A 55,864-nucleotide genomic window follows, 5' to 3' on the forward strand; every position below is an offset into this window, starting at 1 on the left:
AACGCACTCAAGGGCCTGCGCTTGCTGCAGGTGACCGTTCCGGAGCCGGTGTTCTGTGGTGCCAGGCGAGGAGCGCAGAACGAATGGCAGGCCCTGCTGGTCACGGCGTCGCTCGATGGTTTCATCGAGATCGACAACTGGTACGCCGCCGGCGAGCGTGAGCGCCATGGTGAGGCTTTCCACGACCAGGTGCTGCAATCCCTGGCGACGACGCTGGCGCGGATGCACAAGGGACGTTGGCAGCACGGTTGCCTGTATTCCAAGCATGTGTTCGTGCGGGTGGACGGTGAAGGCGAGCAGGCTCGACCGAAGATCGCCTTGCTGGATTTCGAGAAATGCCGCCAGCGCCTGAGCAGCAAGCGGGCCGCGGCTCATGATCTAAAGCAATTGCGTCGCCATTCGTCGTGGAGCGACACCGACTGGGAGAAGCTCTACTACTTTTACAGAACGGCGTTTGGCAGCTCTATCAAAGGTTTATAGCTATGAAGCTAGAAATTGCGCGAGGTGTATTCCTGGCAGGAGCCTTGGCAGTTGCTTCCCTGGCGATGGTTGCCTGGGAGCAGCCACGCACCCAGGTGCTGAGCGCGGCCAAGGGCAATGCCCACTGTCCGTTGCCACGGGTGGCGAAGGTGTCCACGGCGGCCAAGCCCGATCATGACCTGTTGCTGTTCATGTTCGGCATGAGCCAGGGCCTCAAGCCCCAGAGCTGAAGAGTTTTCCTGCCAATCAAAAGGCCTCGCGATGCGAGGCCTTTTGATTTTTCCCGAATCCTGCCTTCACGCCAGGTGCAGGTGGTTATCCCACAGCCCGGCAGGCAGTTCCAGGGGCTTGGCCACGATCTGCGCCTGACGGCAATCGTAGAAGCGGCAACGACCTTGCCCCGAGGTCACCACGAAGCCATCGGCCACGGCGCCGACCCCCGCACAGTCCGGCAGCGGGGCATCCACTCGTAGCACACCGCTGTCCAGGTCCCAGATGAAGAAACGGTTGCCCCGGGGAGCGGTGAGGGCGACCAGCCGCAGTTCGCTGTGCACGGCGACGCTGGCGGTGTAGTGCCCCATGGCTTGCAATTGCTGTTCGGCCACCGGGAACGCACTGAAAGGTTGGCCCGGGCGCTTGATCGCCAGCAGCTCGGACGATTCATGAGCGGCGCCCATGAATTGTTGGCCGGTGACGATGGTGCCGTCGCTGGCGATGCCCATGTGGCGCACACTGTTCATCTGCTGGGCCAGGGTCTCCTTGCTCAGCAGGGTGCCGTCGCGCTGCATCAGCACCAGGCTTGGCTCCATGGCATCGAGGTTCATTTCCACCCGGCTTTCGGCTTCGGTGCGAATGCCGCCGTTGGCCACTACCAGGGTTTCCCCATCGGGCATCCATGACACCTGGTGCGGGCCGATGCCGTGGGTTGACAGTTCGCCGCTGTGCACCAGGTGTTCGCCCTCGAAGCGGTAGACACCCAACAGGCCGCGCCCCGGGTCCCGGGTATCGTTCTCGGTGGCGTACAGCCACTCGCCATCCTTGTGGATCACCGCGTGCCCATAGAAATGCCGGTCGGGTTGCGCGGTCAGGGTCTGCAGCAGCTTGCCGTTGCGCAGGTCGACCAGGTAGCTCTCGGTGCCCGGGCGCCGGGCCACGAACAGGGCGATGGGCAAGCGCGGGTGGTTGATGATGTCGTGGCAACGCTGGCCGACCTGGGTGGCAAACACCTGTTTACCGTCCAGTTGATAACCGACGGCGTAATGCTTGCCGTCGCCGTCATCCCTGGCCGAAAGCAGCAAGGGCTGCTTGCCCTTTTGCTTGAACAGCGTCCAGCCGCCCAAGGTCACCGCACTGAGCAGCAAGCTGCCCAGTGCCAAAGCCTGACGTCGCAGCATCATCAGTCACCGTCGTTGGCGTTGAAGCCCAGTTGGATGCCCAGCGCCTTGGCCAGTTCGCCTTCGTGCAGGCGATGGACCACGTTGAGGCTGTCATACAGGTCGTTGAGTTGCTGGCGCCCGGCGTCGTCGCCGAGCATTTCGGTCAGCGAGCGCTGGGTGCTGGCGAAGAGTTTCAAGGACGCGGCATAGGCTGCGTCGATCTTGTCGGCCAGTGGTTTCTGCTCGGCCGGCAGCAGGCCGCGCAGGCCTTTGTTGTCGACCCCGGCCCAGACGGTCTGGGCTGCGCTGAGGCTGGCCTCCAGGCCTTGCAGCGACGACTGGCTGCGCCAGGCATCGGCCTGGAACGGCTGTGGGATGCCCTTGGTCTGGCGGCCCATCGGGGTGCCGAGCTTCTTCTTCAGGGTGTCCAGGGCCGTGACTTGCACACGCAGCAGGTCGGCAATGGCTTCGTGGGAATCGGCATAGCGCTGGTTGGGGAACTTGCTCATCTGCGCCAGCATGCCGTCGTTGTTGTTCCAGCTCGACAGGATCTCCTCGGCCAGTTGCTTCTGGCGTTCGCCGATGGCGGTCAGCAGCGGGCAATAGCGGGCTTTCTGGGTGCTATCGGCCATGTCGATCTTGCTGTCGAAGAGGATGTACTCATAGGCCGACAGGCCTTGCACCACGACGCTGGACTTGCTCAGGGCGGCAGCATCGATCTGTGGGTTGGCGTTGACCAGCTGCTCGACCTGGCGACCGACCAGGTTCTTCTTGTCCGGCCAGAACTGGACCTGCCAGGAGCGGTTGCCCTCGGCCAGCGGGCCGATCAGCAGCGGTTGCAGTTCGGCCCAGGCTTTTTGGGCATGGAGGAAGTCGGCGCGGGCGGTCTCCAGGCTTTCCTTGCCTTCGCAGAAGGCCAGGGCGCTGACGGCCAGCTGGCGGTCGGCGTCGACCCAGCGGCTGTAGGTCGGCAGGATCACCTGCTTGGCGATGGCCGCGGAAGTCACGGCTTGTGGGTCCTGGGGCGAACAGGCGCCCAGGGCGAGCGCGGCAAGGCTGGTGAAGAGCAGTTTGGGGCGGAACATGTTCGGGCTCCCTTTATTGTGGAGAAAGCATATGAGTCAAGCGTTACAAGGAATTCAGGAATGCCAGCAACGCCGCGCGCTGCTGGGCATTGAAAGCAAGGACTTGCTGTTTCGCACCTTCGGCTTCGCCGCCATGCCAGAGCACCGCTTCCATCAGGTTGCGGGCACGGCCATCGTGCAGGAACTGGGTATGGCCACTGACGGTTTCGGTCAGGCCGATGCCCCATAGCGGAGCGGTGCGCCAGTCGCGACCGCTGGCCTTGAACTCGGTGCGCTGGTCGGCCAGGCCTTCGCCCATGTCGTGCAGCAGCAGGTCGCTGTAGGGGCGGATCAACTGGTTGGCCAATTCAGGTTCCGCGGCGTTGGCCGCCGTGGTGAAGCTTGGGGTATGGCAAGACTGGCAGCCGGCCTGGAAGAACAGGTTCTTGCCGGCCAGGACCTGGGGCGAGTCCACATCGCGGCGGGCGGGCACCGCCAGGTTGCGGGTGTAGAACAGCACCAGGCGCAGGATGTTGTCGCTGACCTCCGGTTCACCGTCTGGGCCATTGCCGTTGGGGGCTTGCTTGCAGGCGGTTTGCGCGTCGGTGCAGTCATCGAAGGGTCTCAGGCTGGTGGTCAGGCCCATATCACCAGAGAACGCGTGAACATTTTGTTGATTGAGGCTCGGTTGCCCGGCTTTCCAGCCAAAACGCCCGAGTACGGTCTTTTGCCGGGCATCGTCCCAGACCCAGTTGGGCCGGCCGGCGATGGGGTTTTCCCGGGTCGGCCTGGCATTGGCCAGGATGGCTTCCTCGGGAATGGCCTCGAGCAGCCCCAGGCCGATCATGGGGGGCGCCACCCGGGCCGAGAAACGGGTGTCCGGATGCATCGGACCGTAGCCCAGGTCGGTCACCCGCAGCCTGGGCTTGCGCAGCTCAACCTGGGTGCCGTCCTTGAAGTGCACCTGGAGCGGTTCGTAGCCCACCCGCACCCGGCCCTCGGGAACCACCCCGGGGATCGCCATATCCTGCAACTGGCTGCCATAGACCGGCTCCGGCACTACCCCCGTGCGCTCGATGAGCCGGGCCAGGGCCGGGTCGTCGGGGATCGACAGGCGCACCAGCATGGATACCGCGTTAAGCGCGTCCGGGGCTGGTGGATGGCCACGGCCATCCTTGATATGGCAGTTCTGGCAAGCGTTGGTGTTGAACAAGGGGCCCAGGCCATCGCGGGCGGTGGTGGTGGAAGGGGCTATGACCCAGGGGTTGCGGAAAAAACTGTTGCCGACGCTGAAATCCAGGCGGCGGGTAGGCGGCAGGTTGGCCGACGGCAGGGAAAAGGCATTGCGATCGCTCTTGTTGACTGTCGTCGCGCCCCCGGCGCGGGCTTCGCCAGGCTCGGCCTGGGTGAAGCGCGGCGCCTCATCGCAGGCGCCCAGGCTCAAGGCCAGGAACAGCGCGGACCAGCGAAGCAGCGACGAAGGCATCGGATATCCTGCAGGACGAGCAAAACAAGGGCGCAAAGTCTAACAGGGCAGCCTGGTTTGAATAAGAGGAATTATCGTTTGGTTTGATCCAGGACAAGGGCGCCGGAACTGATTTGCATCCGACGCGGGACCTGGTCGCAGGCATGAAAAAGGCGGCCCGAGGGCCGCCTTCTGCTGGACGCTGTGCTGATCAGAATTCGTGATCGGCGTTGTCCGGGTTCAGGTCCTTGATGCCCAGCTTGCCGGCGGCCTGCTCGATCGAGCCGGTCTGCTTGACCAGCGCGGCGATGGCGTCGCGCACGATCTGGTTGCCCGATTCGTTGCCAGCGGCGATCAGCTGGTCGTAGTGCTCGCCCTTGCTGGCGTGGTCCACCATGACCTGGATCTTGGCTTCGGTGGCCGCCAGGTCGGCCTTGAGCGCAGCGTCGGCGGCCGGGTCGGCCTTGGCCACCAGGGACGACAGGCTGGTGCCGGTCATCTTGGTGCCGTCGACACGGGTGTACTCGCCCAGGTAGACGTTGCGGATGCCCTTGGCGTCGTAGAAGTGCGAGTTATGGGTGTTGTCGCTGAAGCAGTCCTGTTCGTCCTCGGGGGAGTTGGCTTCCAGGGATACCTTCATCCGCTCGCCCGCCAGTTCGCCCAGGGACAGGCTACCCATGCCGAAGAGCATCTTGCGCAGGCCGGTCTCGGCTGGTTCCGCTTCCAGGGTGGCGCGGTAGTTGTCGGTCACGTCCGGCTTCCAGTTGCCGACCATTTCTTCCAAGTCGTTGACCAGCAGCTGGGTCACGGCCTTGAGGTAGGCGCGGCGGCGCTCGTTGTGGCCGCCGGTGGCGCCGGCCCCTTGCAGGTAGTCCGAGGCCGGGCGAGCGCCGGCGCCAGGGCCGGTACCGTTGAGGTCCTGGCCCCAGAGCAGGAATTCGATGGCGTGGTAGCCAGTGGCGACGTTGGCCTCGGCACCGCCGAGCTCATTGAGGCTGGCGAGTTTTTCCGGGGTGATGTCCTTCACGTCGATCTTGTCTTCGCCGATGCGGATCTCGGTGTTGGCGATGATGTTGGCGTTGGCCCCGGGGTTGCCCAGTGCGTGCTCGTAGCTCTTGTCGACGTAGTCGATCAGGCCTTCGTCCAGTGGCCAGGCGTTAACCTGGCCTTCCCAGTCGTCGATGATGGTATTGCCGAAGCGGAACACTTCGCTTTGCAGGTACGGGACGCGCGCCGCCACCCAGGCGGCCTTGGCGGCTGCCAGGGTCTGGTCGTCAGGCTTGGCCAGGAAGGCATCGATAGCGCTCTGCAGGGTTTTCGCAGTGGATTCGGAGTCGCTGTAGACGGCGAAGACCATGTCGGCGTAGTGCGCGACGACGGCCTTGGCGGCGGCTTCGTCGATCTTGGCGGCGTCGCCGGCCGCAGTCGCGGTGCTGGTAGCCGGGGTCGGTGCTTGAGCGGCAGCCTTGTCGTCTTTGCCTTCGCCGCAACCGGCGAGGGAAATAGCGATGGCCAACAGACTGGCGGTAGCCAGAGGCATACGAATCATGGCGAACATCCTGCTTCGAGAGGAGAGTGGACGGCGCGGGGCGCGCGAAAAACTGCGACATAATGCGAAAGATTTGCATTATGTGTAAAGGGTTGCCGCTGTAATTATTTCTTCTCCGAAGAGCCTTCGCGCAGGGCGCAAAGCCCCGCGCCGCGCTGGCTTCAGAGGATCGCTGCGTTGCTGCGCTGGGCCTGTTTCAGGTAGGCGCCCAGCTCCCGCGCGGACAGTGGCTTGCTGTAGTGATAGCCCTGACCTTCGTGACAGCCCTCGGCAATGATGTAGGCCTCCTGCTCGGCGGTTTCCACGCCTTCGGCGATCACCTGCATGCCCAGGCTCTTACCCAGCTGGATGATGGCGCGCACGATGGTGGCGTCGTCATCGTCCTCCAGCAGGTCCTGGACGAAGCTCTTGTCGATCTTGATCTTGTCCAGGGGCAGGCTCTTGAGATAGCTGAGTGACGAGTAGCCGGTGCCGAAGTCGTCGATGGCGATCAAGGCCCCGGAGCGCCGCAGGCTCAGCAGGTGCTGGGCGGCGGTGCTGATGTCTTCCATCAGGCCGGTCTCGGTGACTTCCAGCTCCAGGCTGCGCGGTGGCAGGCGATAGATCTGCAGCAGGTTGTTCACCACCCGTGGCAGTTCGGCGTGGTGCAGTTGCACGGTGGACAGGTTCACCGCCATGCGCAACTCGCTGAAGCCCATGTCATGCCATTCCCGCAACTGGCGGCAGGCCTGGTCCAGCACCCACTCGCCAATGGCGATGATGGTGCCGTTCTGCTCCGCGAGCGGGATGAACAGGTCCGGCGGCACCAGGCCGTGCTCCGGGTGCTGCCAGCGCAACAACGCCTCGACGCCTACCACCCGGTGGTCGCGATAGCTGATCTGCGGCTGGTAGACCAGGAAGAACTGCTCGCGGGCCAGGGCCTCGCGCAGGTCCTTTTCCAGTTCCCGGCGGCGCCGCATCTCGCTGTCCACGCTGGCGATGTAGAACTGATAGCGATTGCGCGAGCGGCTCTTGGCCAGGGTCATGGTCTGCTCGGCTTTTTGCAGGAGTTTCTCGGTGCTGTCGCCATCTTCCGGGAACAGGGTGATGCCGATGGTCGCGCGCAGGCGGATTTCCTGCTGGTCGAGGGCGAAGGTGGCTTCCAGGTCATCGAGGATGCTCTGGGCCAGTTCCGCGGCTTCGTAGGGTTGTTCGATATCGGCCTGGACCAGGGCGAACTGGTCGCCGCCCAGGCGCGCCAGGGCTCCTAGGCGGCCGCTGTGGCCGCGCAGGCGATCGGCCAGGGCCAGCAGCAGTTGGTCGCCGGTCTGGTAGCTGAACTGCTCGTTGACGCCCTTGAAGTCGTCCAGGCCCACACACAGCACGGCGACCCGGCGTTGCAGGCGCCCGGCGTCCACCAGGATCTTGTCCAGTTGCTGTTGCAGTTGCTGGCGGTTGGGCAGGCCGGTGAGGAAGTCGTACTGGGCCATGCGCAGGAGGCTGTTCTCCGCTTCATGGCGCAGGTGGGTATTGCGCTCGATGGACGCCAGCAGCTGATTGGCGGTGTTGATCCAGATCCCCAGCTCGTTGCGTTCGTGACCCTTGAGCAAGGGGAGCTGGTGTTCGCTGGGACGGTCGGGATTGATATTGGTCAGGTGCTCGATGATCCGCGACAGCGGCTTGGTCAGCAGCCAGTGGTAGACCAGGTACAGCACCAGGCCCATGGCCAGGGCGCGCAGCACTCCGGAGATGAAGATGATCACCGAGCTGACGATGAAGCCCTGGCCGTAGGTGGCGGTGTCCAGGGTGATGCTCAGGTCGCCGTAATACTCGCTGTATGGACCGCGGCCCACCAATGGGGTGGTGAAGGTGCGTTCCTGGCCGAGGATCAGGTCGGTCAGCCAGCGACTCGAGGATTTCTGCAGGTCGCGGGATTTTTCCGCGAGCATGGTTTCGTTGGGGTGGCCGATGGAGGCCATGCGCACCGCATCGTCCTGGAACAGGCCCTCGATGACTTGCATGCCCATCTCCCGGTCCAGGCTGTAGACCGCCTGGGTCGATGGGTCGCGAAACATGTCGAGGATGCGCTGGGCGTCATTGGCTACCGCCTGCCGAGTCTTGTAGGCATCGAAGACGATCTGGGCGCAGCTCAGGACCACACCCACTATGAGTGCCGACAGCAGCACAACCCGGAGCAACTTCACCGACAAGCTGTTTTTGAGTTCCAGCTTCAAAGGGGCTATTCCTTGTTCCGTGCGCGTAGCGTCAAGTTGCCATGAGTATTGGCAATCCCGTGATGGCCGTCAAAGTGACATCAAGGCCGAGGACAGGACGTCTGCGGGCGAAGCCCGGGTGATCAGAATCAGGATTGCTCTAGCTGTGGACAGTGTGTCGGTAGCGACGTCATGCAACTTGAGGGGAAAGCGTTGTTTTTTACCTGCATGGAATCTTAGCGCCTGGAGCCGGCGGGACAAGATCCTGATTTTGCAATGGGCAAAAAAAACCCGGCCAGGCCGGGTTTTTTCACTGCGAACAGGTTCAGGCTACGAAGTTCTTGCCTTCGAACTGCTCGGCCACGAACTTCCAGTTCACCAGGTTCCAGAACGCCTCGACGTACTTCGGACGTACGTTGCGGTAGTCGATGTAGTAGGCGTGTTCCCAGACGTCGCAAGTCAGCAGCGGGGTGTCGCCGCTGGTCAGCGGGTTGCCGGCGCCGATGGTGCTGGCCAGGGCCAGGGAACCGTCGGCCTTCTTCACCAGCCAGCCCCAGCCGGAACCGAAGGTGCCAACCGAAGTCTTGGTGAATTCTTCTTTGAACTTGTCGAACGAACCGAACGCTGCGTTGATGGCATCAGCCAGGGCGCCGGTTGGCTGGCCGCCGGCGTTTGGCGCCAGGCAGTTCCAGTAGAAAGTGTGGTTCCAGACCTGGGCTGCGTTGTTGAAGATACCGCCCGAGGAGGTCTTGACGATCTCTTCCAGGGTCTTGCCTTCGAACTCGGTGCCTGGCACCAGGTTGTTCAGGTTCACGACATAGGTGTTGTGGTGCTTGTCGTGGTGGTACTCCAGGGTTTCCTTGGAAATGTGCGGCTGCAGGGCGTCGTGTGCGTAGGGCAGCGGCGGCAATTCGAAAGCCATGGTGATTCTCCTAATCAGGTCAGTTGCGGTGAGCGCAAGGCCGATCACGGGCGGCCGGACAAGCGCCGGGGAGTTTGTACTCTTTGCGGCGCAAGCTTCGGATCATAGCATCGGGGGGGAGGCATAACCACGCAACAACTGTGTGGGATAGAGGTTCCAGAGCCTTTTGGAATAAGTCACGCGGCGCTGATCAACTGGAACGCGACACTGAACATCATCACCGCCACCAGCAGGTCGAGGATCCTCCAGGTACCCGGCCGGGCCAGCCAGGGCGCGAGCCACGCCGCCCCCAGGGCCAGGGTGAAGAACCACAGCAGCGAGGCGCTGGCCGCTCCCACCACGTAGGCACCGGGCTCGGCCTGCTGGGCGCCCAGCGAGCCGATGAGCAGCACCGTGTCCAGGTAAACGTGGGGGTTGAGCAGGGTCACCGCCAACGCGCTGAGCATCACCGCCCGTAGCGAGCGTACGGTCTGGCCACCGCCTTGCTCCAGGCTCTGCTTGGAGCACGCCCGGCGCAGGGCCTGGGCGCCGTACCAGATCAGGAAGGCCGCGCCGCCCCAGCGTGCCACCGCCAGCAGCGTCGGGTTTTGGGCGAGCACGGTGGCCAGGCCGAACACCCCAGCGGCCACCAGCAAGGCATCGCAGGTCACGCATAGCGCGGCCACCGGCAAATGGTGTTCGCGGCGCAGGCTCTGGGCCAGGACGAAAGCATTCTGGGTGCCGATCGCCATGATCAGGCCGGCGGCCACCAGCAGGCCGTTTACATAGCTTTGCCACATGATTACAGCTCCTCGCCGGCGGCCAGGCGTTGCAACACCTGGACGGCTTTTTCGGCATCGGCCAGGCCGACGAACAGGTGGTCGTGGTAGTAACCGGCGATCACGTTGCAGCTGATCCCGGCGCGGCCCAGGGCGCCGGCGAAGGCGGCTGTCAGGCCCACGGCCTGGAGCGCCGAATGCACTTGGAGGGTGATCCATGCGGCGACGTAGTCGAACCCCAGACCGAGACGTTCGGCCTGCTCGCGGCGCAGGATCACCGTCAGGCCTTCGTGCTCGCGAAAGCTGCCCAGCACTTCGCAGTCCCGCAGCAAGCTGGGGTCGGTGATGGAGCAGAACACATACTCGCCGTCGTTGAGCTGCGGGCTCATGCTGCGCAGCAGGGTCGCGAGGGAGGTTTCACCAGCCATGAAGAAGATCCTTGAACTAAGAGGCGATACAGAGGCTTTATGCTGGCTATTTTCCGGCTCCAGGCTGTATAAGAAAAACCAATAGTGCTGATCTCTCATTAGGAAAATTGATGTTCGACTACAAGTTGCTTTCGGCCCTCGCCGCAGTGGTCGAACAGGCCGGTTTCGAACGGGCGGCCCAGGTGCTGGGGTTGTCGCAGTCGGCCATTTCCCAGCGGATCAAGTTGCTGGAGGCGCGGATCGGCCAGCCGGTGCTGGTCCGGATCACGCCGCCGGCCCCCACCGAGGTCGGCCGGCGCCTGCTCAACCATGTGCAGCAGGTGCGGTTGCTGGAGCGCGACCTGCAGAGCCTGGTGCCGGCCCTGGACGAGGAGGGGCTGCCGGAGCGCCTGCGTATCGCCCTCAACGCCGATAGCCTGGCTACCTGGTGGGCCGAAGCGGTGGGGGAGTTCTGCGCCGAGCACCACTTGCTCCTGGACCTGGTGGTGGAAGACCAGACCGTGGGCCTCAAGCGCATGCGTGCAGGCGAGGTGGCCGCTTGCGTCTGCGCCAGCGAGCGACCGGTGGCCGGCGCCCGCAGCCTGTTGCTGGGGGCCATGCGCTACCGGGCCCTGGCCAGCCCGGCCTTCATCGCCCGGCACTTTCCCCAGGGAGTGTGCGCCGGACAACTGGCCCGGACTCCGGCGCTGGTGTTCGGTCCCGATGATTTCCTGCAGCATCGCTACCTGGCGTCCCTGGGCGTGGACGGCGGCTTCGAGCATCATTTATGCCCGTCTTCCGAAGGCTTCATCCGCCTGGCCGAAGCCGGGTTGGGCTGGGGGCTGGTGCCCGAATTGCAGGTTCGCGAGCAATTGCAGCGAGGGGTACTGCAAGAACTCCTGCCGGATAAACCCATCGATGTGCCGCTGTACTGGCATCATTGGCGCAATGGCGGGCAACTGCTGGGCTTGCTCACCGAGCACCTGGCTCGTTCATCCGCACAGTGGCTGGTGCCCTGGGAGCAGCCGTAAGCGTCAAGCGACAAGCTGCAAGCAGACAGCTTGCGCACTGATTTTCAACTTGCAGATTGCAGCTCGTAGCTCGTCACTGCTTTCTTAGGAATATTTCATGAAGATTCTGGTCACCGGCGCAAGCGGCTTCATCGGCGGGCGTTTCGCCCGTTTCGCCCTTGAGCAGGGCCTGGAGGTACGCGTCAACGGGCGCCGTGCCGAAGCCGCGGAGCATCTGGTGCGTCGTGGCGCCGAATTCATCCAGGGCGACCTGGGGGACGCCGACCTGGTGCGCGAGCTGTGCCGCGACGTCGATACCGTGGTGCATTGCGCTGGCGCCGTGGGCCTGTGGGGGCGCTACCAGGATTTCCACCAGGGCAACGTGCAGGTGACCGAGAACGTGGTGGAAGCCTGCCTCAAGCAGCGGGTCCGGCGCCTGGTGCACCTGTCCTCGCCGTCGATCTACTTCGATGGCCGCGATCACCTGGGCTTGACCGAAGAACAGGTGCCCAAGCGCTTCAAGCACCCTTATGCCGCCACCAAGTACCTGGCCGAGCAGAAGGTCTTCGGCGCCCAGGAGTTCGGCCTTGAAGTCTTGGCCCTGCGTCCGCGTTTCGTTACCGGTGCCGGCGACATGAGCATTTTCCCGCGGCTGCTGAGGATGCAGCGCAAGGGACGCCTGGCCATCGTCGGCAATGGCCTGAACAAGGTCGACTTCACCAGCGTGCACAACCTCAACGAAGCCCTGTTCAGTTGCTTGCACGCCAGCGGTTCGGCCCTGGGCAAGGCCTACAACATCAGCAACGGTGCCCCGGTACCGCTGTGGGACGTGGTCAACTACGTGATGCGCCAGATGCAGGTGCCGCAGGTGACCCGCTACCGTTCCTATGGCCTGGCCTACAGCGTGGCGGCGCTCAATGAGGGCTTCTGCCGGATCTGGCCGGGGCGTCCGGAACCGACCCTGTCGCGCCTGGGCATGCAAGTCATGAACAAGGATTTCACCCTGGATATCAGCCGCGCCCGGCATTACCTGGGCTACGAGCCCAAGGTCAGCCTGTGGGCCGCCCTGGACGAGTTCTGTACTTGGTGGCAGGCCCAGGACATGGGCTGAAACCGGCGACTGAACCGGCTGCGTCCGGTCCTGTCCATTGGCCTGGCCCATCGGCGGTTTATACTCGCCGCATCCAGCCCCCTCCGCGGTTCAGAAAGGTTGCCCAATGCGTAACGATGCACACGATGACTTCGACGACGTTCCAAGCCTGCGCGCCGATCCTCTCGACGACGATGTCTTCCCGACCACCAGCGGGGCCCGCGAGCGCACTGCGGTCCACTCGCGTAGCGCGCCGGCGGTCAAGGCCAAGGGTGCCGGCACCGGCCCGCTGTGGGCGCTGGTGGGGGCGTTGTTCTTTGCCTTCGCCGGCCTTGCCTGGTGGAGCTTCCAGCAGATCTCGCTGATGGAGCAGCAACTGGTGGCGACCCAGGAAAGCTTTGCCAGGATCAGCGAGGAGGCCGCTGGCCGGCTGCAGGACATCTCCGGCAAGGTGGTGGCCAGCCAGACCAGCGTCACCAGCGACAGCGAAGCCCTGAAGCTGCAGATCAAGCAGCTGGAAAGCCGCTTGCAGGATCAAGGCCGGCAGCAACAGGGCGTGGTCGGCCAGGCTACCGACCTGGACAAGCGCCTGGAGCAGATGGGCGCCCAGAGCGCCGAGTTGCAGGCGGCCAATACCCAGTTGCAGGCCCAGCTCAAGGCCCTGGGCGGCGAGCTGGCGAGCCTCAAGGGAGCCCAGGCCGATGGCGGCAAGGTCGATGCCCAACTCAAGAGCCTGGCCGCCGAGTTGGCTGCGTTGAAGAAACAGGGCAACCCGGGCGCCGCCATCGAGCGCCTGGAGCAGGACCTGATCGTGCTCAAGAGCCAGCAGGACAACCGTCCCGCTACTGCGCAAAACGGTGCCAGCACCGCTGAGTTCGACGCTTTCCGGGGCCAGGTCACTCGTAACATCAACACCCTGCAAAGCCAGATCCAGAACCTGCAGCAACAGCTCAACACCCGCCCCTGACCGATCCGGCCCGACGCGCCTCCCGCGGCCGGGCCCGACGCTCGTTCGCTGAATGTCCACCCATCTGTCGCAGCCGGCTACGCTCTTCGAACGTCAATGTGAACGAGGAGTGGGCGATGAAGCTGTTGCGCAAGCATGCCTGGCTGGGCTGGTGGTGGTTGCTATGTGTCGCTGCGCTGCATGCGGCTCCCGCCGATGATGGCGCCCCCGCGCGGGCGCTGCTGGAAAAGGCCCTGGCCTATTACCAGGAGCAGGGTGACAAGGCGTTCGCCGCCTTCAGCCGCCAGGGCGAATTCGTCGACCAGGATCGCTATGTGTTCGTGGTGGATACCCAGGGTGTGATGCTGGCCAGCGGTGGTCCGTCGTCGGCGCTGATCGGCCGCGATGTCTCAGCGGTGCTGGGGGCGGATTTGCGCAAGGCGTTCCAGGACGCCTTGCATACTCCCCAGGACAGCGGTATCCAGCAGGCCGAGTACCGCTGGCAGAACTGGGCCGATGGCAAGATCGAACGCAAGCATGTGTACTTCCAGCGCGTCGGCGAGCGGATCCTGGCGGTGGGCTACTACCAGCCCAGGGCATCGGCCGACCAGGCCCGGGCGTTGCTGGAGCGCAGCGCCGAGGCCCTGGCCAGCGATCGGGCGGCGACGCTCGCGGCCATCAACGACCTGCAGGGCGGGTTCATCGAGGATGACCTGTACGTGTTCGTGGTCGATCTGGACACCCGGCGCTACCTGGCCCATGGCACCAACCTGCGGTTGCTCGACACGGACTTCGCCAAGGTCAGGGACCCCGAGGGCAAGCCGGTGGGCGAGCCGATGCTGGCGCTCATGGCCCGCCAGGAGCAGGGCGAGTACCAGTACCGCTGGAAGAACCCGGTGACCGGCAAGGTCGAAGACAAGCACGCCTACCTGCGCAAGGTGGGCCGGCTGCTGGTCGCGGTGGGCTATTACAGTCCGTGAGGCCGGTGCATCCTGGCCCGCTTAGCGGGCCTTGTCCTCGCGTCCGCGCAACAGTCGGTTGGGCATGGCGATCGCCGCCGCCAGGCCCAGCAGCGAGACCCCGGCGCTGACCAGCAGCAGGTGGCGGAAGGTCAGCAGCAACTCGCTGCGCAGGGCATCCCGATCCGGACCGGGCGCGGCATTCAGGCCTTCGAGCAGGGCATTGCCGGTGTGGCCTTCGCTCAGTATTCCGCCGCCCAGGTGCGCCAGGCCAGAGTCTTGCAACAAGGCCAGCAGCAGTGCCGACATCAACGCCACCCCGACCGCGCCGCCCAAGGATCGGAACAGGTTGGTGGTACTGGTGGCGACCCCGATATCACGCTGTTCCACCGCGTTCTGGGTGCCCACCAGCGAAGTGGGGAACTGCATGCCACTGGCTATCCCGCACAGCAACATGAACAAGCCGCTGCCCAGTTCCGCCTGGGGCGGAACCAGGGCCATGCCGAGGATCGCGACCGGCATCAACAAGGCCCCGGTGAGGATCATCGGCTTGTAGCGTCCGGTCACCGAGGTCAGCCGTCCGGCACAGTAGGCGCCCATGGGCAGGCCCATGGCCAGGGGCAGCAGGTGCAGCGCGGCGCTATCGGCCCCGGCCCCGGTGATGCTCTGGAAACGCAGGGGCATCAACACGATCAGCGAAATGGCCTGGAAGCTGGTGAAGAAGATCGTGCACCAGCACAACAGGGCGCTGCGGTTGGCGAACAAGTGCATGGGCAACAGTGGCTCGCGGGCCCGCCGCTCATGCCAGGTGAACAGCGCCAGGACGATGATGGCGATGGCCAGCAGGTCGAGCACTTCGGCGCTGCGCCAGGAGTGTCCCTGGCCGATCTGGGTGATGCCCAGCAGCAGGGCGCTGAGGCCGATGATCAAGAGCAGGGTGCCGAGGTAGTCGATGATCGGCTTGCGCTGGGGAACTGGTAGTCCCACCAGGGTGCGATAGGCCACCCACCAGGCGCCCAGGCCCAAGGGCAGGTTGATCAGGAACACCCAGCGCCAGGACAAGAACTCGGTCATGTAGCCGCCCAGCACGGGGCCGGCGACGCTGGCCACCGCGTACATGCTGCTGAAGTAACCCTGGTAGCGCCCGCGTTCCCGGGGCGGGACTATGTCGCCGATGATGGCCTGGCTCACCGAGATCATGCCGCCGGCGCCAATGCCCTGGAAGATCCGCGCCAGCACCAGCTGTTCCATGTTCTGGGCCAGGCCGCAGAACAGCGAGGCCAGGGTGAACAAGCCCATGCCGAACAGCATCAGGCGGCGCCGACCATAGAGATCGCCGAGCTTGCCATAGATCGGCACGGCCACGGTCATGGCCACCATGTAGCCGGAAATCACCCAGGCCAGGAGGCCGACATCCTTGAACTGGGCGGAGATGGCCGGCATCGAGACGGCGACGATGGTCTGGTCCAGCGCACCGAGGAAGATCGCCAACATCAGGGCGACCAGCACGCTGCGGATGGCCACCTGTGGGGGGCCAGGTTGGTGGAGGTGGGACACGAAGGAACCTGCGGGCATTGATGGGCCGGGCGGGGGCGCCGGCGAATATGTGGGCCAGTGTACTTGATAGCTACCTACCGGATAGCTCTGCAAGCATGTTCCTGACAGTTATTTCATCAAGCGTTTGGGGCGGGGGGATTTACAGTTGCTTGCAGCGAAATGGGAAGCATTCTGTATAGTGGCAGTTCTGCACGCCCTGCCTGGCAGGCTACAGAATGAGTGTTTATGAATGTTGCCTATGCTTGCATTTTGACTGGGCGAATCCGTCAATTGAGCAAGACAACCCAACGGAATCTGCATGTACCCATCCCCTGGGCACCATGCCTGCCCGTTCCTCCGAGGCCCGGATTGCAGCGATGAACAAGCCAGCCCTTGCATCCATTCCCGTTTTCAAACTCTATGGCGAGAGCCTGGAGTGGCCCACCCCCGATCTGTTGCACTGCGAGCCCTTCAGCCAGCGCGGTCGCGAATTGCATTGGGAAATAAAACCCCACCGGCATGCCGACCTGTGCCAGCTGCTGTTCGTGCGGCGTGGCCAGGTGCAGATGCAGGTCGAGGACCAGCGGACTTCGCTGGATGAGGTGGCGATCCAGGTCGTGCCGCCGCTGTCGGTCCACGGTTTTCGTTTCTCCGAGGACATCGAAGGCCATGTGGTGACCCTGGCGGCGCCGCTGGTGGGGCACCTGCAAGCCCAGTTGGGGCAGGCACGGGACATCCTCGGCACTTGCGCCAGCTATCCTGCGGGCGACGATGCGCAGTACCTGGACGGTTTGTTCAGCGCGCTGCAGGACGAGTACCAGGGCCAGCAGCCAGCACGGGAGATGCTCATGCATTCCCTGGTGGGCCTGATCGTGGTCTGGGTCGGGCGCCAGGCGTTGCAGCGCAGCAAGGCCAGCCAGCGGCCGCAGCGAGCCCGGGACTATTTCAACGGTTTCATGCAGTTGGTGGAGGCGCACTATCGCGAGCATGTGAAGGTCGAGGAGCTGGCCCACAAGCTGGGGATCTCGGTATCGCACCTCAATGGCACTTGCCGGGAACTGGCAGGACAACCCGCGCTGCAGATCATGCACGAGCGCCAGTTGCTGGAGGCCAAGCGCCTCTTGACCTACACCGGGATGACCATCTACGAGATTTCCGCCGAGCTGGGGTTTTCCGACCCGACCAACTTCACCCGGCTGTTCCGGCGCCGGGTAGGCATCTCGCCCAAGGTCTTCCGTGACCGCCTGAAGGCCGAGCAGGCTGGCGATCCGGGCTCCCTGTCGCTTACCTGAGGGCGTTCAGGGTGGCGTTGTGGGGGATGCAGCGTTCCAGGTTGCAACTGGCATAGGCGCGAGTCTGCATGCGGGCCTGTTCGACGCGGTAGGCAGCGGTGCCGTACAGCGCCAGGGTCACGGTGCAGGTCATGAAAATGGCCAGGTATCTTCTTGTCTTGACGTTCATGGCGATGACCTCTGAACCGGTGCCTCGGTATTTTCCAAAGCACTGTTATCAGAATAGGCCAGCTGTCCGGACTTGCCAGGAACCCCACCTCGGCTGTTTGGCGGGGTATTCAGCAAATGGATCGTCCCGCTGCCTCGCCCCTTCCGCTAGAGCCCCTGGTCCCAGGTAGGCTCCTGGGGAAACCTGAGTACCAGGAAATCCAGCATGCTGCGCAAGGTGGCCGGCATGTGCTTGCGCGAGGCGTAGACCGCGTACATGTTCATCCGGCGAGGCTCGGCATGGGCCAGCAGGCGCACCAGTTCCCCGCGCTTGATGTATTCACCGGCCTGGTAGCTGGGCAGCATGGCGATGCCGGCACCGGCCACTGTGGTACGCAGCAGGGTAGTGGCCTCGTTGGCGCTGATGTTGCCCTGGACCGGCACCGACACCGGCTCGCCATCTTGTTCGAAGTGCCACAGGCTCTTGCCGAAGTAAGAGTGGGTCAGGCAGTTGTGCTGGCTCAGTTCTTCCACCCGCTGGGGCGCCGGGTGTTCGCGCAGGTAGGCCGGGGCCGCGCAGATCACCGAGCGGCAGACCGTCAGGCGCCGGGCGATCAGGTTCGGGTCCAGGTCGTTGCTGGTGCGGATCGCCAGGTCGATGCGTTCGTCCACCAGGTTCACCGTGCGATCGAGCATCTGCAGGTCGATGCTCACCCCGGGGTGGTCCTTGACGTAGTCGGCCATGGCCGCGGCCAGTTGCGATTGGCCGAACGAGGTGCTGACGCTGATGCGCAGCAGCCCACGCGGGACATCGTCGGGCTCGCTCACCGCCGCCTGCATGTCGCTGGACAGCTCCAGCATCTGCCGGCAACGGGGCAGGATCTCGCTACCGGCGGCGGTCAGGCTGAGCTTGCGCGTGGTGCGGTGCATCAGCCGCGCGCCGACCCAGTCTTCCAGCTCCGCCAGGTAACGCGAGACCACCGGTCGCGACAGGTCCAGGTGATCGGCCGCCGCCGACTGGCTGCCCAGGTCGACCACGGTGACGAAGACTCGCATTGCTTGGAGACGATCCATGATTTGCCCGCTTTCAGAAACAAACTATGTCCAAGCATCGCATTTTTTGTGACGAGTCTGGCAACTAAGCTTGCTCCATTCCCAATACGCCAACCGCTGCTGGAGCTGCCCCCATGATCGGATTCACTTCATTCAAACGCCTGCTGCTGGCTACCGCCGTCCTCGGTTTCGCCGCCCATGCCGCAGCTGCCGAGCCCGCCCTGCAACTGGATGTCTACAACCCTGGCAGCAACGCCATCTTCCCGGTCAGCTCGGTGCTGGTCAGTGGCAAGAAGGACGCGATCCTGGTGGACGCCCAGTTCGGCAAGTCCCAGGCCCAGCAGCTGGTGGACAAGATCCGCGCCAGCGGCAAGCACCTGACCACCATCTACATCAGCCATGGTGATCCGGATTACTACTTCGGTCTCGATACCCTGACCAGCGCCTTCCCGGACGCCAAGGTCGTGGCCTCGCAGCCGACGGTCGAACACATCAAGGCCACCGTCCAAGGCAAGCTGGCTTTCTGGGGGCCGCAAATGGGCGCTGACGTTCCGGCCAAGACCATCGTGCCAAGCGTGCTCGAGGGCCACAGCCTGACCCTGGAAGGGCAGAAGCTCGACGTCATCGGCCTGGATGGCAAGCAACCGGACCGCAGCTTCGTCTGGATCCCTTCGATCAAGGCAGTGGTCGGCGGCGTGGTGGTCTCGGAGAACATCCATGTGTGGATGGCCGATACCCAGACTGCCCAGTCCCACCAGCAATGGCTGAAGACCCTCAAGACCATCGATGGCCTCAAGCCCAAGACCGTGATTCCCGGTCACTACCTGGGCGACAGCGCGCGGTCCCTGAAGCCGGTGCATTTCACGGCGGACTACATCAAGGCCTTCGATGAGGAAACTGCCAAGGCCAAGGACTCCGCGGCGCTGATCGCCGCCATGAAGAAGCGCTACCCGGACCTGGGCGAGGACAGCTCGCTGGAACTGAGCGCCAAGGTCGCCAAGGGCGAAATGAAGTGGTGAAACCTTCCTGACCCCCGCTCCCGGACCGGGAGCGGGGGGCGCTGTACTCTCTTTGCCAACTGGAGAATCGTCATGAGCAAGATCGCAATCATCGGTGCCACCGGCCGGGCCGGTAGCCAACTCCTGGAAGAAGCCCTGCGTCGTGGCCACAGCGTCACCGCCATCGCCCGCGACACCACGAAGATCGGCCAGCGGGCCGGGATCGTCAGCCGTGCCGTGGACGTGGCCGACAGCGCCGCGCTGCAAGCGGCCGTGGCGGGCCATGACGTGGTGCTCAGCGCCGCGCATTTCGCCCCCATCGCCGCCAGCGCCATCATCGATCCGGTGAAGAAGGCCGGGGTCAAGCGCCTGCTGGTGGTGGGCGGTGCCGGTTCGCTGTTGTTGCCCGGTGGCGGCAAGGTCATCGACAGCCCCGGCTTCCCCGAGGAGTACAAGGTCGAAGCCAGTGCCGGCGGGGTGTACCTGGAGACCCTGCGCAAGGAGCAGGACCTGGACTGGACCTTCCTCTCGCCGTCGGCGGAGTTCGTCGAAGGCGAACGCACCGGGAAGTTCCGCCTGGGCCAGGACCACCTGCTGGTCAGCGCCGAAGGTCGTAGCTGGATCAGCTTCGCCGACTACGCCATCGCCATGCTCGACGAAGTGGAAAAACCCGCCCACGTGCGCCAGCGCTTCACCGTCGGTTACTGCTCCGACTAGCGGGCTCTGGCGGCTGCACTTCCCGGTGTAGCCGCCAGAGCCTGCCAGGCTGCGACGGGCCCGCAGGGCCCCAGGTCAGGCGCGGCGCACTAGCGCTGGTGCGCCTGTTCCACCAGCCAGTCCAGCAACTCCAGCAATTGCGCCGAAGGCCCCGGACGCTCCGGATAGACCAGGTAATAGGCCTGGCCCGTCGGTATCTTCAATTCGAACGGCATGACCAGCCGCCCGGCACTCAGGTCATCGCCGATCAGGGCCCAGTCGCCCATCGCCACCCCGGTCCCCTGGGACGCCACCGACATCGCCAGGTCCAGGGTCTCGAAATGCTGGCCCTTGCCCAGGGTGTTGAAAGGCGTGCCCGCAGCCTTCAGCCAGCGTTGCCAATCCCGTTGGTCATGGGACGGATGCAGCAACAGGTGGTGCTGCAGGTCCGCCGGGGTCCTGAGGGGCGTCGGGCCCTCCATCAGCGGTCGCGAGCACACCGGGGTCAGTTGTTCATTGAACAAGTGCCGCGAACCGAGGTTCGGGGAGGGCGGGACGCCATACATCACTGCGGCATCGAACGGCTCGCGGGTGAAGTCCACGCCGTGCTGGATGGTGGTGGTCAGTTGCACCGGCACTTCCGGTCGTTCCTTCTGCCATTGCAACAGCCGTGGCAGCAGCCAGCGCATGGCGCAGGTCGGGGCCTTGAGGCGCAGGTTGCGGCTGCGGCTGCCGATCTCGTCCACCGCGCCATTGATCAACTCGAATACCTGCTGCACCCGTGGCAGCCACTCCAGGCCTTCGGTGGTCAGGCTCAAACCACGAGCCTGGCGCTGGAACAATGGATAGCCCAGGTGGCTTTCCAGTCCGGCGATCTGTCGGCTCACCGCGCCCTGGGTGATATGCAGTTGCTCGGCGGCGCGGGTGAAGTTGCAGCACTGGGCGGTGACCAGGAAGGTGTGCAGCGCGGGCAAGGGAGGCAGGCGTTTCATGGAGGGCCAGGCATGACGTGAGGACATGGCTAGTATGACTTTTTATCCATTGTTCCGGCTACCGGCGCGCCGTTCCAATAGCCCCCTTCCGGCGTCCACGGGTGTTTCCCGGTCGCACGGTATCAACCAACAAGAAAGGGCGATGAGATGGCGACATGTGGCGAAGTACTGGTCAAGTTACTCGAGGGGTATGGGGTCGAGCAGGTGTTCGGCATCCCTGGAGTGCATACCGTCGAGTTGTATCGTGGCCTGGCCCGTTGCTCCATCCGCCACGTCACCCCGCGCCATGAGCAAGGCGCCGGCTTCATGGCCGACGGCTACGCTCGCACCAGCGGCAAGCCCGGGGTGTGCTTCATCATCACCGGCCCTGGCATGACCAACATCACCACCGCCATGGGCCAGGCCTACGCCGATTCGATCCCGATGCTGGTGATCTCCAGCGTGCAGACCCGCAGCCAACTGGGCGGCGGGCGCGGCAAGCTCCATGAGTTACCGAACCAGAGTGCCCTGGTCGGTGGCGTGGCCGCGTTCTCCCATACGCTGATGTGTGCTGATGAGTTGCCGGTGGTGCTGGCCCGGGCCTTCGCCCTGTTCCAGGCTGGCCGTCCGCGTCCGGTGCATATCGAAATCCCGCTTGACGTACTGGTCCAGGACGCCGACCACCTGCTGGCCAGCGAGCCGGTACAGATCGCCCGGGCCGGCGCCGCCCCGGCGGCCGTGGCGCAGATGGGCCAGTTGCTGGCGACGGCCAAGCGTCCGCTGATCCTGGCTGGCGGTGGCGCTATCGATGCCGCCGCGTCCCTGACCCAGCTCGCGCAGCTGCTGCAGGCCCCGGTGGCCTTGACCATCAACGCCAAGGGCATGCTGCCTTCGGCGCACCCGCTGCTGATCGGTTCGACCCAGTCGCTGGTGGCCACCCGGGCCCTGGTAGCCCAGGCCGATGTGGTGCTGGCCATCGGCACCGAACTGGCGGAAACCGACTACGACGTGACCTTCGCCGGTGGTTTCCAGATTCCCGGCACGCTGTTGCGGGTCGATATCGATGCCGACCAGACCGTGCGCAACTACCCGCCGAAAGTGGCGCTGGTAGCCGATGCCGATATCGCCGCCCAGGCCTTGCTGGCGGAGCTGTCGCGGCAAACCCTGGCCGAGCGCAGCAGTGACTGGGGGGCTGTGCGTGTCGATGCCTTGCGCCAGGAGCTGGAGCTCATCTGGGATGCCCCGACCCGGGCCCAGACCCGGCTTTTGCAAACCCTGGTCGAGGAGTTGCCGGAGATCGTCCTGGTGGGCGACTCCACCCAGCCGGTATACAGCGGCAACCTGACCTTCAATCCTGACCAGCCACGACGCTGGTTCAATGCTTCCACCGGCTACGGCACCCTGGGTTATGCCTTGCCGGCGGCCATCGGCGCCTGGCTCGGCGGTGGCTCGAGCCCGGCCCAGCGGCGGCCGGTGGCCTGCCTGATCGGTGACGGCGGCTTGCAGTTCACCCTGGCGGAACTGGCCTGCGCCGTGGAGGCGCAAACCCCGGTCATCGTCGTGTTGTGGAATAACCAGGGGTACGAAGAGATCAAGAAGTACATGGTCAATCGCGCCATCGAACCGGTGGGCGTGGACATCTACACCCCGGACTTCATCACCGTGGCCAAGGGCCTGGGCTGCGCTGCCGAGCGCGTCGACAACATCGCGCAGTTGCGCGCGGCCTTGCGCCTGGCGGTCGATCGCCTGGGCCCGAGCCTGATTGAAATCGACCAGAATCGCTGGACCCAGGGAGTACAGGCATGACTGCGCAACCCATGCTGGACGGCCTGTATATCGACGGCCAATGGTCGGCCGGCAATGAGCCGCTGCAAGTGATCAACCCGGCCACCGAGGCCCCCCTGGCCCGGGTGGCCGGCGGTGGGCCAGAGGCCGTGGACCGCGCGCTGCGTGCTGCCACTGGCGGGCTGGTTCGCTGGGCCCGAAGCACGGGTGCCGAGCGGGCGGTGGTGCTGCGCAGGATCGCCACTGGCGTGGCTGCGCGTCGCGAGCGCCTGGTGCAACTGCAATCGAGCAACAACGGCAAGCCCCAGGCCGAGGCGGCCATGGACGTCGACGACGTGATCGCCACGTTCGACTACTACGCCGAACTGGCCGAGGGCCTGGACGCTCGCCAGGATGCCGAGGTGGCGCTGCCCAGCGCGGATTTCAGCGCTCGCCTGCGCCGCGAGCCATGCGGCATCGTCGGGCTCATCGTGCCGTGGAACTTTCCCATGGTCACCACCGCCTGGAAGCTTGCGCCGGCCCTGGCGGCAGGTTGCAGCGTGGTGCTCAAGCCCTCGGAGGTCACGCCGTTGCCGGAGCTGGAACTGGCGGCGATCATCGCCCAGAGCGGCTTGCCCCAGGGGGTGTTCAACCTGGTCTGCGGCACCGGCCTGGCAGTGGGCGCGCCTTTGGCGGCGGACCCGCGAGTGGCGAAGATCTCCTTCACCGGCAGCAATGCGGTGGGCGTCCAGGTCATGCAGCGGGCGGCGGAAACCGTCAAGGGCGTGAGCCTGGAGCTGGGCGGCAAGTCATCGTTGCTGGTCCTGGCCGATGCCGACCTGGACCTGGCGGTGGATCTGGCCTGCGGCGGTGGATTCTTCAACGCCGGGCAGATGTGCTCGGCCACCAGCCGGGTGCTGGTGGCGGCTGAACTGGCCGATGAATTCCTCTACCGGCTCAAGGCCCGGGCCGAAGGCATCCGGGTGGCCGAGCCGTTCGAGGCCGGGGCGCAGATGGGCGCGCTGGTCAACCAGGCGCAATACCAGCGGGTGCTGGGGCATATCGATCGTGGCTTGCAGTCCGGGGCCCGGCTGGTATGTGGCGGTAGTCGCCCGGCGCACCTGGCCCAGGGCTACTTCATCCAGCCCACGGTATTCACCGAGGTGCCGCTTGACAGCGCGTTGTGGCGGGAGGAGATCTTCGGTCCGGTGCTGTGCGTGCGCAGCTTCGACAGCCAGCAAGAGGCCATCGAACTGGCCAACGACAGCGAGTTCGGCCTGGTCGCCAGTGTAGTGGGTGGCGATACCGCCAATACCGAGGCGGTGGCCAATGCCCTGCAGGCCGGACTGGTGTGGATCAACGCACCGCAGGTGATCTTTCCCCAGACGGCCTGGGGCGGCTACAAGCAGAGCAGCATCGGCCGTGAGCTGGGGCCCTGGGGGCTGCAGGCGTTCCAGGAGATCAAGCACGTGGTACGGGCCAACTAACCCGGTCCCAAGCTGCCTGCCCGCAGGCGCGCCATGTCCCGCAAGGGTGGCGCGCCGAACAGGCGACTGTACTCGCGGCTGAACTGCGAAGGGCTTTCATACCCCACCCGATAGCCCGCCACCGAGGCTTCCAGGCCTTCGGCCAGCATCAGCCGGCGGGCTTCCTGCAGGCGCAATTGCTTCTGGTATTGCAGCGGGCTCATGGCGGTCATCGCCTTGAAGCGATGGTGCAGGGTCGACACGCTCAGGTTGACCTCGCGCGCCAGGTCGTCGATGCGCAGCGACTGTTCGAAATTACCGTTGAGCCATTCGATCGCCTGGTTGACCCGGTGGCTCTGGCTATTGGTAGTGGCGATCTCGTACAGGCGATGGCCCTGGGGACTGCGCAGCAGGCGGTAGAGGATTTCCCGGCGGACCAAGGGCGCCAGCATGGCGATGTCCTTGGGTGTGTCCAGCAGGCGGGTCAGGCGCAACACCGCATCGAGCATCGGCGAATCCAGGCGTTCCACGTACAGGCCGCGTCCGGTGGGCCGGGCGGGCACGCCCAGGGGACCGGCGTCGGCGATCAGGGCGTTGATCTCGCCGGGGTCGATGTCCAGGCGCAGGGCCAGGATCGGCTGCTCGGGGGAAACCATCGCCACCTTGCCGCTCAGGGGCACGGCAACCGAGACCACCAGGTAGTTCAACGGGTCGTAGTTGTAGGTCTCGTCGGCCAGCTGCACCTCCTTGCGGCCCTGGGCCATGATGCACAGCGCCGGCTGCGCCAGCCCCGGGGCGAACTGGTGGGTATGGCTGTGGCGCGAGACGAACAGCGAATCGATGGCCGTGGCATGGCTGCCGTCGACGACGGTATGGCGATCGATGATCGCCGCCAGTTCCGCACGCTGGCGTTCTATTTCCGGGGCGAGGGGAGCCGGCAGGTTTTCCTGGGATGACATGGGGCAGCCTCCGGGGTTTTGCGATCGGCACAGCTTAAGTTTGTGCAAGCGGGGAGGCTAGGCCGATCCTGCGTAAAACTTGCCTGATCCTGCTACCTGCGCGCGCGATGTACGAGGTTGTCCCATCGACTGGAGTTTCACTTGCTTGAAACACCGCTGTAGTCATTTTGTCCCATGGCGCGGGGCGAGCAAGCTGGTGGTGGGCGATATCGCAGGATTGGGCAAATCAGCGGCAGGAATCGACTAACCCGGGTTCACCCGCGGCCCGTATCGTTGGATCCTGTCGCAGCCTGTCCCCCGGCTGCCTCGACGACACCTGGGAGGGTCGCACATGTCCACGCATATTCCCGTCAGCCATATGGCTTTGGTCCGCGCCCGTGCGGGGCGCTCCACAGAGCTGGGCGCTCGCCTGAGCAGCCTGATCGAACCGTCCCGCCAGGCGCCCGGCTGCCTGCAATTCGCCTTGCAACGCTCGCAGTGCGATGCCCAGTTGTGGCTGGTGTCCGGGTTCTGGAGCAGCCAGCAGGCGATGACCGCTTATTTCAGCTCGCCGGCCATGGAGGTCTTCAGCGAGCTGGTCCAGGACCTGGTGGTCGACAGCCTGGACTTGCACACCTTCGATACCGTTTCGGCACAGGAACTGCCGGGCGAGTACCCCCAGTTGCACTGCGTGCCGGTGCACAAGCTGGCCAGTTGAAGGTTTAGAATGGCCGACTTTCCATTGGCCAGGACCCGCAACATGGCACGCAAAGAGTTCGCACATTACGAAGCAGTTTCCGCTGTGGTTCCAGGGGAGGGGGGATATAGCGCCGCCATCGCCATCAAGGCCCTGGTTGTTTCAGGAGCCCCGCGCTTTCACAAAGTCCTGGACGAGCAGAAGTTCAAGACCGCCCATGACGCCGACCAGGCTGCCGCGCAACAACTCGAACAGCTGATCGACGTCGACGCCGACGGTCAATTGTGCTGGAAGACTATTTGACCGCACCCGGGCGGTACATCTTGAACAGGGCCTCGGGGCCCAGCTGGAAGTAATCCGCCGGACCGCCGCCGCGCAGAATGGGTTCTGCCGCGGCGGTGTCATAGATGCCGTCCTTGAGCAGCCACTTGGCGATATACACGGCGACCACTTCGCCGAGGATCAGCCAGCTCGGCACCAGTTCCTTGTCCGCCCGCTGCAACTGAATGATCTGCGTGACCTTGCACTCGAAGGACACCGGGCTTTCGGCTACCCGTGGCACGGCGATGACTTTCGAAGCCACTGGCGTCAGGCCCGACAAATTGAATTCGTCGACCTCGGGGGCCACGGCGGCGCAGCTCTGGTTCATCTGCTCGGCCAATGGCCGGGTGGCCAGGTTCCAGGCGAACTCGCCGGTCTTCTCGATGTTGTTCAGGCTGTCTTTGCGCCCGACGCTGGAGAACCCGATGATCGGCGGAATGTAGTTAAAGGCGTTGAAGAAGCTGTAGGGCGCAAGATTCAGGCGACCCTGCTCGTCCTGGGACGAAATCCAGCCAATGGGACGCGGGCCGACGATGGCGTTGAACGGGTCGTGGGGCAGGCCGTGGCCCAGGGCGGGTTCGTAGTAATGGATTTCGTCGGGCATGGCGCGCGGTTCCTGCTGGGAGCTTTAGGGGGCGCCATAGTGCAGTGCGCATCCGGCGAATTCCAGCTTCGCCGTGCAGGATGTGCGGCCTGGAAAGGTCGAGCCCGGCGCAAGTACCGGGCTGTGCTGTCCAGAAGAACGATCAGCCGATGTTGGCGGAACCGGTGCGATCGTAGCCATCGGCGGCGAAGGTGGCGGACCCGGTGCGGTCGTAGCCATCGGCGGCGAAGGTGGCGGACCCGGTGCGGTCGTAGCCATCGGCGGTGAAGGTGGCGGAACCAGTGCGATCGTAGCCATCGGCGGCGAAGGTGGCGGACCCGGTGCGGTCGTAGCCGTCGGCGGCGAAGGTGGCGGACCCGGTGCGGTCGTAGCCGTCGGCAGCGAAGGAATGGGCAGCCAGTACCGACAGGGTCAGGGCCAGGATCAGTTGGTTTTTCATGGTGGCGACTCCGGATGGGGTGGGGCGTTGTTGGTGGGCTTGGGATGAATCCTACTCCGATCAATTTGATTAAAAAGCGCAAATAAATGCTTTAAATAATCAGTTAAATAGATGTTTTTGCGGTCTGTACTCACCTGCCTATAAGGGGCACCAGGCTTCTGGATGGATGCGGGTTTATCCCGCTGACAGGCTGGATACCCTGGGTTAACTGATCATTAATTGAGCAGTCATGCGCCAAAAAATGCCGGCCAACGGTTTTTTCATACACGCCCTACCGATTTTTCACTCACCGCCGTTCAGCCTCCACGCAAGCCTGCATACCAAGACAGGCCACCTCGAATGCGACCCTTGGAGCTCCCTACCGAATGAACAAACTTCCCCAGATCACCCTGGCCTTCTGGGTCATGAAAATCTGTGCGACGACCCTGGGCGAAACCGCCGGTGACTTGCTGTCGATGACCCTCGATGTCGGCTACGCCATCAGCTCGATGATCCTCATCAGCGTGTTCCTGCTGACGCTGGTCACCCAGCTGTTTTCCAAGACCTACAACCCGGTGCTGTATTGGCTGGTGATCCTCTCCACCAGTACCGCGGGCACCACCATGTCCGATTTCATGGACCGCACCCTGGGCCTGGGCTACGCCAGCGGGTCGCTGATCCTGATCGCTATCTTGCTGGTGATCTTCGCCGCCTGGCGCATGAGCGGCGAGTCGTTGAACGTGAATCGGGTCCAGGGTTTTCGTGGCGAGCTGTTCTATTGGCTGGCGATCCTGTTTTCCAACACCCTGGGCACCGCGCTCGGTGATTTCCTGGCCGATGACTCGGGCCTGGGCTTTGCTGGCGGTGCGCTGCTGATCGGCTCGGCCATTGCCCTGGTGGTGGTGCTCAAGTACTGCACCAGGCTGTCGCCGGTCCTGCTGTTCTGGGTGGCTTTCGTGCTGACCCGGCCGTTCGGTGCGACCTTGGGCGATTTCCTGACCAAGTCCCATGAAAAGGGCGGCCTGGACTTCGGCACTGTCGGCTCGTCGGCGGTCTTGGCGGGGATCCTGCTGGTGCTGGTCGTCGGGGCTTGCTGGGCGCAGAAGCGCGACTCGCGCCAGGGCGCCGCGCAACTGTCTTGAACCCCGGATGGGTCGAACCAAGCGCCCGGGCCTTGCACCCGGGCGCGTGGTCTTGTCAGTCGGTTTCGATCCGCGAGTGCTTGCCGGTGTCCTTCATGGTCGCGTAGACCAGCAACGAGCAGGCGATGCAGGCGGTGACGTACCAGTAGTAGCCGGTTTCCATGCCGATGCTCTTGAACCACAGGGCGATGTATTCCGCGGTACCGCCGAATACCGAGACGGTCAGGGCGTAGGGCAGGCCCACGCCCAGGGCGCGGATCTCGGTCGGGAACAGCTCGGCCTTCACCACCGCGTTGATCGAGGTGTAGCCACTGACGATGATCAGGGCCGCCATGATCAGGAAGAACGCGCCCCACCAGGTCTGGATGCTATGCAAGGTGCTGAGGATCGGCACCGTGAACAGGGTGCCGAGCACCCCGAAGGTGATCAGGATCGGGCGGCGGCCGATCTTGTCCGACAGGCCGCCGATCACCGGTTGCAGGCACATGAACAGGAACAGGGTCGCTGCGGAAATGGTGGTGGAGTCGGAAATGCTCATGCCGACGGTGTTCACCAGGTATTTCTGCATGTAGGTGGTGTAGGTGTAGAAGGCCAGGGTGCCACCCATGGTCAGGCCAACCACGGTCAGCAGTTCCTTGGGATGACGCAGCAGGGTGCGCATCAGGCTTTCCTTGGGTTTTTCCTTCTTCTTGGCGAAGGACTCGGTTTCCTCCATGCCACGGCGCAGGTACAGCGCCACCACGGCGCAGAGGGCGCCGATGGCGAACGGAATCCGCCAGCCCCAGGACTGCAGTTCTTCGGTGGTCAGCAGGTTCTGCAGGACGATCAGTACCGCCAGGGCAATGAGCTGGCCGGAGATCAGGGTGACGTACTGGAAGCTGGAGAAGAAACCACGGCTTTGCTTGGTCGCCATCTCGCTGAGGTAGGTGGCCGAGGTGCCGTATTCACCGCCCACCGACAAGCCCTGCATCAGTCGCGCCAGCACCAGCAGGATCGGCGCGCCAACGCCGATGGTCTCGTAGCCCGGGGTCAGGGCGATGATCAGGGAGCCTGCGCACATCAGCAGTACCGAGGCCATCAAGGCGGCCTTGCGCCCCTTGCGGTCGGCGTAGAGCCCCATCAGCCAGCCGCCGATCGGGCGCATCAGGAAGCCCACGGCGAAGATCGCGGCGGTATTGAGCAGTTGGGCGGTGGTGTCGCCCTTGGGGAAGAAGACCTTGGCGAAGTACAGCGAGAATGCGGCGTAGACGTACCAGTCGTACCACTCGACCATGTTGCCGATCGAGCCGCTGAAAATCGATTTCAGGCGGCTGGCGGTGGTCTTTTCCTGGGCGGGCACGGCGGCCGACCCGGCAGGCAGGGTATTGGAAATATCCATCACGAACCTTCTATTCATTGTTGTTGTGGAGTGCGCGCGAACGCAGCCTGCCAGGGCTATAGCAGGAGCTGTGCCAGGAGCGGGAAGCCCGGTCTAGAAGGGTCTTGATGAATCGATGAGCGGAAATCCGCCTATCGCGGGGAGGGCTATGAGCGGGAAATTGCCTAGGAAGGGGCGTTGCCAGGGGCCAGATGCATGCCTTGCGGCCCTCAGGATTTTCAATTGCCTTTGACGAACATTTCCCGGCTCAGGCCATGGCGCTGCATCTTTTCGTTCAGCGTACGGCGCGGCAGCTGCAATTCGTGGAGCACCGCCTTGATCTCGCCCTTGTGCCGGGCCAGGGCGGCGCGCAGGCACTGGGCTTCGAAGGCCTCTTGCTGGGCGGCAAGGGATTGGCCGACGGCGAGCGCTTCGGCCTGCTGCTCTTGCAGTCCCAGCACTTGGCGCTCGGCGGCATTGGCCAGCTCGCGCACGTTGCCTGGCCAGTCATGGCTGAACAGGCGCCCCAGCTGTGGACCGTCCAGCGCGACCACCTGGCGGCCCAGGCGCTGTCCGGCCTGGCGAGCGAAGTGCTCGTAGAGCAGGGGGATGTCCTCGCGGCGTTCACGCAATGGCGGCAGGCGCAGTTCGGCAACGGTCAGGCGGTAGGCCAGGTCTTCGCGAAAACGCCCGGCCCGGGCCTCTTCCAGCAAGTCGGGCTTGGTGGCGGCGATGATCCGCAGGTCGACGCTGATGCTCTGGTTGGAGCCCAGGCGTTCGAGCTTCTGTTCCTGCAGCACCCGCAACAGCTTGACCTGCTGGGCCAGGGGCATGCTTTCGATCTCGTCGAGGAACAGGGTGCCGCCGTTGGCATATTCCAGCTTGCCGATGCGCTTGCCCTGGGCACCGGTGAAGGCGCCGCTTTCGTGGCCGAACAGCTCGGCCTCGAACAGTTGCTCGGGAATCGCCGCGCAATTGAGGGCGACGAAGGGCTTGTCGGCTCGGGGACCGAAGTCGTGCAGGCAGCGGGCGATCAGCTCCTTGCCGCTACCGGTCTCGCCCCGCACCAGCACGTTCACCGGCAGCGGGGCCAGCTCCAGCACCTGGCGGCGCAGGGTCTGCAAGGCCTGGGAGACGCCGAGCAAGGTGGCGTCGAGCCTGGCGCGGCTATCGGCCTGCTGGTGCAGGCGGCGGTTCTCCAGCACCAGCCGGCGCTTGTCCAGGGCCCGGCGCAGGCTGCTGAGGAGGATCTCGGGGCTGAAGGGTTTTTCCAGGAAGTCATAGGCGCCATCGCGCATGGCCTCCACCGCCATGGGCACGTCGCCATGGCCGGTCAGGAGGATCACCGGCAGGTCCGGGTCCAGGCGCTGGACCTGGGCCAGCAGTTCCAGGCCGCTGATGCCGGGCATGCGCACATCGCTGAGGATCACCCCGGGAAAGTCCCGTGGCAGTCGCGCCAGGCATTCCCCGGCCCGGCTGAACAGCTGCACCTCGAAGCCCGACAGGCTCAGCCACTGCTCCACGGCGCTGCGGATGCTGGCTTCGTCGTCCACCACCAGCACTGAGTTCAGCATTGGATATGTGCCTCCAGGTCGATGGGCAGGCTCAGGGTGAAGACTGCGCCCTGGTCCTGGTTGGCGACGCTCAGGCGGCCGCCCAGTTCATGGACGATGGCGTAGGACACCGCCAGCCCGAGCCCGAGGCCGTCGCCCACCGGCTTGGTGGTGAAAAACGGATCGAACACGCTCAGCAGATGCTCGTCGGCGATCCCGCCGCCGGTATCGGCCACGCGCAACTGCCAGAGCTGGTCCTCGGCCTCGAGGCTGATCTGCAGGTGTTTGTGGGGTTTGTCCAGCATGGCGTCCAGGGCGTTGCGCAGCAGGTTGATCAAGACCTGCTCCAGGCGGATGGCATCGCCGCGGACCCAGGCGGGGCGAGCCACTTGCAGCATGACCTGGATGTTCTCCGTGCGCAGCCGTGCTTCGAGCAGTTGCAGGGACTGGTCCACCACCGCGGCCAGGTCCAGGCGCTCGCGCAGGCCGCTGGGGCTCTTGCGGGCGAAGGTCTTGAGGTGGCTGGTCAGGGCGGCCATGCGGGTCAGCATGTCGTCCAGCGGCCGCAGGGCCTTGTAGGCTTCGTCCACCCGGCCGTGCTCCAGCAGCAGTCGCAAGGTGGCCAACTGCATGCGCTGGGTGGTCAGGGGCTGGTTGATTTCATGGGCCAGGGCTGCGGACATCTGCCCCAGGGCCGCGAGCTTGGCCGATTGCACCAGGCCTTCCTGGGCGGTGCGCAGGTCGCGGGTGCGCTCCTCCACCAATTGCTCCAGCTCCTGGCGATTGCGTTGGCGGATCTTGCCCAGGCGCCAGCGCTGGTTGAGGAAGAGCAGCAGGAACACCAGGGCCAGCCAGGCGCCACCGGCGGCGAGGCCGGCGTTACGGCTTTCCTCGAAGGCACTGGGCGGCTTGCGCAGCAGGTGCAGGGTCCAGCCCTCGGCGGCCAGCGGCAGGGATTCCCAGAGGTAATTGGTCGCGCCCTGGTCGTCCTGGACGCGGATCAACTGGCTGCCGTCGTCGATCTGCTGCAGCTGGGTATGTTGCAGGGGCACCAGCAGTTGCTTGTCGTACTGGCGGGTCAGGCGGATCTCTTCCAGGTCGTTGGCCGACAGCGGCTGCAGGTGGCGGTAGCGCCAGCCCGGCTGGTTGGCGATGAACACGATGCCGCGGGCATCGGTCACCAGCAGGGTATCGCTGCCCTGGCTCCATTCATGTTCCAGCTCGGGAAACTCCAGCTTGACCACCATGGCCCCGAGGAACTCGTCGTTGTCGGCCTTGACCGCGCTGGAGAGGAAATACCCGGGGATGCCGCTGGTCACGCCGATGGCATAGAAGCGCCCGCTGCCCTGGCTGCGGGTCTGCTTGAAGTAGGGACGGAAACCGTAGTTGTGGCCGACGTAGCTGCTGGGCAGGCGCCAGTTGCTGGCGGCCACGGCCAGGCCGTCATGGTTGAGCAGTTCCAGGGTCGAGGAACGGGCTGCGCCGTTGATCTTCTCCAGCTTGCGGTTCAGCGCGTCCTGGGTTTCAGGCGTCACCGATCCCTGGAGCGCCGCGCGCAACTCCGGGTCCAGGGCCAGTACGGCCGGCAGTGCCCGATAGCGTTCGATCAGGGTGTGCAGGGAGTTGGCATACAGTCCCAATTGCTCGTTGGCGCGTGCGGCTTCCTCCACCAGGGTCTGGCGTTCGGCGTGGCGCATGGCCAGGCCGGCGCTGACGACGGTGCCAGCGAGAATCACCAGGATGTAGAACGTCAGGCGAAGGGAGCGTGAGATCTGGGCCATGGGTCGGGGCAGGCTGCATTGGGGGCGGGAACGATAGCATGAGCGCCGGGTGGAACGTTGATCGCGGACAGTGTCGGCAAAGGGCGCGGCACAAAAAAGCGGCGGGCCGTTGGATCAACAGCACCGCCGCTCTGGCCAGGCCGCGAAGGCTTATTGCACTTCTACTGCCAGGCTGTCACTGATCTTTTTCTGCCAGATGGCAGGACCGGTGATGTGTACCGACTCGCCGTTGCTGTCCACGGCGACGGTGACGGGCATGTCCTTGACCTCGAACTCGTAGATCGCTTCCATGCCCAGTTCGGCGAAGGCCAGCACCTTGGACTTCTTGATCGCCTGGGCCACCAGGTAGGCGGCGCCACCGACGGCCATCAGGTACACGGCCTTGCTGTCCTTGATCGCGTCGATGGCGGTCGGGCCGCGCTCGGACTTGCCGATCATGCCCAGCAGGCCGGTTTGCTCGAGGATCTGGCGGGTGAACTTGTCCATGCGGGTGGCGGTGGTCGGACCGGCTGGGCCCACCACTTCGTCACCGACCGGATCCACCGGGCCGACGTAATAGATGAAGCGACCCTTGAGGTCCACCGGCAGCTGTTCGCCACGGTTGAGCATCTCGACCATGCGCTTGTGCGCGGCATCGCGGCCGGTGAGCATCTTGCCGTTGAGCAGGACGGTTTCGCCCGGCTTCCAGCTTTGCACTTCTTCCGGAGTCAGGGTGTCGAGGTTGACGCGACGGGCCGATGGGCCGGCTTCCCAGACGATTTCCGGGTAGGCGTCCAGGGGCGGCGCCTCCAGGGCGGCCGGGCCCGAGCCGTCGAGCACGAAGTGCGCGTGGCGAGTGGCGGCGCAGTTGGGGATCATGCACACCGGCAGCGAAGCGGCGTGGGTCGGGTAGTCCATGATCTTCACGTCGAGCACGGTGGTCAGGCCGCCCAGGCCCTGGGCGCCGATGCCCAGCTGGTTGACCTTCTCGAACAGCTCCAGGCGCAGTTCCTCGATGCGGTTCTGCGGGCCGCGGGCCTTGAGTTCGTGGATGTCGATGGATTCCATCAACACTTCCTTGGCCATCACCGCGGCCTTCTCGGCGGTACCGCCGATGCCGATGCCGAGCATGCCAGGCGGGCACCAGCCGGCGCCCATGGTCGGCACGGTCTTGAGGACCCAGTCGACGATCGAGTCGGACGGGTTGAGCATGGCCATCTTCGATTTGTTCTCGGAGCCGCCGCCCTTGGCTGCCACGTCCACTTCCACGGTGTTGCCGGGAACGATGGAGTAGTGGATCACCGCCGGGGTGTTGTCCTTGGTGTTCTTGCGGGCACCTGCCGGGTCGGCCAGGATCGAGGCGCGCAGGACGTTTTCCGGCAGGTTGTAGGCGCGACGCACGCCCTCGTTGATCATGTCGTCCAGGCTCATGGTGGCGCCGTCCCAGCGCACGTCCATGCCTACGCGCACGAATACGGTGACGATGCCGGTGTCCTGGCAGATCGGCCGGTGGCCGGTGGCGCACATGCGCGAGTTGATCAGGATCTGTGCCATGGAGTCGCGGGCCGCTGGCGATTCTTCGCGCAGGTAGGCCTCGTGCATCGCCTGGATGAAGTCCACGGGGTGGTAGTAGGAAATGAACTGCAGGGCGTCGGCAACGCTCTGAATCAGGTCGTCTTGCTTGATCACGGTCATGAGTCGCGCTCCTCTAAAAGACGGGAACATTTAATAAGGTGACTGCAGCTTGGGTGGATCGGTCGGTTGCAGGCACCTTCCGGGTCATGTACGAAAACGGCCTGCGCGCTGACCCTGCGGCGTTGAAAACAGGCGAGGCGAGTTGTCGTGCAGAACCTTAGGCACGCCGGACAGACAACTGGCGCGACACTAAAAAGGCGCGGCAGTATACCGCGCCTGGGTGCCGGGCACACCCGCCAGGCAGGCAAACGAAAGTCGCCTGGCGCACGGGCGCTGTTCTTGCCTTGCAGAGATGACGACCGCTCGGAGGACTGCCGGAAATTTGCATAGTCATTTGCCGGGCGCAGCACTAAAGTGGCGAGTGGCCTGCAGAGTAGGAAACTCTTGAGCCTCTTTATCTCACGGTGAGTCAACGATTGACCCATAAAGCCATCCAGAGCTTGTTATTCAAGCGCTTCACCATCGCTGCGGGCACCTACGGACTGATCCTGCTGCTGTTCTGGCTGGCCGTTCTCACGGGGCACTACCGGGCATCCACCGGCAGTGCACTGCTGGGCACGGTCCTGGTCCTGGCCAGCCAGGGATTGTTGTGCTGGGTATTCCTCAGTGGGCGCAACCTGCGCCTGGCCGATCCCAGCCTGACCGAGATCCAGGTGGTCCTGGGCATCGCCTGGCAGACCTGGCTGGTCGCCTTGCTCGACCAGGCCCGGGGCGCCTTCCTGGTGTTCTATGTCCTGCCGCTGCTGTTCGGCTTGTTCCATTTGTCGCGCCGGGCCTACCTGCGTTGCACGGTGCTGATCTTCTTCTGCTTTGCCGGCGTCAATCTCTGGGACGGCTATCACTTTGCCCTCGACGACCCGCAACTGGCGGCGCTGCAGGTCTGCGTACTGCTGGTGATGCTGGTGTGGTTGTGCCTGTACGCCGCCTATGTCCAGGCCTCGCGCTCACGCATGCGCCAGCGCCGATTCGCCTTGCAGGCCCACCAGGACACCTTGCGCGGCATGATGCGCCAGCTCGAGGACCTGGTGGCCACCGACGAGCTGACCGGCTTGTTCAACCGCCGGCACTTCCTGCGTATCGCCGGCCGTGAGCTTCAGGCCATGGACCGGCTGCAGGTCCACGGTTTGGCGCTGATCGACCTGGATCACTTCAAGCGTATCAACGATATCCATGGCCATGCCGCGGGCGACCAGGTGTTGCAGGCGTTTTCCGCGGTGGCCACCGCCTGCCTGCGGGACGGCGATGTGCTGGCGCGTTATGGCGGCGAAGAATTCGTGGTGCTGCTGCCCGAATGCGATGCCGAGCGCCTGACCTCCTGCTGCGAGCGCCTGCGCCTGGCCTTCATGCAAGTGCAACTGGTGGGCCTGGACATCCCCGACCTCAGCCTGTCGGCAGGCATGACCCTGCTGCAGGCCGGCGACGAGCTGGATAACGCCTTGCAGCGCGCCGACCAGGCGCTGTATCGGGCCAAGCGCGATGGGCGCAATCGTTGCTGTGCAGCCTGGGAAACACTCGATGCCTGAATTGACCGTGGGCGGCCAGCGCTGGCAGGTGGCGCCTGGCAGCAACCTGCTGGATGCATTGAACCAGGCAGGGGTGGCCGTTCCCTATAGCTGTCGGGCCGGTAGCTGCCACGCCTGCCTGGTGCACTGCGTCCAGGGCTTGCCCGCCGACAGCCGGCCCGATGCCTTGAGCAACGAGCAGCGGCAACTGGGCTGGCGCCTGGCGTGCCAATGCCAAGTGGTAGAAAACCTGCAGGTAGAGACCTTCGATCCTTTGCGTGATGGCTTGCCCGCCACGGTCATAGGTATCGATTGGCTGTCCACCACCGTCCTGCGCCTGCGCCTGCAACCCGGTCGGCCGCTGCGCTACCGGGCCGGCCAGCACCTGGTGCTGTGGACCGCCAGCCGGATCGCCCGGCCATACTCCCTGGTCAGCCTGCCCGAGGATGATCGCTTCCTGGAGTTCCATCTCGATTGCCGCCATCCGGGGCAATTCAGCGACGCGGCCCGCCAGTTGCAAGTGGGCGATCCGCTGCGCCTGGGGGAGTTGCGCGGCGGTGCCCTGCATTACGATCCGGACTGGCAGCAGCGGCCGCTCTGGCTGCTGGGGGCGGGGACCGGCCTGGCACCGTTGTTCGGGGTGCTGCGCGAGGCCTTGCGCCAGGATCACCAAGGCCCCATCCGGGTCATTCACGTGGCCCATGATGCGAGCGAGCACTACCTGGCCAAACCCTTGGCGGCACTGGCGGCCAATCGTCCCGAACTGACCGTGGACCTGCTGGAGGGGGCGCAGCTGGCGTCGTTCCTGGCGCAATTGCGGCTTGTTTCCCGGCAAACCCAGGCCTTACTCTGCGGTCACCCTGACAGTGTCGAAGCCTTCGCCCGGCGCCTCTACCTGGCTGGGTTGCCGCGCAACCAACTGCTGGCCGATGTGTTCCTGCCTCGTGGTTGAGTGCTGATTCCCCCAGAGCGAGATCCCCATGACCGATGCCATCGAGTTGCAACGCGAGGGCGGGCTGCTGACCCTGCGCCTGAACCGCCCCGACAAGAAGAATGCCCTGACCCGTGCCATGTACAGCCGCCTGGCCGAGGTCCTGGTCGAGGCCGATGCCGACCCTGAAATCAACGCGCTGCTGATCTGCGGAAGCAGCGAGTGCTTCACCGCCGGCAATGACATCGCCGACTTTCTCCAGCAACCGCCCACCGACCTGGATAGCCCGGTGTTCCACTTCATGCGCAGCCTGCTGGAGTGCCGCAAGCCGGTGGTGGCGGCGGTGGCCGGCCCGGCGGTGGGCATCGGCACCACCTTGCTGCTGCATTGCGACCTGGTCTATGTCAGTCGTGACGCGCGCTTGCGCATGCCGTTCGTCAACCTCGGATTGTGTCCGGAGTTCGGCTCTAGCCTGATCCTGCCGCGCCTGTTGGGCCAGGCCAGGGCCGCCGAGTTGCTGTTGCTGGGCGAGGGTTTTTCCGGTGAGCAGGCAGCCGCCTGGGGCATTGCCACCGCTGCCTTGGAAAGCGGCGCGGCGGCCCTGGCCAAGGCCCGGGAAGCGGCTTTGCGTTTCAGCCAGCTGGCGCCGGGAGCTGTGCAGGTCAGCAAGCAACTGATGAAGGCGCCGGATCGTGAGCTGCTGCGCCGGGTCATCGAGGAGGAGGGCAGGCTATTTACCCAGCGCCTGCGTTCACCGGAAGCGATCGCCGCCTTGTCCGGGTTCCTCGCCAAGAGCTGAGAGCCCGGCGCTGGCGCTATGCGGAAAAACCCTGCGCACATGAAAAAGCCCCTGCGTTCACGCCGGGGCTTTTGGGTCTCGCGCGGAGCCTGAGTCAGACTACCGGATCGCCAACGTGCAGGATCTTCATGCCGTTGGTGCCACCGGTGGTGTGGTAGCTATCGCCCTTGGTGAGGATCACCCAGTCGCCTTTTTCCACGACGCCACGCTTGAGCAGCTCGTCGATGGCAGCCTGGCTGACCTGCTCCGGCGGCAGCGATGCCGGGTCGAACGGAATGGTGTAGACGCCACGGAACATGGCGGCCCGGGCCTGGGTCTCGCGATGCGGGGAGTAGGCGTAGATCGGCACCGAGGAGCGGATCCGCGACATGATCAACGGGGTGTAGCCACTCTCGGTCAGGGCGATGATCGCCTTCACGCCGGGGAAGTGGTTGGCGGTGTACATGGCGGCCAGGGCGATGCTCTGGTCGCAGCTTTCGAACACCTTGCCCATGCGGTGGCTGGAGGTCTTGCTGGTCGGGTGCTTTTCCGCACCGACGCAGACCCGCGCCATGGCCTGGACCGCTTCGAGCGGGTAGGAACCGGCGGCGCTTTCCGCCGAGAGCATGACCGCGTCGGTGTAGTCGAGCACGGCGTTGGCCACGTCGGATACTTCGGCACGGGTCGGCATCGGGTTCTGGATCATCGACTCCATCATCTGGGTCGCCACGATCACCGCCTTGTTGTGGCGGCGGGCGTGCAGGATGATCTTCTTCTGGATGCCCACCAGCTCGGCATCGCCGATTTCCACGCCCAGGTCGCCACGGGCGACCATTACCGCATCACTGGCCTTGATCAGGCCATCGAGGGTTTCGTCGTCGGCCACGGCTTCGGCGCGCTCGATCTTGGCCACCAGCCAGGCGGTACCACCGGATTCGTCGCGCAGTTGGCGCGCATATTCCATGTCGGCGGCATCACGGGGGAAGGACACGGCCAGGTAGTCGACCTGCATCTCGGCTGCCAGCTTGATGTCGGCCTTGTCTTTCTCGGTCAGGGCCGGGGCGGTCAGGCCACCACCGCGACGGTTGATGCCCTTGTGGTCCGACAGCGGGCCGCCGACGGTCACCACGCAATGCAGTTCGGTGGCGGTGGCGGTTTCCACGCGCATCACCACGCGGCCGTCGTCCAGCAGCAGTTCGTCGCCGACGCCGCAGTCCTTGACCAGGTCCGGATAGTCGATGCCGACGATTTCCTGGGTACCTTCGGTCAGCGAATGGCTGGTGGAGAAGATGAACTTGTCACCGATCTTCAATTCGATGCGCTTGTTGGTGAACTTGGCGATGCGGATCTTCGGGCCTTGCAGGTCGCCGAGGATCGCCACGAAGCGCCCATGCTTGGCGGCCAGGTCGCGGACCAGTTGGGCGCGGGCCTTGTGCTCGGCGGGAGTACCGTGGGAGAAGTTCAGACGGGCGACATCCACGCCAGCGAGAATCAGTTGTTCGAGAACTTCCGGCGAGTTACTGGCCGGGCCAAGGGTGGCGACGATTTTGGTACGACGAACGGACATGCACGGACTCCTGAATTCAAGCGCAACGAGAGGCTACTATGCTCCGCAGCTGTAGTCATTGTTCGTTTGCACTACTTAAATGCTTTGTTTGTTTGCAGCGACAACCTTGAAGATTTTCGCCAATGAGTCGATACACTGCACAAGACAGGAGATACCCCATGCGATTCGTACTCATTGCTGCCCTGGCCGTCAGTGTTGTCGGCTGTACCCGCTGGTCCATGGACCACCATCTGAACAATGCCTACCGCGCCTATGACGCTGGCAGTTGCGAGCGAGTGATGCTCGAGCTGAGCCAGGTCGATCGCGCCAGTCGTGCGCGGCGCTATATCCAGCCTGAAGTGTCGATGCTGCGTGGCCAGTGCCTGGAGCGCCAGAAGCTGTTCGTCGACGCCGTCCAGACCTACCAGTTCATCATCACCCAGTACCCCACCAGCGAATATGCCTACCGCGCCCGGGCGCGCCTGGACACCTTGCAGCAACTGGGGCACTACCCGGCCAATGGCGCGGCCCAGGTTCGTCGCACCGCCTTGTGAGATCCTCTCGGGGCATTGCCATCGCCCCGGGTGCTTGAGCTAACATTCGTACATGCGGCCCAGCAGGCGTAGTTCTGCAGGTGCGGTTCGAAGACTGCCCCCGATCTTCTCCGGGGCAGGGGCATGGAGCCCTATGGCGACGTTGCTCGCCTACCTGGCCGGGAGAGCGAGCCAGTATCGGGGCCGTTCCGAAGCACTAGCGCGGTCATGCTTAATGACCTTTGCATAGCGATACCCAGCATGTTCACGGAACGTCGGATCGAACGGCAGCAGCTGCCGTCTTTTTTGAAGGTCTTCAACCGGTTCACCGACAAGCCCGTCGGGTTCCTCGGCAATCTCTCGGCCGATGGGCTGATGCTGATCAGCCAATTGCCGATGTTGGTCGGTGGCGAGTTCGAGTTGCGGGTCAAGGTGCCAGCGGGTGAAGGCCAGTTGCAATTGGTGGATTTCAGCGCCCGTTGCCTGTGGTGCCATGAGGACCTCACGCCCCATCACTACGACAGTGGCTTCAGCCTGCAGCGTTCCTCACCGGAACTGGCCGAGCTGGAGCAGGCCCTGCGGCATTACTTCAGCTTCTATCCATTGCAGGCCTCGGCCTGACTCCCCGGGCAGCCGCTACAGGCTGCCTGCTTTCTTCCAGTTCAGATAACGGCTTACCAGCTCGGCGCCCAATTCTCCCGGGCGGACGTCGAGCAGGCTGATGCCGTGGGCGCCCAGGCGCTCGTGGAGTTCGGCGCGGCTGTTGAGGTAGTGGACCGTAGCGCTATAGGTCAACGCCTCGGAGAGGGTCTGCACCGGCGTCTGGCGCACCTGGTCGAGGACTTCTTCGCGCAGGCTTGCCACCAGCACCCGATGCTGGCGCCCGATGCGCTTGACCGCCGTGAGCAATTCCTGGTCGTCCTCGTCCCGCAGGTTGGTGACCAGCACCACCAGCGCGCGGCGCTTCTGCCGGGCCAGCAGTTCGCTGGCGGCGGCCTGGTAGTCGGCGGGGCGCTGGCTGCTCTGCAGGTCGTAGACGCCGTTGAGCAACACGCTGAGCTGGGCCGGCCCCTTGACCGGTGCCAGGTAGCGTGACGGATTGGCGGCGAAGCTGCACAAGCCCACAGCATCACCCTGGCGCAGGGCCACGTAGCTCAGCAGCAGGCAGGCGTTGAGGGCGTGGTCGAAGTGCGCCAGTTCATCGTCCTGGCTACGCATGCGGCGTCCGCCATCGAGCATGAAGATGATCTGCTGGTCGCGTTCATCCTGGTATTCCCGGGCGATCGGCGTGCGTTGGCGAGCGGTGGCCTTCCAATCGATCTGGCGCAGGCTGTCGCCCTCGCGAAATTCCCGAAGCTGGTTGAATTCCAGGCCCAGGCCCCGGCGTTGCCGCTGGCGTACCCCGAGTTGGCTGAGCCAGTTGTCCACCGCCAGCAACTGGCCGCCGTAGAGGCGGGCGAAGTCCGGGTAGACCCGGGTGCTGTCCTGGACCGCCACCAGGTGCCGGACCTGCCACAGGCCCAGTGGGCTGGGCAGGTTGATAGCGCACCGCTCGAAATCGAAGCGGCCCCGCAATAACGGGCGCACGTTGTAGCTCACGCGGCTGGCGTGGCCGGGCTCGAGGCTGGCCGACTGCGGCAGGTGTTCGAAGGCCAGGCCCTGGGGCGGATGATCGAACAGCTGCACATCCAGTGCCTGTCCATGGGTGTGGCGGATCTCCAGTTGCACTTCGCTCCAGCGTCCCAGGGGCAGGCTGCCGGGCAAATGCCGGCGTACCTGCGGTGCAGGCAGGCGCCAGGCGCGCCAGGCGTCGAGCAGGGCCAGCAACGACAACGCCAGCACCAGGCCCCAGGCGACCGAGTCCAGGCGTGGGGCGATCTCCACGCCCAGGGCCCGGGTCGCTCCGAGAATGGTGCCCAGGCCGGCCAGGACGCCGAGCCAGATCAGCAGCAAACGGGTCGGTTTCATCGCCGTTGGCCGCTCACAGGCGCGGTGCCGGAATTTGCTCGAGCATCTGCTGGAGCACCTGTTCCACCGACAGGCCCTCGATGTCCAGTTCCGGGGCGACACGCACCCGATGGCGCAGTACGGCCATGGCGCAGCCCTTGATGTCGTCGGGAATCACGAAGTCGCCACCGCGCAGCAACGCGCGGGCCCGACCGCCGCGTACCAGGGCGATGGAAGCCCGCGGGCCGGCGCCGAGGGTCAGGCCCGGCCAGCTGCGAGTGGCCCGGGCCAGGCGCACGGCGTAGTCGAGCACCTGGTCGTCCAGCGGCAGCTCGCTGGCGATGCGTTGCAGGTCCTGCACATCCTCGGCCTGCAACACGGTGCGCAGGGGCTGCACATCGAGCATGTCGGCGCGGGTCGAGCGCGCCACCTGGCGGACCATCTCCAGCTCCTGGACGGCGTCCGGATAATCCATGCGCAGCTTGAGCATGAAGCGATCCAGCTCGGCTTCGGGCAACGGATAAGTGCCTTCCTGCTCGATGGGGTTCTGGGTGGCCAGGACCATGAACGGCTGGGCAATGGGCAGCGCCCGGCCTTCGAGGGTCACCTGGCGTTCCTGCATGGCCTCCAGGAGGGCGGCCTGGGTCTTGGCCGGCGCGCGGTTGATCTCGTCGGCCAGCAGCAGGTTGGTGAACAGCGGCCCCTTGCGCAGCTTGAATTGCTCGCTGGCAAGGTCATACACCGCATGGCCGGTGACGTCGCTGGGCATCAGGTCGGGAGTGAACTGGATACGTGCGAAATCGCCGTCGAAACAGCGGGCCAGGGCACGTACCAGCAGGGTCTTGCCCAGGCCTGGAACACCCTCGAGCAGCACGTGGCCCCCGGCGATCAGCGCCGTCAGCACATCGTCGATCACCGCTTGCTGGCCGATCACCGCCTTCTGCAGTTCCTGGCGCACGGCCTGGGCCAGCTGGCTGGCCCGTTGCCGCTGCTGGGGCGCTGTGGCCGGGGACGGCTCGGCGCAGGCAAGTGGTTCTGCGGATTGTTCACTCATGGATTATGCAACCTTACTGACGGTTAGTTTTTAGCGCCCATAACACAGGCGCATAACCAGAATTTCTCGCGCTTGTGTCCTGCAGGCCGGCTGGGAGACTGACAAGCCATGCGCATTCTATCCATGCAGTCAGTTTGATTGCATCAAAGCCTGCCATCCTGGCCTTGATCGTTGGGGCTGCTCGAATCACCGCTCTTGATCGAGACGACATTCAGACATTGGCAGGCGGCGCTACGACTCTCTTGCTGTCGGCAGGAGAGGGCGCCGCCGTTGGCTGAATTCTGGGAGTTAGGCCCAGGTTGTAACGCTGCGGCTGCAACGGATGGACGCCACCATCCACGTTGGCTGGGCTAATCCAGCTGGCTAGCAGGGTTTGTCGTCGGGTCATGCCACAAGCTTGATATTAGAGGGGCTAATTCGAGAATGTCTTTTATTTCTTTGCTTTCAAAGGCATTGGTTGTGTTGAAACGGTAGGACGCAGAAAAGAAGTGGTTGTCGTCTCCTGTTGCACCCCCAGGGGTTTTTCTATATCGCTCGCTGGTCTTTCCGAAGTGGATGTTTCTGGCTAGCAATTCTTCAAGATGGACTGCGCGGCATCTTATCTCTGTCTCGCTTGATAGCGAGCTGTTCAAGATGGTGTATCGATTTATTAGCATGTTTCTTAGGTTGATGGTTTTTCTGATCGAGCTGTACAAGTCGATATTCAGTGCTTGCTGAATGACGTCGATGATATTGAAGGCCCTGCTGCCGTTGGTGTGTTCTTTTTCGTAGGAATAAAGGTCATTGTCGATGCCGACTGCAAGGAAGATGCAGTTTTTCATTTTTACGAATTCATTTCTCGCTTCGATCATTTCATTGATGGGAATGCTGTTGAGTGCAAGAAAGAGTGAGTAGCAGATTTGTGCGCCAAAACTTGAAGCTCTAATTGCGCAATATGTATTGAGGGGTATGCTGGATTTTGCCTGGTTGCTGCATATTTCCCAGATGAAACCTGACATTTGATTGCTTACGGCGTTCATCAGGTGCATGTGGTTTTTGCGGGGTAATTGCTTCATGAACCTTTGCCGTATGTCGATAAAGGATTTTATTGCGGGATGCTGGTCATCCAGGCTTGGGTTCTGCTCGTGATCGAACTCGCAGATGAATTTAATGGTGCTGAGCAACTCGATGGTGCTATCGGTCGTGTTGGCGGAAGCGCTATTTTCAATTATGTCGTCTATGACCAATATCCAGGATGCCAGGTCGAATACGACGTTGATGAACTTGTTGTCGATGTAGGGGTGTATGAGGCGTATGTACTGCGAGGCCGTGTGTACGACGGCTTCGGCAAAGCTGCCGTCTTCGACGAGCTGCATTTTCTTCAGCCAAAGGGTACTCCCAAGCAGCTCGGTGTTTTGAGAGTGGTGAGGCTTGAAGTCGAAAGGAAGATAGAGTCGGGTATCGTCATCAGTCATGCTGTTCATTGAGAACCGCCACCTTTTAATCATGATTATTGGTGATCCAATTAAGAACGAAGTGCTGGCGTTTCTATTGTTGGGTTTCGGATCAAGCTTGATCTCATTGCCAGTGGCCTCTGCCTGGTGTTTATCGGCGCGGTTGCCCAGTGGGTCATCAATGGCCAAGTTGTCCCCTGGGGTGTCTATGGCTATCTAGATGGCTTGGGGTTTTATTGGCCCTGAAATCCCCGTGCCTCGTAGCGGGGCGATAACTTTTCACCAGGTATTGGAACAGTATGGCTGTCCTTGAACAGAGGATTTTATAAGGTGGCTCGGGAGAGTTTGGAAAGCTGTAGAGCTGGCGACTTCATATGGTGCTTTCGCGTGACTATTTGCAGAGATACACAATGATGGCCGGCAGCATTCTTCTGCACCATGTGCAACATGGCTGATAGCCGGGATTGGAGTTGCAAGTTTCTTGTCGCTGGAGGCGCTAACGAATCTTGCTCGGTAGCTGGAATAAGTAAAGCTGCTGTTTTGCCATTGCCAGAGTGTTGATTTATCTTGTGGGAATCGTTCCCAATAGCAGTCTCTATCCATGATGTTTTTCGCTTGAGTATGTTCGGTAAGCGTCAGTAGATGGTTTTATAGTTGGTTGTGTTTTTCAGTCCGATGTTGCGTCACGACCAAGGAGATTGAAAAGAGGAAGGGGAAGCCGGTGTGTATCAGGTTTGGAAACGCAACAGTAAAAGTACCCAGGTTGGACCCGCAGGCTCTCAATAGTTTCTAGCACATCCCATGATGCTAATTAGCACGTTTGGCTATATCGGGAGCTTGCGATGTTCAAGCCTGGTCTAGTGGGTTTTAGTGCCTATGCCCTCATCAGCTGTGATGGGCTCTCGTAGGCTGAGGCTCGCCCCAGGGTATCGCTGTCGCAATGCTTTGGTTGTCGTGTGGGACAAAAGATCACAAGGCATTCCTGAGGGTTTGCAGCTGGGCGACCAGGTGGCTGAAGTCGGTACTGGACAGCCGTTGCCCGGGCCGCGGTTGCAGTGCTTGCCTGGCTGCCTCCACGGGTTGCTGGCTGAGCAGCGCGAGCACTTCGCACTGGGCTTGGGGCTCGAGTTGTTCGAAGCCCGGGTGTCGGCGCCGGGCCCGGCGCCGGATATCCAGTTGCAGGGCCTGCAACAAGGGGCCCTGGCCGCCATGGCGAAGAATGAAACCGGCACTGGCGCGCAGGTGCTCGAGTAGCTGGCGCCGGGCCTTGGGCGCCGGTGCCAGCAATGGGCCCTGGCGGAATCCGGCGTGCCACAGCCACAGGACTATGAGCAGGCCGAGGGCCACCAGCGCCTGGGGGAAGTTCTTCCACAACAGTTGCCAGAGATTCGGATGGTTGGTGTCGAACAGCAACGTCACCGCGGTATCGGCGTTCAGGTACCACAACAGCCAGGCGTTGTCGTAGCGACCGATGGCCGGGCTCTTCCAGATATCGGCATCGGTCAGCACGGTGATGCTGCCCTTGCCGTGCTCGAGCTGCAGCATGTGGGTGGCCACGCCGCTGCTGGCCCAGGACTGCGCGAGGCCTTGCGGGTCTTCGAGGTGGTAGGCGGTATCGAAGCTGATGTAGGCCGGGGCCCGCTCGCCTTCGACATGGACCTTGGTCAGCTTCGGATAAGCGTCGTCCGCCTCCGGCTCCGGTGGTTCCTCGAGGTCCTCGCTCATCATTTGCTGCACCTGGACCCGGTCCAGCAGCAGGTCGCCGCTTTGCTCGGTCTCCTCGTCCCACAGCGCTTCGGCGACGAACACCAGGTGCCCGCCGGCACGGGCCCAATCCAGTACCTGGTCGGCCTGGTGCGGGCTCATGTTCGAGCGGTCCCCGAGCATCAGCAGGCTATTGCCGGCAGGCTTGAGGGTCGCCAGCACCTCCAGGCCATTGGCGTGTTCCACCTTGAGGCCACGTTCGCGCAGGAACATCTGCGCCGCCAGGTAGGGGTTGGCCAGGGCTTCCGGCGACGGACCGTGATCCACCAGCTCCTGGTAGGGCGTGGCGTGGCGATAGAGGTAGTAGCCGGCAGTGCCGAGCACCAGGATCACCAGCAGGGCGAGGATGCCCCATACGGTACGGCTCATGATGCGGCTCCTGGGCCGAAGAGCTGGCGCCAGCCATCGCACAGGCGTGGTTGCGCCTCGGCGCCGGGAACCTGGTGCCCGTAGGCCATGTTTTGCCAATGCCGGGTCAGTTCGATGCTGAAGCTCTCCAGCTGCGGGTGCCGCAGGGCCTTGATCCGTTCCAGCACCTGGCCTTCGGTGTCGCCGATGTCCAGGGGCAGGTGGAAGTCTTCCAGCAGGCGGCTGAGCAGGGCCCGGTAGAGCAGGCCCAGGGCTTCGCGCGGTTGGCTTGGCCAGAGCGCGGCGGCATGGGCCGCGACATCATCCGGCAAGGTCTGGCTGCCGACCTCCAGGCCGAACAGTTGCTGAGGCATGGCCGGTGGACGGGTCTTGCGTGGCTGCGGGCGCCAGCCGACGAAAGTGCGCAACCAGTCGCGATATCGCCACAGCAACCATGCCAGCGCTCCCAGCAGCAGCCCCCAGAGCAATATCTCCAGGCCTTTGCCCAGGGCGTTGAAGTTGCTCTTGCCCAGGCCTTCCAGCAGATCCTTGAGCCAACCCGGCGGCTTGTCCTTGGCGTCTTTTTTCTGTGGCTGCTCTTCGCCGAAGCGATAGCGGGTCACCGATTCCTGATTCTTGAACGGTGGCTTTTCCAGGATGCCCTTGATGCTGTCCTGCGCCGCCTTGCTGGTCAGCGGCTGTTGCAGCAGGCGCGGACTCTCGGGACCAGCCACGACCTGCTTGGCATTGCTGGCGGTGGCGGCCCAGAGCGACTGGCTGGGTGCCAGCCACAACGCGCCCAGTACCAGCAGCAAGGCGCAGGCCCCGGCCAGGCGCTGGCGCAGGCGGCGGAACACCAGTTCGATGTCCCAGGCTTCCAGCTCAGTGCGACGGTTGAGGTACAGGCTGAAGCCGCAGGCTACGTAGAGCGGCTCCCAGACCACCAGCACCAGGGCGTAGAAGGCATTGGTCAGGTGTTCCAGCCATAGCCAGTCCTGCTGGGCGGCGACGATCAGGGTCTGCCAGTTCCAGTCCAGCTCCACTTGCTGCGGCAGTAATAGGTAGAACAACGCCATCAGGCCGATCCACAGTGCGCCTTCCAGGTGCACTCCGATCACTGTCAGCCAGCGTGCGGCCCCGGCGTTGCGCTGCAGCAGGACCCCCAGGCGTTGCTGGCGGGCATCGCCGCTCAGCCCCTCGAGTTGCATTACCGGCATCAGGAAGCTGCGGCTCATGCTCAAGCGGCGCCAGGTCAGGCTGGCCAGCAGTTGCGGCTTGAGCAGGCGTGGCCATTGCCGCAAAGCCTGGCCCAGGCTCGGGGTATCGCCGAACAGCGCCTTGGACAGGATGAACAGCGGCAGGCGCTCGAAGGCCGGCTTCAGCCACCAGAACAACAGCAATGCCAGGGATGGCCAATCCCAGAGCAACAGGCTCAGCAGGGCGAATACCGGCAAGCTGACGATGGCCCAGCTGGTCATCAACAAGCCCCGGTGGCGCTGGCCCATGAGCATGCCCAGGTCCATGGCTTCCCAGGCGTTGCGCGGGCGGATCACCACGCTGGCATCACTCAGGCGCATGGGGGACTCTTCCGGCAAGGCCCAGGTAGGACAGGACCAGGGCCCACAGCGCTGCGCCGACGCTGTACTTGACCCAGGGCGCGGGCCAGGTCATGGAGGACCAATAGGCCTCGATGAAGGCTGCGATCAACAGGAAGACGATCACCCCATAGACCAATTGCACGCTGATTCGCGCCGCCTGCAGCAGGGCTTCGCCACGAGACAGGCGCCCAGGGGCGATCAGCGCCCAGCCCAGCTTCAGGCCTGCGGCACCGGACAAGGCGATGGCCGTGAGCTCGAAGGCGCCATGGCCGATGACGAAAGGCCAGAAGGTCTGGCCGAAACCGATCTGGGTCAGGTGGCCGGCGATGGCCCCGATGATCAGGCCGTTGAAGACCAGGAAGAACACGCTGCCCAGGCCGAACAGCAGGCCGCTGGCGAACGTCTGAAAGGCGATGCCGATGTTGTGCATGATGTAGTAGCCGAACATCACCCAGTCTTCGCTGGAGGCGCGTTCGACGGCGCGACCCAGGTGACCGGCGGCCGGGTCGTACATGCCGCGCATTTCGCCCACTTGTTGTTGGCTGATCAAGCTGTAGACCAGCTCGGGGTACAGGTACACCAGCAGACCGATGCCCAGCAGGCTGACGAAGAACAGCAGGCTGGCGATCGTTACCAGGCGCCACTCCTGGCGCACCAGGCGCGGGAAGCCGGCCAGCAGGAAGCCCAGTACGTTGGCGCTGATGGCGGTGCGCCGGCGGTATAGCTGCTGGTGGCCGCGCAGCGCCAGCTGTTGCAGCGGATCGATCAGGTAGCTGCTGTAGCCGCGCTCCTGGGCCAGGGCCAGGTGCTGGCACAGGCGCCGGTAGTCCTGGACGAAGGTCTGGCATTGCTCGGCCTTGGCCCGGCCTTGTTCAAGTTGCTCGAGCAGTTGTGCGAAGTGCTGCCATTGGGCCTGGTGGCGGCTCTCGAAAAGACTTTGCTTCATGTCGCTCCCAGGAAACCGCGGGCAATGCCGTTGAGTTCGGCAGTGGCCTGGGCGGTGGGTACGTGCAGCGGCTGGGCCAGGATGGCCGCCAGCTCCTGGGTCCGTTCAGCGGACAGCTGGGCCTGGCGCTCGGCGAAACCGAGGATCGCCCGTTGTTCATCCAGACTCAGGGCGAAGGGCGCGCTGCGGGGCGTGGCCGGGGGAAGTTGCGGCCGTTCGACTGTCTGCTCGCGATAGATCACCAGGGTACCGGCGGCCAGGTCGCCCAGGCGCTTGAAGGCCGGGTGCTGCAGGCAACTGATGGCGCCGAGGAAGTAAGCGAACGGCAGCATGTCGGCAAAGCGCAGCAGGTTGCGGGTCAGGGAGGCGCTCCAGCCGATCGGCGTGCCATCGTCCTGTACCACCCGCAGCCCCATCATCTGCTTGCCGGGGGAGCGGCCCTGGTTCAGCACCTCGAACAGCACCATGTACCACCAGCTGATCAGGAACAGCAGGATCGAACCCAGGCCGATGCCGATCTCGCCGAAAAAGCCCAGGGCGACGAACAGCACGCCCATGACCAGGGCGCGGATGCCCAGGTCCAGGCCATAGGCCAGGGTACGGACCAGCAGTCCCGCCGGTCGCAGTGGCAGATCGATACCCTCCGGGGTTTCGACCTGGTAGCGCGTATCCAATGGCGGGGGCAGCGATGCGTTCCTTGGCGGTGCTGGTGTTTCGGACATGGGCAACTTGCTGGATGGCCTGGTGGAGAAAAATCCAGCGCCGATGCTAGCAGTGTCTGAGGGGCAAACGACATCATTAACTGCGAATTAAAGTACTTCGGGGCAGGGCTGCGGGTCGATGCGGCTGGCCCTGGCGCTATGCAAGCGCCTAGACTGCGTCGGTCTTTCAGTTCAGGAACAGGCCGTGACTTCCCTCTTTTGGTACGACTACGAAACCACTGGCATCAACCCGCGCAACGACCGTCCGTTGCAAGTGGCAGGTATTCGCACCGACCTGGCGCTCAATGAAATTGACGAGCCGGTCAACCTCTATTGCCAGCCCGCCGACGATATCCTGCCGCACCCGGCAGCTTGCATGATCACCGGCATCACTCCGCAGCGCCTGGCCGAGCGCGGGTTGAGCGAGGCTGATTTCATGACCCGGGTGCATCAGCAGTTGGCCCGCCCGGGAACCTGCGGCGCGGGCTACAACACCTTGCGTTTCGACGACGAGATGACTCGCTACGGCCTGTATCGGAATTTCTTCGACCCCTATGCCCGGGAGTGGCAAGGCGGCAACAGTCGCTGGGACCTGATCGATGTGGTACGGGCGGCCTATGCGCTGCGGCCCCAGGGTATCGCCTGGCCTGAAGAACAGGGCCAGGTGACGCTGAAGCTGGAGCGCCTGACGGCAGAGAATGGCATCGACCATGGCCAGGCACACGAGGCCTTGTCCGATGTGCGAGCGACCATTGCCCTGGCGCGACTGATCCGCGACAAGCAGCCCAAGCTCTATGAATGGTTGTTCCAGTTACGCAGCAAGCAGCGGGTGATGGACCAGATCCGCCTGTTGCAGCCAATGGTGCACATCTCCGGGCGTTTCTCCGCCGCGCGGCATTATGTCGGCGTGGTGTTGCCCCTGGCCTGGCATCCGCGCAATCGCAATGCGTTGATCGTCTGCGACCTGCACCTGGATCCCCAAGGACTCCTGGACCTGGATGCCCAGACGTTGCGCCAGCGCCTGTATACCCGGCGTGAAGACCTGGCCGAAGGCGAATTGCCCGTGCCGTTGAAACTCATCCATATCAATCGCTGCCCGGTGGTGGCGCCGTTGAATGTGTTGCGTGTCGAAGATCAACAGCGCCTGCACTTGGATATGGAAGAATACCAGCGCCGCGCTTTGCGTCTGAGCGAGGCTCGGGAAGTTTGGCAGGATAAACTTTCGCTGATTTACGGACCTGATGAATTCGCTGCCAGCGAGGATCCGGAGCAGCAGTTGTACGATGGCTTTATTGGTGATCGCGATCGCCGCTTGTGTGAGCAAGTGCGCCAGGCCGATCCGCAGCATTTGGCTCTGCAAGAATGGCCGTTCGATGATGAGCGGTTGCCGGAACTTCTGTTCCGCTACCGTGCCCGTAACTTTTCGGAAACATTGAGCAAGGATGAGCAAGAGCGCTGGCGCGGATTCTGCCAGCAACGTTTGCTTGATCCGCAACTGGGGGCGCCCAATACCCTGAAAAGTTTTCGGCAAGCTCTGGAGCAATCCCTGTTAAGTGCTGATCCGAGTCAATGCCAGGTGCTGGAGCAATGGCGGCAACATGTTCGCGATCTGGCCCTGCGACTGGGCCTTTAAAAAGTTGCCGGCGGCGTTCGACGTGAACGCCAGGCATAAAAAAACGCCAGTGACCTGGCGTTTTTTAATTGTAGCTAAAAGACCGCGGGTCGGTCTGCGGGCCTTAGTCCAGCAGGGTTGCCCAGCCTTCAACCACATCGCCACCCCACTTGGCTTTCCACTCTTTGAGGGTCTTGTGGTTGCCGCCTTTGGTTTCGATGACTTCACCGTTATGCGGGTTTTTGTACTGTTTAACTTTACGCGCACGCTTGGTGCCGGTGGTTTTCACAGCGGCCCGCGGTGCTTTAACTTTGGATTCCGGATCCAGCAGCGCGATGATGTCGCGCAGGGACTTGGAGTACTCGCCCATCAGGCTGCGCAATTTGCCTTCGAACTCCAGCTCGGCTTTCAGCTTGTCGTCTTGGGACAGGTTCTTCAAACGTGCTTGCAGTTCTTTGATAGCTTCTTCTGTTGCACGGTATTCGTTGATCAGGGACATGGGGGCTACCTTGTTGGGCGCTGGGTGGCTGGATGACAATGTTGCAATAATAGTCACGGAGTTTGTACAAGTAAACATAATACCGATGCTTTATTTGGCCTTCTTAGTGTCTTTAGGCGTAACAGCCATTTCGCTATTTAATAGAAGCGCAGGTTTTCTTGTGATATTCACAAATTAGTTGTGCGCTATTTGCAAGTGTTGCCATCTGTACTGGGAACACCGCTGGTTAAGCCTGATCTAAGGCCCTGTTGCCGGCACCGATCGGCAGTGCCGGTGCAATGAATACTGCAGTTTTGCTGCGCAATGGCTAGAATGGCGACCTTTGCGAAGTTCTGGAGTTTCCCCCCCATGCGCACCTTTCGGTTGGTGATTTCTTGCCCTGACCGCGTTGGCATCGTTGCCAAAGTCAGTAACTTTCTGGCCTCCCATAACGGTTGGATCACCGAAGCGAGCCACCACTCGGACAACCAGAGCGGTTGGTTCTTCATGCGCCACGAGATTCGTGCCGACTCCCTGCCTTTTGGCCTCGAGGCATTTCGCCAGGCGTTCGCGCCCATCGCCGAAGAGTTCTCGATGGACTGGCGGATCACCGATACCGCCGAGAAAAAGCGCGTGGTGCTGATGGCCAGCCGCGAGTCCCATTGCCTGGCCGACCTGTTGCACCGTTGGCACAGCAATGAGCTGGACTGCGATATCCCTTGCGTGATTTCCAACCACGACGACCTGCGCAGCATGGTCGAATGGCACGGTATCCCGTTCTTCCACGTTCCGGTGGATCCGAAGGACAAGCAGCCGGCCTTCGCCGAGGTCTCGCGCCTGGTCAAGGAGCATGGTGCCGACGTGGTGGTGCTGGCGCGCTACATGCAGATCCTGCCGCCGCAGCTGTGCCAGGAGTACGCCCAACAGGTCATCAACATCCACCACAGCTTCCTGCCGTCCTTCGTCGGCGCCAAGCCTTACCACCAGGCATCCCTGCGTGGCGTGAAGCTGATCGGTGCCACCTGCCACTACGTGACCGAAGAGCTGGACGCCGGTCCGATCATCGAGCAGGACGTAGTGCGGGTCAGCCATAGCGACAGCATCGAGGATATGGTGCGGTTCGGGCGTGATGTGGAGAAGATGGTGCTGGCCCGCGGCCTGCGCTACCACCTGGAAGACCGCGTGCTGGTGCACGGCAACAAGACCGTGGTGTTCTGATTGAAAAAAACCAGGAGCGGGCGCTGAATATCCCGGTCCTGGTTTGCAATCGACGAGGTCAGCCTCATGACCGATCCTCTGGATAAAGCCACTTCCCAGGCTCCCGCCGTACTGGGCGAGGGTTGCCTGAGCCGCTACGACCCCGATGAACTCGATGCCGAGGATGGCACCGATTTCCCGGGGGCGGCCGAACTCTGGGAGCAGTTGCAGCAAGAGCCTCCAGCGCCATCGCGTTGAGGCTGGTGGCCGGCGCCTGATGCTCCGCCGGCCTGTCCAAGGGGCGTTCGCCCCGATCTTCAGATCCTGAAACTGCCCACCAGGTGCTTCAGGCGTGCTGCCTGCTGCTCCAGGTCGGAGCATGCGCGCAGAGTCGCCTGCAGGTTTTCCACGCCTTCCTGGTTCAGGGTATTGATCTCGGTGATGTCCATGTTGATGGACTCCACCACCGAGGTCTGCTCTTCAGTGGCGGTGGCCACCGACTGGTTCATGCCATCGATCTCGCCGATACGCTGGGTCACGCTGTTCAGGCGTTCTCCGGCCTGGTTGGCGATCTCCACGCTGTCCTGGCTGTGGCGCTGGCTGTTGCTCATGGTGCTGACGGACTCACGCGCGCCGACTTGCAGCTCCTCGATCATCGTCTGCACCTGTTGCGCCGACTCCTGGGTGCGGTGGGCCAGGTTGCGTACTTCGTCGGCGACCACGGCGAAGCCACGCCCGGCCTCGCCGGCGCGGGCGGCCTCGATCGCGGCGTTGAGCGCCAGCAGGTTGGTCTGCTGGGAAATGCTGGTGATTACCTCGAGGATCTGGCCGATGTTCACGGTCTTGCTGTTGAGGGTCTCTATATTGTTGCTGGAGGCACTGATCATGTCCGACAGCTGGTTCATCGCCTGGATGCTGCGATCCACCACTTGCTGGCCATCCTCGGCCAGGTTGCGAGCGTCGCTGGCCTGTTGCGAGGCTTGGGCGGCGTTGCGGGCGATTTCCTGGGCCGCGGCGCCCAGCTGATTGATGGCGGCGGCGACGCTATTGGTGCGACTGGCCTGTTCGTCGGAGTTGAGCATCGACGAGTTGGAGGCGCTGACCACACGCAGGGCGACCTCGTTGACGTGTTCGGTGGCCGAGGACACCTCGCGGATCGAGCCGTGGATGCGTTCCACGAAGCGGTTGAAGGCGATGCCCAGGATGCCGAACTCGTCGTGGTTATGGATGTTCAGGCGGCGGGTCAGGTCGCCTTCACCGTCGGCGATGTCCTGCATGGCACGGGTCATCACGTGCAAGGGTTGCATCAGCAGGCGAATCAGCAGGCCCAGCAGGGCGATGGTCAGGGCCACCGCCGTCAGGGTGGCGATCACCGCCGAGGTGCGGAATTCACTGAGCATCGCGAAGGCCTTGTCCTTGTCCACCGACAGGCCGATGTACCAGTTCACCGAGGACAGGCCCTTGATCTGGGTGAAGGTGACGATGCGCGTCTTGCCGTCGACACTGACTTCGCTCAGTTCATTGCTGATCTTCGGCGTGTCCTGGGGGTAGATGTCCTTGAGGTTCTTCATCACCAGGTTCTTGTCCGGGTGGACCAGCACCTTGCCGTCGGCACTGATCAGGAAGGCATAGCCCATGCCGTCGAAGTCCAGGGCGTTGACCGTGTCGGCGATCACTTGCAGGCTCAGGTCGCCGCCGACCGCGCCGGTGCGCTGGCCGTTCTTGAGCACGCTGTCGACGATGGAAATCACCAGTTGCCCCGTGGCCAGGTCGACATAGGGCTCGGTCAGGGCGGAGCCATTGGTGCTTTCGGCGCTCTTGTACCAGGGGCGCGCGCGCGGATCGTAGCCATCGGGCATCTTGCTGTCCGGGCGGATAATGAAGCTGCCGTCCTGGTTGCCCAGGTAGGCACCCATGAAGGTGGAGCTCACGGCCTTCTGTTGCAGCAGGTTGCTGACATTGGCCGGGTCGGGGTTCAGGGCCACCGACTGGGAGAGGTTCTCGATCAACAGCGCACGGCCAGCGAGCCAGGTCTGAATATTTTTTGCAGTGACGTCGCCCATTTCCTGAAGATAGTTGTCCAGATCATCACGGATGGCGTTACGTTGCAGGTAATCGTTATAGAGCGTGAATAGTGCAAAGGCAGCTATGACGATGAGCGAGGCGGCAAGCAGGATCTTGTGGCTGAAGCGCAGATTTTTGTTCATGGCTTGGGGTGTCCGCTAAGGTCTTTGAGTCCAGGGCATCGGGTTGGAACGGTGCGCCAAAGAGGCGGTGTTATAAATAAGCTGATATCTCCATCTATCCCAAGGGAATTACCTGACCTTCATTTCAGATACTTCTGATCCATCATTTCTTCATATCGACCGTGTAAGGCCAAAGATTAACCAGGGGTGACAAAATGCCTGACTCATCGCAACTCATCATCGGCGCCGGCCTCGACGGCCAACCGATCGCCCAGGCCATGCGCCTGGCCAACCGCCATGGCCTGGTGGCTGGCGCTACCGGTACCGGCAAGACCGTCACCCTGCAGCGCCTGGCGGAGGCTTTCAGCGATGCCGGGGTGGCGGTCTTCGCCGCGGACATCAAGGGTGATCTCTGCGGGCTGGGTGCCGCGGGCGATCCCCAGGGCAAGGTCGCCGAGCGGATTGCCGGCATGCCCTGGCTCAACCACCGGCCCCAGGCCTATCCCGTGACCTTGTGGGATATCCATGGCCAGTCCGGTCATCCACTGCGCACTACCCTGAGCGAAATGGGACCGCTATTGCTGGGCAGCCTGCTGGAGCTCACCGACAGCCAGCAGTCGGCGTTATATGCGGCGTTCAAGGTGGCGGATCGCGAAGGCTTGTTGCTGCTGGATCTCAAGGATC

52 protein-coding genes and 1 pseudogene (2 of these 53 only partly in view) are annotated in these 55,864 nt (G+C 63.6%); 23 read left to right on the forward strand and 30 right to left on the reverse strand.

Going from position 1 to position 55,864, the window contains the following annotated elements; all coding sequences use genetic code 11:
- Both CAG11_RS05145 and CAG11_RS05150 read left to right on the forward strand, forming a co-directional pair.
- Positions 1 to 480: the 3' portion of a lipopolysaccharide kinase InaA family protein gene (locus CAG11_RS05145; protein WP_031320407.1), read on the forward strand. The gene continues 234 nt to the left of window position 1, outside the view; the window shows 480 of its 714 coding nt (coding positions 235-714); its start codon lies off the left edge, out of view; its stop codon occupies positions 478 to 480.
- A gap of 2 nt (positions 481 to 482) precedes the next feature.
- Entirely contained in the window at positions 483 to 710 is a 228-nt protein-coding gene (locus CAG11_RS05150; RefSeq protein WP_085595148.1) for a hypothetical protein, read from the forward strand.
- A gap of 66 nt (positions 711 to 776) precedes the next feature.
- On the opposite strand, the gene CAG11_RS05155 is transcribed toward CAG11_RS05150, so the two are convergent.
- The 8 genes from CAG11_RS05155 to CAG11_RS05190 form a co-directional block, all read right to left on the reverse strand.
- Positions 777 to 1,874 (reverse strand): DUF1513 domain-containing protein, encoded by a 1,098-nt coding sequence (locus CAG11_RS05155; RefSeq protein ID WP_085595274.1) that lies wholly within the window; start codon positions 1,872 to 1,874, stop codon positions 777 to 779.
- A 2-nt stretch (positions 1,875 to 1,876) separates the two neighbouring features.
- The gene (locus CAG11_RS05160; RefSeq protein WP_053131646.1) at positions 1,877 to 2,941 is read right to left on the reverse strand and encodes an imelysin family protein; all 1,065 of its coding nucleotides are present in this window, start codon (positions 2,939 to 2,941) and stop codon (positions 1,877 to 1,879) included.
- Between the two features lie 43 nt (positions 2,942 to 2,984).
- Complete coding sequence (locus CAG11_RS05165) at positions 2,985 to 4,406, reverse strand: di-heme oxidoredictase family protein (protein WP_085595150.1); 1,422 nt, start codon at positions 4,404 to 4,406, stop codon at positions 2,985 to 2,987.
- Between the two features lie 190 nt (positions 4,407 to 4,596).
- Positions 4,597 to 5,934: an imelysin family protein gene (locus tag CAG11_RS05170; protein ID WP_085595276.1), complete on the reverse strand. Its 1,338-nt coding sequence runs from the start codon at positions 5,932 to 5,934 to the stop codon at positions 4,597 to 4,599.
- A 161-nt stretch (positions 5,935 to 6,095) separates the two neighbouring features.
- Positions 6,096 to 8,147, reverse strand: a complete 2,052-nt coding sequence (locus tag CAG11_RS05175) for a bifunctional diguanylate cyclase/phosphodiesterase (protein WP_085595152.1) — start codon at positions 8,145 to 8,147, stop codon at positions 6,096 to 6,098.
- Positions 8,148 to 8,451: 304 nt separating this feature from the next.
- The gene (locus tag CAG11_RS05180; RefSeq protein ID WP_016966196.1) at positions 8,452 to 9,048 is read right to left on the reverse strand and encodes a superoxide dismutase; all 597 of its coding nucleotides are present in this window, start codon (positions 9,046 to 9,048) and stop codon (positions 8,452 to 8,454) included.
- Between the two features lie 176 nt (positions 9,049 to 9,224).
- Positions 9,225 to 9,827, reverse strand: coding sequence for a LysE/ArgO family amino acid transporter (locus tag CAG11_RS05185; RefSeq protein ID WP_022640577.1), 603 nt, complete (start codon positions 9,825 to 9,827; stop codon positions 9,225 to 9,227).
- Positions 9,828 to 9,829: 2 nt separating this feature from the next.
- Positions 9,830 to 10,234, reverse strand: a complete 405-nt coding sequence (locus CAG11_RS05190; protein WP_085595154.1) for an ACT domain-containing protein — start codon at positions 10,232 to 10,234, stop codon at positions 9,830 to 9,832.
- A 110-nt stretch (positions 10,235 to 10,344) separates the two neighbouring features.
- On the opposite strand from CAG11_RS05190, the gene CAG11_RS05195 reads away from it, so the two are divergent.
- The 4 genes from CAG11_RS05195 to CAG11_RS05210 all read left to right on the forward strand — a co-directional run bounded on the left by CAG11_RS05195 (position 10,345) and on the right by CAG11_RS05210 (position 14,239).
- A complete protein-coding gene (locus CAG11_RS05195) occupies positions 10,345 to 11,244 on the forward strand; it encodes a LysR family transcriptional regulator ArgP (RefSeq protein ID WP_085595156.1) in 900 nt (299 codons plus the stop codon).
- A gap of 97 nt (positions 11,245 to 11,341) precedes the next feature.
- Positions 11,342 to 12,334 (forward strand): NAD(P)-dependent oxidoreductase, encoded by a 993-nt coding sequence (locus tag CAG11_RS05200; protein WP_022640573.1) that lies wholly within the window; start codon positions 11,342 to 11,344, stop codon positions 12,332 to 12,334.
- A gap of 106 nt (positions 12,335 to 12,440) precedes the next feature.
- Positions 12,441 to 13,280 (forward strand): ATPase, encoded by an 840-nt coding sequence (locus CAG11_RS05205; RefSeq protein ID WP_085595158.1) that lies wholly within the window; start codon positions 12,441 to 12,443, stop codon positions 13,278 to 13,280.
- Between the two features lie 116 nt (positions 13,281 to 13,396).
- Positions 13,397 to 14,239, forward strand: a complete 843-nt coding sequence (locus CAG11_RS05210; protein WP_085595160.1) for a cache domain-containing protein — start codon at positions 13,397 to 13,399, stop codon at positions 14,237 to 14,239.
- A gap of 21 nt (positions 14,240 to 14,260) precedes the next feature.
- Here CAG11_RS05210 and CAG11_RS05215 read toward each other — a convergent pair whose 3' ends face one another.
- Positions 14,261 to 15,775 (reverse strand): MDR family MFS transporter, encoded by a 1,515-nt coding sequence (locus tag CAG11_RS05215; protein WP_085595278.1) that lies wholly within the window; start codon positions 15,773 to 15,775, stop codon positions 14,261 to 14,263.
- A 356-nt stretch (positions 15,776 to 16,131) separates the two neighbouring features.
- Between CAG11_RS05215 and CAG11_RS05220 the strand changes: the two genes are divergently transcribed.
- Positions 16,132 to 17,046 carry a helix-turn-helix domain-containing protein gene (locus CAG11_RS05220; RefSeq protein ID WP_085595162.1) on the forward strand — a complete coding sequence of 305 codons (915 nt, stop codon included), beginning with the start codon at positions 16,132 to 16,134 and terminating at the stop codon, positions 17,044 to 17,046.
- Here the strand turns inward: CAG11_RS05220 and CAG11_RS33760 are convergent.
- Both CAG11_RS33760 and CAG11_RS05225 read right to left on the reverse strand, forming a co-directional pair.
- Complete coding sequence (locus tag CAG11_RS33760; protein WP_164485040.1) at positions 17,039 to 17,215, reverse strand: hypothetical protein; 177 nt, start codon at positions 17,213 to 17,215, stop codon at positions 17,039 to 17,041. The genes CAG11_RS05220 and CAG11_RS33760 overlap by 8 nt on opposite strands.
- 146 nt (positions 17,216 to 17,361) lie before the next feature.
- The gene (locus CAG11_RS05225; protein ID WP_085595164.1) at positions 17,362 to 18,267 is read right to left on the reverse strand and encodes a LysR family transcriptional regulator; all 906 of its coding nucleotides are present in this window, start codon (positions 18,265 to 18,267) and stop codon (positions 17,362 to 17,364) included.
- A 113-nt stretch (positions 18,268 to 18,380) separates the two neighbouring features.
- Here CAG11_RS05225 and CAG11_RS05230 point away from each other — a divergent pair, with 113 nt between their 5' ends.
- Both CAG11_RS05230 and CAG11_RS05235 read left to right on the forward strand, forming a co-directional pair.
- Entirely contained in the window at positions 18,381 to 19,265 is an 885-nt protein-coding gene (locus tag CAG11_RS05230) for an MBL fold metallo-hydrolase (RefSeq protein ID WP_085595166.1), read from the forward strand.
- 72 nt (positions 19,266 to 19,337) lie between these two features.
- A complete protein-coding gene (locus CAG11_RS05235; protein WP_085595168.1) occupies positions 19,338 to 19,961 on the forward strand; it encodes an NAD(P)-dependent oxidoreductase in 624 nt (207 codons plus the stop codon).
- A gap of 89 nt (positions 19,962 to 20,050) precedes the next feature.
- On the opposite strand, the gene CAG11_RS05240 is transcribed toward CAG11_RS05235, so the two are convergent.
- Positions 20,051 to 20,932, reverse strand: a complete 882-nt coding sequence (locus CAG11_RS05240) for a LysR substrate-binding domain-containing protein (RefSeq protein WP_085595170.1) — start codon at positions 20,930 to 20,932, stop codon at positions 20,051 to 20,053.
- Between the two features lie 147 nt (positions 20,933 to 21,079).
- Here CAG11_RS05240 and CAG11_RS05245 point away from each other — a divergent pair, with 147 nt between their 5' ends.
- Together CAG11_RS05245 and CAG11_RS05250 are read left to right on the forward strand one after the other, a co-directional pair.
- Complete coding sequence (locus tag CAG11_RS05245; protein WP_085595172.1) at positions 21,080 to 22,717, forward strand: 5-guanidino-2-oxopentanoate decarboxylase; 1,638 nt, start codon at positions 21,080 to 21,082, stop codon at positions 22,715 to 22,717.
- The gene (locus CAG11_RS05250) at positions 22,714 to 24,162 is read left to right on the forward strand and encodes an aldehyde dehydrogenase family protein (RefSeq protein WP_085595174.1); all 1,449 of its coding nucleotides are present in this window, start codon (positions 22,714 to 22,716) and stop codon (positions 24,160 to 24,162) included. The genes CAG11_RS05245 and CAG11_RS05250 overlap by 4 nt, the downstream gene beginning before the upstream one ends.
- Here the strand turns inward: CAG11_RS05250 and CAG11_RS05255 are convergent.
- Complete coding sequence (locus tag CAG11_RS05255; RefSeq protein WP_085595176.1) at positions 24,159 to 25,100, reverse strand: AraC family transcriptional regulator; 942 nt, start codon at positions 25,098 to 25,100, stop codon at positions 24,159 to 24,161. The two genes, CAG11_RS05250 and CAG11_RS05255, sit on opposite strands and share 4 nt — an antisense overlap.
- Before the next feature lie 331 nt (positions 25,101 to 25,431).
- Between CAG11_RS05255 and CAG11_RS05260 the strand changes: the two genes are divergently transcribed.
- Together CAG11_RS05260 and CAG11_RS05265 are read left to right on the forward strand one after the other, a co-directional pair.
- Entirely contained in the window at positions 25,432 to 25,797 is a 366-nt protein-coding gene (locus CAG11_RS05260) for a putative quinol monooxygenase (protein WP_022640559.1), read from the forward strand.
- Between the two features lie 9 nt (positions 25,798 to 25,806).
- Positions 25,807 to 26,079: a hypothetical protein gene (locus CAG11_RS05265; RefSeq protein ID WP_085595178.1), complete on the forward strand. Its 273-nt coding sequence runs from the start codon at positions 25,807 to 25,809 to the stop codon at positions 26,077 to 26,079.
- Here the strand turns inward: CAG11_RS05265 and CAG11_RS05270 are convergent.
- Positions 26,072 to 26,701, reverse strand: coding sequence for a flavin reductase family protein (locus CAG11_RS05270; protein ID WP_085595180.1), 630 nt, complete (start codon positions 26,699 to 26,701; stop codon positions 26,072 to 26,074). The two genes, CAG11_RS05265 and CAG11_RS05270, sit on opposite strands and share 8 nt — an antisense overlap.
- A gap of 142 nt (positions 26,702 to 26,843) precedes the next feature.
- On the reverse strand, positions 26,844 to 27,140 hold the full coding sequence (locus CAG11_RS05275) for a hypothetical protein (protein WP_085595182.1): 297 nt from the start codon (positions 27,138 to 27,140) through the stop codon (positions 26,844 to 26,846).
- A gap of 365 nt (positions 27,141 to 27,505) precedes the next feature.
- Between CAG11_RS05275 and CAG11_RS05280 the strand changes: the two genes are divergently transcribed.
- On the forward strand, positions 27,506 to 28,261 hold the full coding sequence (locus tag CAG11_RS05280; protein WP_085595184.1) for a hypothetical protein: 756 nt from the start codon (positions 27,506 to 27,508) through the stop codon (positions 28,259 to 28,261).
- A gap of 55 nt (positions 28,262 to 28,316) precedes the next feature.
- On the opposite strand, the gene CAG11_RS05285 is transcribed toward CAG11_RS05280, so the two are convergent.
- The 4 genes from CAG11_RS05285 to CAG11_RS05300 all read right to left on the reverse strand — a co-directional run bounded on the left by CAG11_RS05285 (position 28,317) and on the right by CAG11_RS05300 (position 34,626).
- Positions 28,317 to 29,639: an MFS transporter gene (locus CAG11_RS05285; RefSeq protein WP_085595187.1), complete on the reverse strand. Its 1,323-nt coding sequence runs from the start codon at positions 29,637 to 29,639 to the stop codon at positions 28,317 to 28,319.
- 218 nt (positions 29,640 to 29,857) lie between these two features.
- The gene (locus CAG11_RS05290; RefSeq protein ID WP_085595189.1) at positions 29,858 to 31,192 is read right to left on the reverse strand and encodes a sigma-54 dependent transcriptional regulator; all 1,335 of its coding nucleotides are present in this window, start codon (positions 31,190 to 31,192) and stop codon (positions 29,858 to 29,860) included.
- Positions 31,186 to 32,952 carry an ATP-binding protein gene (locus tag CAG11_RS05295; RefSeq protein WP_085595191.1) on the reverse strand — a complete coding sequence of 589 codons (1,767 nt, stop codon included), beginning with the start codon at positions 32,950 to 32,952 and terminating at the stop codon, positions 31,186 to 31,188. The genes CAG11_RS05290 and CAG11_RS05295 overlap by 7 nt, the downstream gene beginning before the upstream one ends.
- A 150-nt stretch (positions 32,953 to 33,102) precedes the next feature.
- Entirely contained in the window at positions 33,103 to 34,626 is a 1,524-nt protein-coding gene (locus CAG11_RS05300) for a fumarate hydratase (RefSeq protein ID WP_053131611.1), read from the reverse strand.
- A gap of 416 nt (positions 34,627 to 35,042) precedes the next feature.
- Here CAG11_RS05300 and CAG11_RS05305 point away from each other — a divergent pair, with 416 nt between their 5' ends.
- The 3 genes from CAG11_RS05305 to CAG11_RS05315 are packed head-to-tail and all read left to right on the forward strand — an operon-like array spanning position 35,043 to position 37,858.
- On the forward strand, positions 35,043 to 36,149 hold the full coding sequence (locus CAG11_RS05305; RefSeq protein WP_085595193.1) for a diguanylate cyclase: 1,107 nt from the start codon (positions 35,043 to 35,045) through the stop codon (positions 36,147 to 36,149).
- Complete coding sequence (locus CAG11_RS05310) at positions 36,142 to 37,080, forward strand: iron-sulfur-binding ferredoxin reductase (protein ID WP_085595195.1); 939 nt, start codon at positions 36,142 to 36,144, stop codon at positions 37,078 to 37,080. Before CAG11_RS05305 ends, CAG11_RS05310 begins: the two co-directional genes overlap by 8 nt.
- A 28-nt stretch (positions 37,081 to 37,108) precedes the next feature.
- Positions 37,109 to 37,858 (forward strand): enoyl-CoA hydratase-related protein, encoded by a 750-nt coding sequence (locus CAG11_RS05315; RefSeq protein WP_085595197.1) that lies wholly within the window; start codon positions 37,109 to 37,111, stop codon positions 37,856 to 37,858.
- Between the two features lie 94 nt (positions 37,859 to 37,952).
- Here CAG11_RS05315 and pyk read toward each other — a convergent pair whose 3' ends face one another.
- Positions 37,953 to 39,404 carry a pyruvate kinase gene (gene pyk, locus CAG11_RS05320; RefSeq protein ID WP_022640546.1) on the reverse strand — a complete coding sequence of 484 codons (1,452 nt, stop codon included), beginning with the start codon at positions 39,402 to 39,404 and terminating at the stop codon, positions 37,953 to 37,955.
- Between the two features lie 158 nt (positions 39,405 to 39,562).
- Between pyk and CAG11_RS05325 the strand changes: the two genes are divergently transcribed.
- Entirely contained in the window at positions 39,563 to 39,937 is a 375-nt protein-coding gene (locus CAG11_RS05325) for a hypothetical protein (protein ID WP_022640545.1), read from the forward strand.
- 240 nt (positions 39,938 to 40,177) lie between these two features.
- Positions 40,178 to 40,537 (forward strand): PilZ domain-containing protein, encoded by a 360-nt coding sequence (locus tag CAG11_RS05330; protein WP_022640544.1) that lies wholly within the window; start codon positions 40,178 to 40,180, stop codon positions 40,535 to 40,537.
- A gap of 15 nt (positions 40,538 to 40,552) precedes the next feature.
- On the opposite strand, the gene CAG11_RS05335 is transcribed toward CAG11_RS05330, so the two are convergent.
- The 7 genes from CAG11_RS05335 to CAG11_RS05370 form a co-directional block, all read right to left on the reverse strand.
- Positions 40,553 to 41,884 (reverse strand): DUF58 domain-containing protein, encoded by a 1,332-nt coding sequence (locus CAG11_RS05335; protein WP_085595199.1) that lies wholly within the window; start codon positions 41,882 to 41,884, stop codon positions 40,553 to 40,555.
- A 13-nt stretch (positions 41,885 to 41,897) separates the two neighbouring features.
- On the reverse strand, positions 41,898 to 42,917 hold the full coding sequence (locus tag CAG11_RS05340; RefSeq protein ID WP_053131599.1) for a MoxR family ATPase: 1,020 nt from the start codon (positions 42,915 to 42,917) through the stop codon (positions 41,898 to 41,900).
- Between the two features lie 350 nt (positions 42,918 to 43,267).
- A complete protein-coding gene (locus CAG11_RS05345; protein ID WP_143494502.1) occupies positions 43,268 to 44,539 on the reverse strand; it encodes a terpene synthase family protein in 1,272 nt (423 codons plus the stop codon).
- Positions 44,540 to 45,319: 780 nt separating this feature from the next.
- Positions 45,320 to 46,483 carry a DUF4350 domain-containing protein gene (locus CAG11_RS05355; RefSeq protein ID WP_085595206.1) on the reverse strand — a complete coding sequence of 388 codons (1,164 nt, stop codon included), beginning with the start codon at positions 46,481 to 46,483 and terminating at the stop codon, positions 45,320 to 45,322.
- Positions 46,480 to 48,039: a DUF4129 domain-containing protein gene (locus CAG11_RS05360; RefSeq protein WP_085595208.1), complete on the reverse strand. Its 1,560-nt coding sequence runs from the start codon at positions 48,037 to 48,039 to the stop codon at positions 46,480 to 46,482. The genes CAG11_RS05355 and CAG11_RS05360 overlap by 4 nt, the downstream gene beginning before the upstream one ends.
- Entirely contained in the window at positions 48,026 to 49,006 is a 981-nt protein-coding gene (locus CAG11_RS05365; protein WP_085595210.1) for a stage II sporulation protein M, read from the reverse strand. The genes CAG11_RS05360 and CAG11_RS05365 overlap by 14 nt, the downstream gene beginning before the upstream one ends.
- Positions 49,003 to 49,728, reverse strand: a complete 726-nt coding sequence (locus CAG11_RS05370) for an RDD family protein (RefSeq protein ID WP_085595212.1) — start codon at positions 49,726 to 49,728, stop codon at positions 49,003 to 49,005. Before CAG11_RS05370 ends, CAG11_RS05365 begins: the two co-directional genes overlap by 4 nt.
- A 184-nt stretch (positions 49,729 to 49,912) precedes the next feature.
- On the opposite strand from CAG11_RS05370, the gene sbcB reads away from it, so the two are divergent.
- Positions 49,913 to 51,340: an exodeoxyribonuclease I gene (gene sbcB, locus CAG11_RS05375; RefSeq protein ID WP_085595215.1), complete on the forward strand. Its 1,428-nt coding sequence runs from the start codon at positions 49,913 to 49,915 to the stop codon at positions 51,338 to 51,340.
- Between the two features lie 103 nt (positions 51,341 to 51,443).
- Here sbcB and mvaT read toward each other — a convergent pair whose 3' ends face one another.
- On the reverse strand, positions 51,444 to 51,818 hold the full coding sequence (gene mvaT, locus CAG11_RS05380; protein ID WP_085595217.1) for a histone-like nucleoid-structuring protein MvaT: 375 nt from the start codon (positions 51,816 to 51,818) through the stop codon (positions 51,444 to 51,446).
- Between the two features lie 348 nt (positions 51,819 to 52,166).
- Here mvaT and purU point away from each other — a divergent pair, with 348 nt between their 5' ends.
- Both purU and CAG11_RS33765 read left to right on the forward strand, forming a co-directional pair.
- Entirely contained in the window at positions 52,167 to 53,015 is an 849-nt protein-coding gene (gene purU / locus CAG11_RS05385) for a formyltetrahydrofolate deformylase (RefSeq protein WP_022640532.1), read from the forward strand.
- 66 nt (positions 53,016 to 53,081) lie between these two features.
- Positions 53,082 to 53,252, forward strand: a complete 171-nt coding sequence (locus tag CAG11_RS33765; RefSeq protein ID WP_022640531.1) for a hypothetical protein — start codon at positions 53,082 to 53,084, stop codon at positions 53,250 to 53,252.
- A gap of 59 nt (positions 53,253 to 53,311) precedes the next feature.
- Here CAG11_RS33765 and CAG11_RS34425 read toward each other — a convergent pair whose 3' ends face one another.
- A complete protein-coding gene (locus CAG11_RS34425; protein WP_371263433.1) occupies positions 53,312 to 54,076 on the reverse strand; it encodes a methyl-accepting chemotaxis protein in 765 nt (254 codons plus the stop codon).
- Positions 54,077 to 54,169: 93 nt separating this feature from the next.
- Positions 54,170 to 55,201 (reverse strand): annotated as a pseudogene (locus CAG11_RS34430) (cache domain-containing protein); the annotation flags it as partial.
- A 194-nt stretch (positions 55,202 to 55,395) separates the two neighbouring features.
- Between CAG11_RS34430 and CAG11_RS05395 the strand changes: the two are divergent.
- Positions 55,396 to 55,864: the 5' portion of a helicase HerA-like domain-containing protein gene (locus tag CAG11_RS05395; RefSeq protein ID WP_085595221.1), read on the forward strand. It continues 1,016 nt past the right edge of the window; only the first 469 of its 1,485 coding nucleotides appear in the window; the start codon lies at positions 55,396 to 55,398; the stop codon falls past the right edge of the window.

Source organism: Pseudomonas sp. B6(2017) (assembly GCF_002112765.1).
Lineage (GTDB): Bacteria > Pseudomonadota > Gammaproteobacteria > Pseudomonadales > Pseudomonadaceae > Aquipseudomonas > Aquipseudomonas piscis.

Coding starts and splice junctions, on each gene's coding strand:
- CAG11_RS05205 (WP_085595158.1), top strand. CDS start 12,441: ATGCGTAACGATGCACACGATGACTTCGACGACGTTCCAAGCCTGCGC.
- CAG11_RS05200 (WP_022640573.1), top strand. CDS start 11,342: ATGAAGATTCTGGTCACCGGCGCAAGCGGCTTCATCGGCGGGCGTTTC.
- CAG11_RS05150 (WP_085595148.1), top strand. CDS start 483: ATGAAGCTAGAAATTGCGCGAGGTGTATTCCTGGCAGGAGCCTTGGCA.
- CAG11_RS05280 (WP_085595184.1), top strand. CDS start 27,506: ATGAACAAACTTCCCCAGATCACCCTGGCCTTCTGGGTCATGAAAATC.
- CAG11_RS05225 (WP_085595164.1), bottom strand. CDS start 18,267: ATGGATCGTCTCCAAGCAATGCGAGTCTTCGTCACCGTGGTCGACCTG.
- CAG11_RS05255 (WP_085595176.1), bottom strand. CDS start 25,100: ATGTCATCCCAGGAAAACCTGCCGGCTCCCCTCGCCCCGGAAATAGAA.
- CAG11_RS05315 (WP_085595197.1), top strand. CDS start 37,109: ATGACCGATGCCATCGAGTTGCAACGCGAGGGCGGGCTGCTGACCCTG.
- CAG11_RS05250 (WP_085595174.1), top strand. CDS start 22,714: ATGACTGCGCAACCCATGCTGGACGGCCTGTATATCGACGGCCAATGG.
- CAG11_RS34425 (WP_371263433.1), bottom strand. CDS start 54,076: ATGCTCAACTCCGACGAACAGGCCAGTCGCACCAATAGCGTCGCCGCC.
- CAG11_RS05330 (WP_022640544.1), top strand. CDS start 40,178: ATGTTCACGGAACGTCGGATCGAACGGCAGCAGCTGCCGTCTTTTTTG.
- CAG11_RS05365 (WP_085595210.1), bottom strand. CDS start 49,006: ATGAAGCAAAGTCTTTTCGAGAGCCGCCACCAGGCCCAATGGCAGCAC.
- CAG11_RS05180 (WP_016966196.1), bottom strand. CDS start 9,048: ATGGCTTTCGAATTGCCGCCGCTGCCCTACGCACACGACGCCCTGCAG.
- CAG11_RS05230 (WP_085595166.1), top strand. CDS start 18,381: ATGATCGGATTCACTTCATTCAAACGCCTGCTGCTGGCTACCGCCGTC.
- CAG11_RS05325 (WP_022640545.1), top strand. CDS start 39,563: ATGCGATTCGTACTCATTGCTGCCCTGGCCGTCAGTGTTGTCGGCTGT.
- CAG11_RS05340 (WP_053131599.1), bottom strand. CDS start 42,917: ATGAGTGAACAATCCGCAGAACCACTTGCCTGCGCCGAGCCGTCCCCG.
- CAG11_RS33760 (WP_164485040.1), bottom strand. CDS start 17,215: ATGAACGTCAAGACAAGAAGATACCTGGCCATTTTCATGACCTGCACC.
- CAG11_RS33765 (WP_022640531.1), top strand. CDS start 53,082: ATGACCGATCCTCTGGATAAAGCCACTTCCCAGGCTCCCGCCGTACTG.
- CAG11_RS05300 (WP_053131611.1), bottom strand. CDS start 34,626: ATGACCGTGATCAAGCAAGACGACCTGATTCAGAGCGTTGCCGACGCC.
- CAG11_RS05260 (WP_022640559.1), top strand. CDS start 25,432: ATGTCCACGCATATTCCCGTCAGCCATATGGCTTTGGTCCGCGCCCGT.
- CAG11_RS05290 (WP_085595189.1), bottom strand. CDS start 31,192: ATGCTGAACTCAGTGCTGGTGGTGGACGACGAAGCCAGCATCCGCAGC.
- CAG11_RS05270 (WP_085595180.1), bottom strand. CDS start 26,701: ATGCCCGACGAAATCCATTACTACGAACCCGCCCTGGGCCACGGCCTG.
- CAG11_RS05335 (WP_085595199.1), bottom strand. CDS start 41,884: ATGAAACCGACCCGTTTGCTGCTGATCTGGCTCGGCGTCCTGGCCGGC.
- CAG11_RS05155 (WP_085595274.1), bottom strand. CDS start 1,874: ATGCTGCGACGTCAGGCTTTGGCACTGGGCAGCTTGCTGCTCAGTGCG.
- CAG11_RS05275 (WP_085595182.1), bottom strand. CDS start 27,140: ATGAAAAACCAACTGATCCTGGCCCTGACCCTGTCGGTACTGGCTGCC.
- CAG11_RS05360 (WP_085595208.1), bottom strand. CDS start 48,039: ATGCGCCTGAGTGATGCCAGCGTGGTGATCCGCCCGCGCAACGCCTGG.
- CAG11_RS05295 (WP_085595191.1), bottom strand. CDS start 32,952: ATGGCCCAGATCTCACGCTCCCTTCGCCTGACGTTCTACATCCTGGTG.
- CAG11_RS05185 (WP_022640577.1), bottom strand. CDS start 9,827: ATGTGGCAAAGCTATGTAAACGGCCTGCTGGTGGCCGCCGGCCTGATC.
- CAG11_RS05235 (WP_085595168.1), top strand. CDS start 19,338: ATGAGCAAGATCGCAATCATCGGTGCCACCGGCCGGGCCGGTAGCCAA.
- CAG11_RS05370 (WP_085595212.1), bottom strand. CDS start 49,728: ATGTCCGAAACACCAGCACCGCCAAGGAACGCATCGCTGCCCCCGCCA.
- CAG11_RS05310 (WP_085595195.1), top strand. CDS start 36,142: ATGCCTGAATTGACCGTGGGCGGCCAGCGCTGGCAGGTGGCGCCTGGC.
- pyk (WP_022640546.1), bottom strand. CDS start 39,404: ATGTCCGTTCGTCGTACCAAAATCGTCGCCACCCTTGGCCCGGCCAGT.
- CAG11_RS05160 (WP_053131646.1), bottom strand. CDS start 2,941: ATGTTCCGCCCCAAACTGCTCTTCACCAGCCTTGCCGCGCTCGCCCTG.
- purU (WP_022640532.1), top strand. CDS start 52,167: ATGCGCACCTTTCGGTTGGTGATTTCTTGCCCTGACCGCGTTGGCATC.
- CAG11_RS05355 (WP_085595206.1), bottom strand. CDS start 46,483: ATGAGCCGTACCGTATGGGGCATCCTCGCCCTGCTGGTGATCCTGGTG.
- CAG11_RS05190 (WP_085595154.1), bottom strand. CDS start 10,234: ATGGCTGGTGAAACCTCCCTCGCGACCCTGCTGCGCAGCATGAGCCCG.
- CAG11_RS05240 (WP_085595170.1), bottom strand. CDS start 20,932: ATGAAACGCCTGCCTCCCTTGCCCGCGCTGCACACCTTCCTGGTCACC.
- CAG11_RS05170 (WP_085595276.1), bottom strand. CDS start 5,934: ATGATTCGTATGCCTCTGGCTACCGCCAGTCTGTTGGCCATCGCTATT.
- CAG11_RS05195 (WP_085595156.1), top strand. CDS start 10,345: ATGTTCGACTACAAGTTGCTTTCGGCCCTCGCCGCAGTGGTCGAACAG.
- CAG11_RS05265 (WP_085595178.1), top strand. CDS start 25,807: ATGGCCGACTTTCCATTGGCCAGGACCCGCAACATGGCACGCAAAGAG.
- CAG11_RS05165 (WP_085595150.1), bottom strand. CDS start 4,406: ATGCCTTCGTCGCTGCTTCGCTGGTCCGCGCTGTTCCTGGCCTTGAGC.
- mvaT (WP_085595217.1), bottom strand. CDS start 51,818: ATGTCCCTGATCAACGAATACCGTGCAACAGAAGAAGCTATCAAAGAA.
- CAG11_RS05220 (WP_085595162.1), top strand. CDS start 16,132: ATGAACAAGCCAGCCCTTGCATCCATTCCCGTTTTCAAACTCTATGGC.
- CAG11_RS05210 (WP_085595160.1), top strand. CDS start 13,397: ATGAAGCTGTTGCGCAAGCATGCCTGGCTGGGCTGGTGGTGGTTGCTA.
- CAG11_RS05285 (WP_085595187.1), bottom strand. CDS start 29,639: ATGGATATTTCCAATACCCTGCCTGCCGGGTCGGCCGCCGTGCCCGCC.
- CAG11_RS05245 (WP_085595172.1), top strand. CDS start 21,080: ATGGCGACATGTGGCGAAGTACTGGTCAAGTTACTCGAGGGGTATGGG.